The 57,671-nt window shown below is 50.0% G+C and carries 53 protein-coding genes and 5 tRNA genes (2 of these 58 cut by a window edge); 34 read left to right on the forward strand and 24 right to left on the reverse strand.

Annotated features, from left to right (window positions below; genetic code table 11):
• The 7 genes from secD to lnt all read left to right on the forward strand — a co-directional run.
• Positions 1-1,684 carry the 3' portion of a protein translocase subunit SecD gene (gene secD, locus AC3QL0_RS13245; RefSeq protein ID WP_493008904.1) on the forward strand. The gene continues 191 nt to the left of window position 1, outside the view, so only the last 1,684 of its 1,875 coding nucleotides appear in the window; the start codon falls outside the window, past its left edge; its stop codon occupies positions 1,682-1,684.
• A gap of 12 nt (positions 1,685-1,696) precedes the next feature.
• Positions 1,697-2,659, forward strand: a complete 963-nt coding sequence (gene secF / locus AC3QL0_RS13250) for a protein translocase subunit SecF (protein WP_493008905.1) — start codon at positions 1,697-1,699, stop codon at positions 2,657-2,659.
• Positions 2,660-2,817: 158 nt separating this feature from the next.
• Entirely contained in the window at positions 2,818-4,212 is a 1,395-nt protein-coding gene (gene miaB / locus AC3QL0_RS13255) for a tRNA (N6-isopentenyl adenosine(37)-C2)-methylthiotransferase MiaB (RefSeq protein ID WP_493008906.1), read from the forward strand.
• Positions 4,209-5,249, forward strand: a complete 1,041-nt coding sequence (locus AC3QL0_RS13260) for a PhoH family protein (protein WP_493008907.1) — start codon at positions 4,209-4,211, stop codon at positions 5,247-5,249. The genes miaB and AC3QL0_RS13260 overlap by 4 nt, the downstream gene beginning before the upstream one ends.
• Positions 5,239-5,730, forward strand: coding sequence for an rRNA maturation RNase YbeY (gene ybeY / locus AC3QL0_RS13265; RefSeq protein ID WP_493008908.1), 492 nt, complete (start codon positions 5,239-5,241; stop codon positions 5,728-5,730). The genes AC3QL0_RS13260 and ybeY overlap by 11 nt, the downstream gene beginning before the upstream one ends.
• Positions 5,731-5,789: 59 nt before the next feature.
• A complete protein-coding gene (locus tag AC3QL0_RS13270; protein ID WP_493008909.1) occupies positions 5,790-6,665 on the forward strand; it encodes a CorC family transporter in 876 nt (291 codons plus the stop codon).
• Positions 6,662-8,374 (forward strand): apolipoprotein N-acyltransferase, encoded by a 1,713-nt coding sequence (lnt, locus tag AC3QL0_RS13275; protein WP_493008910.1) that lies wholly within the window; start codon positions 6,662-6,664, stop codon positions 8,372-8,374. The genes AC3QL0_RS13270 and lnt overlap by 4 nt, the downstream gene beginning before the upstream one ends.
• Here the strand turns inward: lnt and AC3QL0_RS13280 are convergent.
• Positions 8,297-10,426, reverse strand: a complete 2,130-nt coding sequence (locus AC3QL0_RS13280) for a putative bifunctional diguanylate cyclase/phosphodiesterase (protein WP_493008911.1) — start codon at positions 10,424-10,426, stop codon at positions 8,297-8,299. The two genes, lnt and AC3QL0_RS13280, sit on opposite strands and share 78 nt — an antisense overlap.
• 343 nt (positions 10,427-10,769) lie before the next feature.
• On the opposite strand from AC3QL0_RS13280, the gene AC3QL0_RS13285 reads away from it, so the two are divergent.
• The 3 genes from AC3QL0_RS13285 to AC3QL0_RS13295 all read left to right on the forward strand — a co-directional run bounded on the left by AC3QL0_RS13285 (position 10,770) and on the right by AC3QL0_RS13295 (position 11,063).
• Positions 10,770-10,845 (forward strand) — tRNA-Ala (locus AC3QL0_RS13285).
• A gap of 28 nt (positions 10,846-10,873) precedes the next feature.
• Positions 10,874-10,949, forward strand: a tRNA-Glu gene (locus tag AC3QL0_RS13290).
• A gap of 37 nt (positions 10,950-10,986) precedes the next feature.
• Positions 10,987-11,063: transfer RNA gene (locus AC3QL0_RS13295), tRNA-Asp, on the forward strand.
• 213 nt (positions 11,064-11,276) lie between these two features.
• On the opposite strand, the gene AC3QL0_RS13300 is transcribed toward AC3QL0_RS13295, so the two are convergent.
• Entirely contained in the window at positions 11,277-11,870 is a 594-nt protein-coding gene (locus AC3QL0_RS13300) for a pseudouridine synthase (protein ID WP_493008912.1), read from the reverse strand.
• Between the two features lie 285 nt (positions 11,871-12,155).
• On the opposite strand from AC3QL0_RS13300, the gene AC3QL0_RS13305 reads away from it, so the two are divergent.
• Positions 12,156-12,231 (forward strand) — tRNA-Glu (locus AC3QL0_RS13305).
• Positions 12,232-12,268: 37 nt separating this feature from the next.
• Positions 12,269-12,345, forward strand: a tRNA-Asp gene (locus tag AC3QL0_RS13310).
• A gap of 102 nt (positions 12,346-12,447) precedes the next feature.
• Here the strand turns inward: AC3QL0_RS13310 and AC3QL0_RS13315 are convergent.
• The 3 genes from AC3QL0_RS13315 to AC3QL0_RS13325 all read right to left on the reverse strand — a co-directional run bounded on the left by AC3QL0_RS13315 (position 12,448) and on the right by AC3QL0_RS13325 (position 14,887).
• Positions 12,448-13,059: a LysE family translocator gene (locus AC3QL0_RS13315; RefSeq protein ID WP_493008913.1), complete on the reverse strand. Its 612-nt coding sequence runs from the start codon at positions 13,057-13,059 to the stop codon at positions 12,448-12,450.
• A 79-nt stretch (positions 13,060-13,138) separates the two neighbouring features.
• Positions 13,139-13,948 (reverse strand): helix-turn-helix transcriptional regulator, encoded by an 810-nt coding sequence (locus AC3QL0_RS13320; protein WP_493008914.1) that lies wholly within the window; start codon positions 13,946-13,948, stop codon positions 13,139-13,141.
• Positions 13,949-13,966: 18 nt separating this feature from the next.
• The gene (locus AC3QL0_RS13325; RefSeq protein ID WP_493008915.1) at positions 13,967-14,887 is read right to left on the reverse strand and encodes a LysR family transcriptional regulator; all 921 of its coding nucleotides are present in this window, start codon (positions 14,885-14,887) and stop codon (positions 13,967-13,969) included.
• 153 nt (positions 14,888-15,040) lie between these two features.
• Between AC3QL0_RS13325 and AC3QL0_RS13330 the strand changes: the two genes are divergently transcribed.
• Together AC3QL0_RS13330 and AC3QL0_RS13335 are read left to right on the forward strand one after the other, a co-directional pair.
• Positions 15,041-15,754 carry a pirin family protein gene (locus AC3QL0_RS13330; RefSeq protein ID WP_493008916.1) on the forward strand — a complete coding sequence of 238 codons (714 nt, stop codon included), beginning with the start codon at positions 15,041-15,043 and terminating at the stop codon, positions 15,752-15,754.
• Positions 15,755-15,806: 52 nt separating this feature from the next.
• Positions 15,807-16,406: a nitroreductase family protein gene (locus AC3QL0_RS13335; RefSeq protein ID WP_493008917.1), complete on the forward strand. Its 600-nt coding sequence runs from the start codon at positions 15,807-15,809 to the stop codon at positions 16,404-16,406.
• Positions 16,407-16,479: 73 nt separating this feature from the next.
• On the opposite strand, the gene AC3QL0_RS13340 is transcribed toward AC3QL0_RS13335, so the two are convergent.
• A complete protein-coding gene (locus AC3QL0_RS13340; protein ID WP_493008918.1) occupies positions 16,480-17,763 on the reverse strand; it encodes an acyl-CoA thioesterase/bile acid-CoA:amino acid N-acyltransferase family protein in 1,284 nt (427 codons plus the stop codon).
• 288 nt (positions 17,764-18,051) lie between these two features.
• Here AC3QL0_RS13340 and bioB point away from each other — a divergent pair, with 288 nt between their 5' ends.
• Positions 18,052-19,071: a biotin synthase BioB gene (gene bioB / locus AC3QL0_RS13345; protein WP_493008919.1), complete on the forward strand. Its 1,020-nt coding sequence runs from the start codon at positions 18,052-18,054 to the stop codon at positions 19,069-19,071.
• 12 nt (positions 19,072-19,083) lie between these two features.
• Positions 19,084-19,941 carry an EamA/RhaT family transporter gene (locus AC3QL0_RS13350; RefSeq protein ID WP_493008920.1) on the forward strand — a complete coding sequence of 286 codons (858 nt, stop codon included), beginning with the start codon at positions 19,084-19,086 and terminating at the stop codon, positions 19,939-19,941.
• Here the strand turns inward: AC3QL0_RS13350 and AC3QL0_RS13355 are convergent.
• The 5 genes from AC3QL0_RS13355 to AC3QL0_RS13375 all read right to left on the reverse strand — a co-directional run bounded on the left by AC3QL0_RS13355 (position 19,898) and on the right by AC3QL0_RS13375 (position 25,115).
• Positions 19,898-21,247: an MFS transporter gene (locus tag AC3QL0_RS13355; protein WP_493008921.1), complete on the reverse strand. Its 1,350-nt coding sequence runs from the start codon at positions 21,245-21,247 to the stop codon at positions 19,898-19,900. The genes AC3QL0_RS13350 and AC3QL0_RS13355 overlap by 44 nt on opposite strands.
• Positions 21,248-21,347: 100 nt before the next feature.
• Positions 21,348-21,851, reverse strand: coding sequence for a peroxiredoxin (locus AC3QL0_RS13360; protein WP_135863995.1), 504 nt, complete (start codon positions 21,849-21,851; stop codon positions 21,348-21,350).
• 197 nt (positions 21,852-22,048) lie between these two features.
• On the reverse strand, positions 22,049-23,374 hold the full coding sequence (locus AC3QL0_RS13365) for a TRAP transporter large permease (protein WP_493008922.1): 1,326 nt from the start codon (positions 23,372-23,374) through the stop codon (positions 22,049-22,051).
• Complete coding sequence (locus AC3QL0_RS13370) at positions 23,371-23,991, reverse strand: TRAP transporter small permease (RefSeq protein ID WP_493008923.1); 621 nt, start codon at positions 23,989-23,991, stop codon at positions 23,371-23,373. The genes AC3QL0_RS13365 and AC3QL0_RS13370 overlap by 4 nt, the downstream gene beginning before the upstream one ends.
• 137 nt (positions 23,992-24,128) lie before the next feature.
• On the reverse strand, positions 24,129-25,115 hold the full coding sequence (locus AC3QL0_RS13375; protein ID WP_493008924.1) for a TRAP transporter substrate-binding protein: 987 nt from the start codon (positions 25,113-25,115) through the stop codon (positions 24,129-24,131).
• A gap of 183 nt (positions 25,116-25,298) precedes the next feature.
• Here AC3QL0_RS13375 and AC3QL0_RS13380 point away from each other — a divergent pair, with 183 nt between their 5' ends.
• From AC3QL0_RS13380 to AC3QL0_RS13405, 6 genes are all read left to right on the forward strand, one after another.
• Positions 25,299-27,191: a PAS domain-containing sensor histidine kinase gene (locus AC3QL0_RS13380; RefSeq protein ID WP_493008925.1), complete on the forward strand. Its 1,893-nt coding sequence runs from the start codon at positions 25,299-25,301 to the stop codon at positions 27,189-27,191.
• Positions 27,184-27,825 carry a response regulator transcription factor gene (locus AC3QL0_RS13385; RefSeq protein WP_493008926.1) on the forward strand — a complete coding sequence of 214 codons (642 nt, stop codon included), beginning with the start codon at positions 27,184-27,186 and terminating at the stop codon, positions 27,823-27,825. Before AC3QL0_RS13380 ends, AC3QL0_RS13385 begins: the two co-directional genes overlap by 8 nt.
• An 80-nt stretch (positions 27,826-27,905) precedes the next feature.
• Positions 27,906-28,445: a cyclic pyranopterin monophosphate synthase MoaC gene (moaC, locus tag AC3QL0_RS13390; protein ID WP_493008927.1), complete on the forward strand. Its 540-nt coding sequence runs from the start codon at positions 27,906-27,908 to the stop codon at positions 28,443-28,445.
• Positions 28,438-28,695, forward strand: coding sequence for a molybdopterin converting factor subunit 1 (gene moaD, locus AC3QL0_RS13395; protein WP_430222749.1), 258 nt, complete (start codon positions 28,438-28,440; stop codon positions 28,693-28,695). Before moaC ends, moaD begins: the two co-directional genes overlap by 8 nt.
• Positions 28,696-28,697: 2 nt before the next feature.
• Positions 28,698-29,156: a molybdenum cofactor biosynthesis protein MoaE gene (locus AC3QL0_RS13400; protein ID WP_493010995.1), complete on the forward strand. Its 459-nt coding sequence runs from the start codon at positions 28,698-28,700 to the stop codon at positions 29,154-29,156.
• 8 nt (positions 29,157-29,164) lie between these two features.
• Positions 29,165-30,370 (forward strand): molybdopterin molybdotransferase MoeA, encoded by a 1,206-nt coding sequence (locus tag AC3QL0_RS13405; RefSeq protein ID WP_493010996.1) that lies wholly within the window; start codon positions 29,165-29,167, stop codon positions 30,368-30,370.
• A gap of 18 nt (positions 30,371-30,388) precedes the next feature.
• Here the strand turns inward: AC3QL0_RS13405 and mobA are convergent, their stop codons facing one another.
• The 3 genes from mobA to AC3QL0_RS13420 all read right to left on the reverse strand — a co-directional run bounded on the left by mobA (position 30,389) and on the right by AC3QL0_RS13420 (position 33,312).
• Positions 30,389-30,979: a molybdenum cofactor guanylyltransferase MobA gene (mobA, locus tag AC3QL0_RS13410; protein WP_493008928.1), complete on the reverse strand. Its 591-nt coding sequence runs from the start codon at positions 30,977-30,979 to the stop codon at positions 30,389-30,391.
• A 1-nt stretch (position 30,980) separates the two neighbouring features.
• The gene (moaA, locus tag AC3QL0_RS13415) at positions 30,981-32,054 is read right to left on the reverse strand and encodes a GTP 3',8-cyclase MoaA (protein ID WP_493008929.1); all 1,074 of its coding nucleotides are present in this window, start codon (positions 32,052-32,054) and stop codon (positions 30,981-30,983) included.
• 154 nt (positions 32,055-32,208) lie between these two features.
• Positions 32,209-33,312, reverse strand: a complete 1,104-nt coding sequence (locus AC3QL0_RS13420) for a substrate-binding domain-containing protein (protein WP_493008930.1) — start codon at positions 33,310-33,312, stop codon at positions 32,209-32,211.
• Between the two features lie 198 nt (positions 33,313-33,510).
• Between AC3QL0_RS13420 and AC3QL0_RS13425 the strand changes: the two genes are divergently transcribed.
• The 7 genes from AC3QL0_RS13425 (at position 33,511) to AC3QL0_RS13455 (ending at position 41,336) form a co-directional block, all read left to right on the forward strand.
• Entirely contained in the window at positions 33,511-34,017 is a 507-nt protein-coding gene (locus AC3QL0_RS13425; protein WP_135866643.1) for a formate dehydrogenase subunit gamma, read from the forward strand.
• The gene (locus AC3QL0_RS13430; RefSeq protein WP_493008931.1) at positions 34,014-35,585 is read left to right on the forward strand and encodes a formate dehydrogenase beta subunit; all 1,572 of its coding nucleotides are present in this window, start codon (positions 34,014-34,016) and stop codon (positions 35,583-35,585) included. Before AC3QL0_RS13425 ends, AC3QL0_RS13430 begins: the two co-directional genes overlap by 4 nt.
• 10 nt (positions 35,586-35,595) lie before the next feature.
• Positions 35,596-38,532, forward strand: a complete 2,937-nt coding sequence (fdhF, locus tag AC3QL0_RS13435) for a formate dehydrogenase subunit alpha (protein WP_493008932.1) — start codon at positions 35,596-35,598, stop codon at positions 38,530-38,532.
• Between the two features lie 14 nt (positions 38,533-38,546).
• A complete protein-coding gene (gene fdhD, locus AC3QL0_RS13440; RefSeq protein WP_493008933.1) occupies positions 38,547-39,395 on the forward strand; it encodes a formate dehydrogenase accessory sulfurtransferase FdhD in 849 nt (282 codons plus the stop codon).
• Positions 39,396-39,411: 16 nt separating this feature from the next.
• Positions 39,412-39,669, forward strand: a complete 258-nt coding sequence (locus tag AC3QL0_RS13445; protein ID WP_493008934.1) for a formate dehydrogenase subunit delta — start codon at positions 39,412-39,414, stop codon at positions 39,667-39,669.
• A 110-nt stretch (positions 39,670-39,779) separates the two neighbouring features.
• Complete coding sequence (locus AC3QL0_RS13450) at positions 39,780-41,189, forward strand: L-lactate MFS transporter (RefSeq protein WP_493008935.1); 1,410 nt, start codon at positions 39,780-39,782, stop codon at positions 41,187-41,189.
• Positions 41,190-41,201: 12 nt separating this feature from the next.
• Positions 41,202-41,336 (forward strand): MFS transporter small subunit, encoded by a 135-nt coding sequence (locus AC3QL0_RS13455; RefSeq protein WP_493008936.1) that lies wholly within the window; start codon positions 41,202-41,204, stop codon positions 41,334-41,336.
• Positions 41,337-41,392: 56 nt separating this feature from the next.
• Here AC3QL0_RS13455 and AC3QL0_RS13460 read toward each other — a convergent pair whose 3' ends face one another.
• Complete coding sequence (locus AC3QL0_RS13460; protein WP_135865242.1) at positions 41,393-41,860, reverse strand: universal stress protein; 468 nt, start codon at positions 41,858-41,860, stop codon at positions 41,393-41,395.
• Between the two features lie 94 nt (positions 41,861-41,954).
• Complete coding sequence (locus tag AC3QL0_RS13465; protein ID WP_135865243.1) at positions 41,955-42,296, reverse strand: protein tyrosine phosphatase family protein; 342 nt, start codon at positions 42,294-42,296, stop codon at positions 41,955-41,957.
• A gap of 172 nt (positions 42,297-42,468) precedes the next feature.
• Here AC3QL0_RS13465 and AC3QL0_RS13470 point away from each other — a divergent pair, with 172 nt between their 5' ends.
• Together AC3QL0_RS13470 and AC3QL0_RS13475 are read left to right on the forward strand one after the other, a co-directional pair.
• Positions 42,469-42,882 (forward strand): group III truncated hemoglobin, encoded by a 414-nt coding sequence (locus AC3QL0_RS13470; protein WP_493008937.1) that lies wholly within the window; start codon positions 42,469-42,471, stop codon positions 42,880-42,882.
• The gene (locus AC3QL0_RS13475; protein ID WP_493008938.1) at positions 42,873-43,367 is read left to right on the forward strand and encodes an RrF2 family transcriptional regulator; all 495 of its coding nucleotides are present in this window, start codon (positions 42,873-42,875) and stop codon (positions 43,365-43,367) included. The genes AC3QL0_RS13470 and AC3QL0_RS13475 overlap by 10 nt, the downstream gene beginning before the upstream one ends.
• Positions 43,368-43,564: 197 nt before the next feature.
• On the opposite strand, the gene serA is transcribed toward AC3QL0_RS13475, so the two are convergent.
• The 3 genes from serA to AC3QL0_RS13490 form a co-directional block, all read right to left on the reverse strand.
• On the reverse strand, positions 43,565-44,770 hold the full coding sequence (gene serA / locus AC3QL0_RS13480) for a phosphoglycerate dehydrogenase (RefSeq protein ID WP_493008939.1): 1,206 nt from the start codon (positions 44,768-44,770) through the stop codon (positions 43,565-43,567).
• A gap of 153 nt (positions 44,771-44,923) precedes the next feature.
• A complete protein-coding gene (locus tag AC3QL0_RS13485; RefSeq protein WP_493010997.1) occupies positions 44,924-45,877 on the reverse strand; it encodes a cytochrome-c peroxidase in 954 nt (317 codons plus the stop codon).
• 293 nt (positions 45,878-46,170) lie between these two features.
• Entirely contained in the window at positions 46,171-47,367 is a 1,197-nt protein-coding gene (locus AC3QL0_RS13490) for an amino acid aminotransferase (protein ID WP_493008940.1), read from the reverse strand.
• A gap of 273 nt (positions 47,368-47,640) precedes the next feature.
• Here AC3QL0_RS13490 and AC3QL0_RS13495 point away from each other — a divergent pair, with 273 nt between their 5' ends.
• Together AC3QL0_RS13495 and AC3QL0_RS13500 are read left to right on the forward strand one after the other, a co-directional pair.
• Positions 47,641-49,671, forward strand: coding sequence for an LTA synthase family protein (locus tag AC3QL0_RS13495; RefSeq protein ID WP_493008941.1), 2,031 nt, complete (start codon positions 47,641-47,643; stop codon positions 49,669-49,671).
• Between the two features lie 31 nt (positions 49,672-49,702).
• Positions 49,703-51,097, forward strand: coding sequence for an amidase (locus AC3QL0_RS13500; protein WP_493008942.1), 1,395 nt, complete (start codon positions 49,703-49,705; stop codon positions 51,095-51,097).
• Between the two features lie 52 nt (positions 51,098-51,149).
• Here the strand turns inward: AC3QL0_RS13500 and AC3QL0_RS13505 are convergent, their stop codons facing one another.
• From AC3QL0_RS13505 to AC3QL0_RS13520, 4 genes are read right to left on the reverse strand one after another with little or no spacing between them, the layout of a single operon-like run.
• Positions 51,150-52,601: a TolC family protein gene (locus AC3QL0_RS13505; protein ID WP_493008943.1), complete on the reverse strand. Its 1,452-nt coding sequence runs from the start codon at positions 52,599-52,601 to the stop codon at positions 51,150-51,152.
• Positions 52,598-54,430, reverse strand: a complete 1,833-nt coding sequence (locus tag AC3QL0_RS13510) for an FUSC family protein (protein ID WP_493008944.1) — start codon at positions 54,428-54,430, stop codon at positions 52,598-52,600. The genes AC3QL0_RS13505 and AC3QL0_RS13510 overlap by 4 nt, the downstream gene beginning before the upstream one ends.
• Complete coding sequence (gene mdtN, locus AC3QL0_RS13515) at positions 54,430-55,488, reverse strand: multidrug transporter subunit MdtN (protein ID WP_493008945.1); 1,059 nt, start codon at positions 55,486-55,488, stop codon at positions 54,430-54,432. Before mdtN ends, AC3QL0_RS13510 begins: the two co-directional genes overlap by 1 nt.
• Positions 55,489-55,493: 5 nt before the next feature.
• A complete protein-coding gene (locus AC3QL0_RS13520; protein WP_135864971.1) occupies positions 55,494-55,760 on the reverse strand; it encodes a YtcA family lipoprotein in 267 nt (88 codons plus the stop codon).
• A gap of 126 nt (positions 55,761-55,886) precedes the next feature.
• Here AC3QL0_RS13520 and AC3QL0_RS13525 point away from each other — a divergent pair, with 126 nt between their 5' ends.
• Positions 55,887-57,530, forward strand: coding sequence for a Na+/H+ antiporter (locus AC3QL0_RS13525; RefSeq protein WP_493008946.1), 1,644 nt, complete (start codon positions 55,887-55,889; stop codon positions 57,528-57,530).
• Positions 57,531-57,641: 111 nt separating this feature from the next.
• On the opposite strand, the gene AC3QL0_RS13530 is transcribed toward AC3QL0_RS13525, so the two are convergent.
• A protein-coding gene (locus AC3QL0_RS13530) for a GNAT family N-acetyltransferase (protein ID WP_493008947.1) crosses the window boundary here: on the reverse strand, positions 57,642-57,671 show its 3' end. It continues 459 nt past the right edge of the window; 30 of the gene's 489 nt are visible here — the last part of the coding sequence; the start codon falls outside the window, past its right edge; its stop codon occupies positions 57,642-57,644.

The raw sequence follows: 57,671 nt of genomic DNA on the forward strand, positions 1-57,671 counted from the left end.
CACGGGGTCCTATTTCGAGCAGCACGGTACCTCTGGCACTATTCGTGTACGGTTTGACTCAACCGACACCCAGTTCCGCGCCAAAGACATTATTGAACGTGAACTGGTACCTGATGCAGCCGACCCTGAATACACCGTTGCCCTGAACTTGATGCCCGCATCCCCCAGCTGGTTGACTGCCATTGGCGCACAACCTATGCACTTGGGTCTGGATTTGCGTGGTGGCGTGCACTTCCTGCTGGAAGTAGACATGCAAGGCGCTCTAACAGGTCGCTACGAATCCTTGGCCTCCGAAGTTCGTACTGTATTACGTGAAGCTGACATTCCGCAAAAAGGCGTAGAGCGTCAGAACTTGTCGTTGGTCGTAAACCTAGGTTCGACCGAAGCACGTTCCAATGCCATGACAGCATTGCGTCGCCAAATTCCTGACCTGCAATTCGTCAATGGCGGCCAAGACGGCAGCATCGAATTAGTAGGTACGCTGTCTGAGACAGCACTGATTCAAGCACAAACAAACGCCCTGCGTCAGAACATCACTACGTTGCGCAATCGTATTAACGAGCTGGGCGTATCTGAACCCGTAATTCAGCAACAAGGTTCTGATCGTATCGTAGTGCAGTTACCGGGTGTACAAGACGTAGCCAAAGCCAAAGAAATTCTGGGTCGTACAGCCACCTTAGAAATTCGCTTGGTGGATGACTCCCCAACCGCTACTGCCGCCCTAATGGCCGGTACTGTGCCGTTTGGTTTAGAGCGTTATACCGACCGCGACGGCCGTCCTTTGCTGCTGCGCCGCCAAGTGGTGCTGACAGGTGAAAACCTGCAAGACGCCCAACCTGGTCGTGACCAACAAACTCAACAACCTACTGTTAACCTGACACTGGATAACAAAGGTTCCCGCATTTTCCGTGATGTTACTCGCAACAACATCAACAAACGCATGGCTATCGTGCTGTTTGAAAAAGGTAAAGGCGAGGTTGTTACTGCCCCTGTAATCCGTTCGGAAATTCCTAACGGCCAAGTACAGATTTCCGGCAGCATGAATGCTCAAGAAGCCACCGATATCGCCCTGCTGCTGCGCGCTGGTTCGTTGGCGGCTCCGATGAAGATTATTGAAGAACGTACCATTGGCCCAAGCTTGGGTGCGGAAAACATCAAACAAGGTTTTGATTCCACCCTGTACGGTTTTATCGCCATTGCGATCTTCATCATCATTTACTACCAGTTGTTTGGTGTGTTCTCTACGCTGGGCCTGACCTTCAACGTGTTGCTGTTGCTGGCTATGCTATCCATGCTGCAAGCCACACTGACCTTGCCGGGTATCGCCGCGATTGCGTTGACACTGGGTATGGCCATTGACGCCAACGTGCTGATTAACGAACGTATACGTGAAGAGTTACGAAACGGCGCAAGCCCGCAGCAAGCGATCAACTTAGGTTTTGACCGCGCTTGGGCCACCATTTTTGACTCTAACTTGACCAGCTTGATCGTTGGTATTGCGTTGCTGGCTTTCGGCTCCGGCCCCGTACGAGGTTTTGCGGTAGTGCACATTCTGGGCGTTCTAAGCTCAATGTTCTCTTCCGTCGTGGGTGTACGTGCCTTGGTAAACCTGTGGTATGGCAAACGTCGTCGCCTACAGAGTCTGGCTATTGGCCAGGTCTGGAAACCTGATAACAAACAGTAAGCTGGGAATAACATGGAATTTTTTAGAATTTCCCGCACTATCCCTTTCATGCGCCACGCGTTGGTGCTGAACTTAATTAGTGCCATTTTCTTTGTTGCAGCGGTATTTTTCATTGTTACTCGAGGCTTCAACCTGTCTATTGAGTTCACTGGCGGTACCGTCATTGAAGTCAACTACGAAGAAGCTGTACCGCTAGACGATGTACGCCAAACCATTGGCGGTCTGGGCTACCGTGATTACCAAGTGCAAAACTTTGGGACTCCACGCGATGTGATGATTCGCCTTCCGACTCATGGCGATGGCAACACGAACGCCAGTACTGAACAAAGCCGTGCAGTACTGAGCGCACTGCAAGCAGCAGATGCCTCTAGCAACAACAAAGTCGAATTGCGCCGCGTTGAGTTTGTAGGCCCACAAGTGGGTCAAGAACTAGTGCATAACGGCTTGATGGCCCTGCTCTTCGTGGTGGTAGGTATCATGGTGTACTTGGCCTTCCGCTTTGAATGGAAGCTTGCCGTCTCATGTGCGCTAGCCAACTTGCACGACGTGGTAATCATTCTGGGCTTCTTCGCCTTCTTCCAATGGGAGTTCTCATTGGCCGTATTGGCAGGGGTGCTGGCAGTATTGGGTTACTCCGTGAACGAGTCTGTGGTGGTAATGGACCGTATCCGTGAGAACTTCCGTAAACAGCGTCGTATGTCTACCTCTGATGTGATCGACACCTCCATCACACAAATCATCTCGCGTACTGTGATCACTCACGGTTCCACCCAGATGATGGTGTTGTCCATGTTGTTCTTTGGTGGCCCAACACTGCATTACTTCTCACTGGCGCTAACCATCGGTATCTGGTTTGGTATTTACTCCTCCGTGTTTGTGGCGGCTGCAATTTCCATGTGGCTAGGCATCACCCGAGAAGACTTGATCAAACCCGTCAAAAAAGACGAAGACTCCGAAGCAGAAGTGCTAGGGTAAACAAAAAAGCCAGAGTTCTTACTCTGGCTTTTTTATACCTATTTTCCGCACATACACCACACCTGTAACACCAGCGTCACAGTCGCCCTGCCTGTCGCGTTATACTATATCCTTTCATTTTTTTGCCCCCGGGGTCTACACCCGCTACGGCACCTATCATGCAAGACACTATCTCTAGCTCTCCCGCTACTCAAGACGAGCAGCTCCCTACCCGCAAACTGTTTATTCGCACCTTTGGCTGCCAAATGAATGAGTACGATTCGGAAAAAATGGCCGACGTACTGAATCAGCAAGGCCCTGTGGAATTAACATCCAACCCTGATGAAGCGGACATCATTCTCTTCAACACCTGTTCTGTGCGTGAAAAAGCGCAGGAAAAAGTCTTTTCTGACTTAGGTAGAGTGCGTCACCTCAAACAGCAAAACCCCAATCTCGTGATTGGGGTGGGTGGCTGTGTGGCTAGCCAAGAAGGCCAAGCCATTGTTGAGCGCGCTCCCTTTGTAGACGTGGTATTTGGCCCGCAAACCCTGCACCGCTTGCCTGAACTGATCAAGCAACGCCGTCATAGTGGTCGTTCTCAGGTAGACACGAGTTTCCCTGAAATCGAGAAATTCGATCACCTGCCACCTGCACGCATTGAAGGCCCTACCGCTTTTGTATCCATCATGGAAGGCTGCAGCAAATACTGTAGCTTCTGTGTGGTGCCTTACACGCGCGGTGCTGAAGTATCTCGCCCCTTCGAAGACGTATTGATCGAAGTCGCTGACTTGGCAGACCAAGGCGTAAAAGAAGTCACCTTGCTAGGCCAAAACGTGAACGCGTACCGTGGCCCTATGCAAGACAGCACCGAAATTGCTGACTTCGCTATGCTGCTGGAATACGTACACGACATTCCTGGCATTGAGCGTATTCGCTACACCACGTCCCACCCCAAAGAAATGACTACCCGCTTGATCGAAGCACATGGCAAACTACCTAAGCTGGTACCGTTTCTGCACTTACCTGTACAAGCTGGTAGCGATCGCGTGCTCGCAGCAATGAAGCGCGGCTACACATCATTGGAATTCAAGTCCATTGTGCGCCGTTTACGTGCTGCTCGTCCAGGTATCACCTTGTCGTCTGACTTTATCGTGGGTTTTCCAGGTGAAAGCGAAGACGATTTCCAAAAAACACTGCAACTGATTCAAGATGTAGGCTTTGACACTTCTTTCTCGTTTGTGTATTCCCGCAGACCCGGCACACCGGCTGCAGACTTGGAAGACAGCACCAGCAAAGAAGAAAAATTCGAGCGTTTACACCGTCTGCAAGCCCTGATTAACGATCAGGCTACGGCTATTGGTGAAGCCATGGTTGGCACTGAACAGCGTGTGTTGGTAGAGCGCTTGTCCCGCCGTGACGAAAACGAATTGATGGGTCGTACCGAGAACAACCGTATTGTGAACTTCCCGGCAAATGCCCGTCTTATTGGTCAAATGGTGACCGTACGCATCACACAAGCAATGAGCAACACGCTGCGTGGTGAAATGGTAACCTCGGAAACTACTACTGCATGAGCCAACACGACACCTCATCCACCCCTACGCATACCATCCACCTAGATGGGGACAACACCCATCTGGCCAACTTTTGTGGCCCGCTGGATGAAAACCTGAAGCAGATTGCCCACGCCTTTGACGTTACCCTCAAACGCCGTGGCAATCACATCACTTTGCAAGGTAACGATGTACGACTCGCCACGGAAGCCGTTGATTGGTTTCACAACAGAGCCGTACACAAAGCACTGAGCATTGATGATATTCAGCTAGGGTTGGTTGAGCTGAAAAGCCGTGATCAACGTACGCAATCAACCAGTGGCAAAGGCAAGCATCGCAACAGCCTGCCCCTGGTTAATGCCAGTACACCTGCGCCTGCCTTAGATGACGACGAACTTAATCTGCGTACCCGTCGCCGTGACCTGCGTCCACGCACACCACGCCAACGCGATTACCTCAGCCAGATTCTTAGCCACGACATCAGTTTTGGTATTGGCCCTGCAGGTACAGGCAAAACTTTTCTAGCAGTAGCCTGTGCCATTGATGCGCTGGAGCGCGAAGCGGTACAGCGCATTGTGCTGACTCGTCCTGCTGTAGAGGCAGGTGAACGCTTGGGTTTCTTGCCTGGTGACTTAAACCAGAAAATTGATCCTTATCTACGTCCGCTCTATGATGCGCTGTACGACTTGATGGGCTACGACAAAGTACAACGTTTGTTTGAAAAACAAATGATTGAAGTCGCACCACTGGCCTACATGCGCGGTCGCACACTGAATCACAGCTTTGTGATCTTGGATGAGGCACAAAACACCACATCCGAGCAAATGAAGATGTTCCTGACGCGCATTGGCTTTGGCAGCAAAGCCGTCATCACAGGCGACCCTACACAAGTAGACTTGCCACGCGGACAACGCAGCGGTCTAGAGCACTCGGTGCGTGTACTGCAATCTGTACCCGGCATTGCCATTACCCAACTTACCAGCAAGGACGTTGTACGTCACCCGCTGGTTGCTCGAATTATTGATGCCTACGAAAGCCATCAGAACGATGAAAACTGAACTACACCTCAGCATCCAATACGCCAGTGACTGCCAAGATATTTTACCTCGCTGGCGCTTGCGCAACTGGGTACAAAAAGCACTGGATAACGCCGTAGCCGTCTACCACGAAGCCGGTGAAGAACCTCCTTTTACCTGTGCTCAATTTGCGCTGCGTATGGTGGGTCCAGAAGAAATGACCGAACTGAATGGTCAATATCGTGACAAAGCCTACGCGACCAACGTGCTGACTTTTGAGTATGGCGTAGACGAAAACCAGCGCATTACTGCTGACATCATCATCTGTGATGATGTGCTGAAACGCGAAGCTGTAGAACAAAAGAAAACACTTTTACAACACGCCGCACACTTAACCGTGCACGGTGTATTGCACGCTCTGGGTTACGATCATATTGACGCTGAAGACGCGGAAGATATGGAAAGTTTGGAAATAGAAATTCTTCAATTACTGAAAATCCCTAACCCCTATCTGGCAAAATAACTATTACTTGCCCGCTGTTTCGGTTATGCTCAGTGTTTTAATTACGCGTCCACTGGACAATGTCAGACTCACATTCATCAGACCCTGAGCCCCGAAAGAAGAAGCGTCTATCCCGTTTAGGCGGGTTATTTAAACGCCGCCCTGAACCTGAAGATCGCGAAGACATCAAAGCGATACTTCAAAGTGCCCAACAACGAGGCATCATAGACAGCGAAGCCGCTGCCATGATCTACGGCGCACTAGATGTTGCCAGCAAAACTGTGGCAGACATCATGGTTCCCCGCGCAAAAATCGATCTACTGGATATCTCCACCCCTCTGGCAGAACTGCTGCCCATCATCATCGAAACAGGTCGTTCCCGTTTCCCGGTGTATGAAAATGACAGGGACAACATTATTGGTATCTTGTTAGCCAAAGATCTCTTGCTCTCTATTGCCAACCCAGGCATTGATTTGCGACCTTTGGTCAGACCAGCCGTCTTTATCCCTGAGACCAAACGCTTAAACGTTTTGCTGCACGAGTTCCGTGTCAGCCGCAACCATATTGCCATCGTCATTGACGAGCACGGCAGCACTGCCGGCCTGATCACTATGGAAGACGTGTTAGAGCAAATCGTAGGTGACATCGAAGACGAATACGATGATGAAGCCGAACAAACCATCTTCCAAACTGGCCATAACGGCTGGCGAGTGATGGCGATTACCGAAATCGAAGATTTCAACGATGCATTCGGCACACACCTTACCGACGACGAGTTTGATACTGTAGGGGGTTGGCTGGGCGCCGAGTTAGGACATATTCCCCGTCGTGGTGAAACCCTAACAAGCCAAGGCTTACGCTTTACCGTCTTGCGTGCCGACCCTAAACGGGCACTATGGCTACACGTACAACGCGACCTCCCTAACACGGACGACTCCTCTACTCCTACGTCATGAACGCCAGTTCCATTAAGTCCCGGCAATCCAATTACTTTTTAGTGTTGCTCGCTGGTGTCGTACACGCCACCAGTTTTGCACCTGACCCACTACCTCTGCAAGCACTGCCTTTCGTCCAGCTCATTACACTGGCCGTTTTATTTGCCTGCAGTATCAATGCCAACAGTACGCGACAAGCGTTGCTACAGGCATGGCTATTTGGTGTAGGTAATTTTGCGACAGGCCTGTATTGGCTCTACATCAGCATGCACGACTTCGGCAATTTACACCCTGCACTTGCCGTGCTTGCTGTAGTTTTATTGGCGGCCGCCCTAGCCTTCTTTATCGTTGCTGCTATCTGGCTGATACGCCTACTGCAACCACGCCGTGGACGTCCTTGGCTACAAGCACTGCTGCTAGCCACTGTCACAGCGTCGGTATGGACTCTCTTTGAATGGTTGCGCGGTAGTCTGCTAACGGGTTTTCCATGGCTTAACATCGCCTACGCTCACGTAGATGGTTTCTTTGCTGGTTGGGCTGCCATTTTGGGTAGCTATGCGATTAGCTGGAGCGCCGCTTTTTGTGCCGCCGCGCTCAGCCTCTTAACACCATCGCAAATGCAGAGGAAATCACCTGCTGTTGCATTGTTGGTGAGCATATTCATTGGGGCTGCAAGCCTATATTGGCAACAAATAGAGTGGGCAAAAGCGGAAGGCTCGCCCCTATTAGTCAGACTGGTTCAAGGCAATGTGCCACAGTCTCAAAAATTCGACCCGCAATACCTACTGGATGGCATTCGCACTTACCAACACATGAGTGCACTTCCACCCAAAGAGCCCGGTGCTGAACCACAAATCATTGTGCTGCCTGAAACCGTTGTGCCGATGATGCAGTATTTAATCCCCGAGCAAGAGTGGCAGGTCTGGATTGATATTGCTAAACGACAAAACGCGACGCTGATTCTGGGTGTGCCTATGTCCGACCCCAACAATCCGTCTTACTACACCAATAGTTTGATTACGATTGAGCCAGACACCACGGCGGCAGAAATACTGCAGCGTCAAACCATGCAGTACAACAAGTACCACTTGGTGCCTTTTGGTGAGTTCGTACCCCAAGGTTTCCGTTGGTTCATAGATATGATGCAAATTCCTTTAGGTGAATTTGCTCGCGGCGATACACGTCAACGTAACTTTTCACTGAACAACCTGCTGATAGCACCCAACATCTGTTACGAAGACGTGTTTGGCGAAGAGATTATCCGTGCAGTACAACCTGCTGAACACGACAACGGGGCCAACCTATTGATCAACAGTAGCAATTTGGCCTGGTTTGGCGACTCATGGGCATTGCGCCAGCATCTGCAAATGTCCAGAGTCAGAGCGATGGAAACCGCTCGCCCTATGCTTCGCGCAACCAACACGGGTGCCACAGCAGCCGTAGATCATACTGGCGCGATTATCGCCATAGTGACACCAAATCAACGCGCCATCTTAGATGTAGAAATCCAAGGCATGAGTGGGCTTACCCCGTATGTACGCTGGGGTAACACGCCTATTATTGCGTTCTCACTCTTAGTGTGTGTGCTTGCAGGAGCTGGACGCATCTGCGCCGCCGCTCCACCGAAGACTAATCTCTGTAATAAACTGGCGTTACTGATAACGCCAGTTTTGCATCCACTGCTGAAACTGCTCAGCAGGCACCGGTGGGCAGAACAAAAAGCCTTGTAGATAATCACAGCCCGCATCTTGCAACAAGCTTAGTTGCACCTCGGCACTCACCCCCTCAGCGATCACTTCCATACCCAACTTATGCGCCATCACAATCATGGCATCACATAAAGCCTGGTCTTCAGAACCAGGCTCAATATTACGCACAAAAGACTGATCAATTTTGATGAAGTTGATGGGGTAACGTTTCAAATACGTGAGTGACGAGAAACCCGTACCGAAGTCATCCAAGGCAATAGCAATGCCAGCATCTCGGAACACACGCAAAATTTTGGTGACGTTGGCATTGGTATCTAACAGCAAGCGCTCAGTGATCTCTATCACTATAGACGACATATCTAAACCAGCTGCCTCTATACGTTGCAGCCAATCTTTAGGATTCACACCATTCGCATAGAACTGTGCTGGTGAAACGTTCACACTGATCTGAAAATCTTTACCAAAAGATCGCCATGCCACAGCTTGCTCTACTGCGGCATTGAACACCCAGTTCCCTATTTCTACGATCAAACCAGAGTCTTCAGCAAACGGGATAAACTCTGATGGAGGCACTAAACCTAACTCTGGATGCAACCAGCGTATCAAGGCTTCTGCCTTGCATACCTTGCCAGTTTGCACATCAATAATGGGTTGGTAGTACAGTCTAAACTGGTTTTCAGCCAACGCAATATGCAAATCACGTGAAAACTGCACACGTGCTTGCACCGCTTCACGCATGGCCGGTAAGAAGAAACAATATTGATTGCGTCCACACTCTTTGGCGGCGTACATAGCCATGTCAGCATTTTTGAGCAGTTCACCCGCATCGTTAGCATCAGCCGGATACATCGTGACGCCCAAACTTGCAGAAATCATCGCTACTTCTTCGCCCAGCTTGTACGGTTTCGCCAAAGTACCCAGTATCTGCTGGCAAATTCGCTCTACTACCGACAAATCTTCCACACCAGCAACAATCACAGTAAACTCGTCGCCACCTAATCGTGCCACAGCATCGGTATCTCGCACGCAAGTCTGTAAGCGTCTACCCACTTCTTTAAGTAGCTCGTCGCCTACGTTATGTCCCAACGTGTCATTCACATCTTTGAACATATCCAGATCGAGGAAGATCAGCGCAAAAGGGCTAGCTTCCTGAATGGATTTTTGCATAGCCTCATGCAAACGACCTTGGAAACGCTGCCGATTAGGCAAGTTGGTCAAGTGATCATAGTTAGCCTGACGCCACACCAAGGCTTCGCGCTTTTTATGACTCGTAATGTCAGAAAAAACACCTATGCGTCTATACACCGTACCGTCGGGATTCCAGCTGGTACTAATGTGTAAACGCTCGGCATATTCTTCGCCATTTTTACGGCGGTTCCAAATATCCCCTTGCCACTGGCCTGACTCAGCCAGTTCTGCCCACATTTTTTGGTAGAACTGGGGACTTTGTTTACCAGACGCCAAAATATTCAAGCGCTGCCCCAGCACCTCATCAATGGCATAGCCAGTAATGGCACTGAATGCCGGATTTGCATCCACAACCATACCGTCTTCATCGGTCACCACAATAGCTTCAGAGGTACTTTCGTACACTAGCCCTGCCAATCTGGCAGAAGCTTCGCACTGTTTGCGAACACTAATATCGTTCACCAGCACAATAGACGCCTGATCTTCACCCCAGGGAACTACAACCGAGTACACCTCTACATCGAGCAACTTACCCTTAGGTGTTTGCCATCTGCACTCGTAATGCACATCTTCTATTGAATGTGCTGCCTTTTCTGTTTTTCCTGCACACGCAGGCAACGCATAAGGTTGTAACCTCAAGGAGGAGTAGTTCAGTGTTTGCTTGAGTGTGCCTTCTGAGCTATCCAACATTTGTTGTAGTACTGAGTTAGCAAACAGAAAACTATCACGCTGCACCACGGCCACACCAAGCAATGCCGTACTCAGCAATGTAGACATCATATGTTCTAAGCCGCTCTGGGCCGACGAATGTTGTCGCAATACCTCCGCTAACTCTACTAACGTTGTGGTGGAGAAATCATCAGAGCAAGAATCAAGTTTTTTCATTCGTGATGCAAAAATCGCGGAGTAGAAAGATGCGCGTGAATCAGCGTTGCCAACCACGCAACCCTGAATAACCTACAGAGCTCATCTAAAAGCAGAGTACAGAAGATACAGCAGCCTAGAGCGAGTCAAAAGAATGAACTCCACCTGATAACGGCCTCTCTGGTGGTTTCTTAACTATTTTTGTCAGATTTGATTTCTTAACCCTAAAAAGTGTGTCAAAAAACTACAAACAAAATTTCCTAGAGTGGTTTTAGGCCTTTTTATCAAAAAGCTTGCACAAACCCTAAAACTCATGCATAATTTCATTTCTTCGTTGATGCAGCAGTGAAATGCAAACATCTTAGGGGGTATAGCTCAGCTGGGAGAGCGCTTGCATGGCATGCAAGAGGTCAGCGGTTCGATCCCGCTTACCTCCACCAAAAAACGAAGAAGCAGTTTAAGTCCTACGTCCCCATCGTCTAGAGGCCTAGGACACTACCCTTTCACGGTAGGTACCGGGGTTCGAATCCCCGTGGGGACGCCAAAGCTTGCTTTGGAAAAGAGTTAAACATACTACTGCTGGAGCGGTAGTTCAGTTGGTTAGAATACCGGCCTGTCACGCCGGGGGTCGCGGGTTCGAGTCCCGTCCGCTCCGCCAAGAATTTAAAAAAAGCCTTTGAGAAATCAAAGGCTTTTTTGTTTTCTACAGCTTGTAGAAATCACCACAGCATGCGCACCCTCTCTGTTGCTCGGCGCTTCTTTTACCCCACCCAAACAAACCCACTCACCAAGTCTACAATCACTTACCCACAAAAATGCAGTAAGTCATCAACCAGTTTGCGTGCATTACTACATTTTCAAGCGATACCCACTACAGCACAATTTCGCGCCACTCACCAGGCAATAAACCGTCCAACTGCCATTCACCAATACGTACACGCACCAAACGTAAAGTTGGCAACCCCACCGCAGCCGTCATACGTCGCACTTGCCTGTTTTTACCTTCGCTAATCGTTAGACTAATCCAACTTGTTGGAATACTAGCCCTATATCGTATAGGTGGATTACGCAACCAAAGCTCGGGATCATTCAGCAATTCCGCCTCAGCAGGCTGGGTCATACCATCCTTAAGCAACACACCCTGCCGCAGCTGTTGTAACTGCTGTTCAGTTACCGCCCCCTCTACTTGCGCCCAATAGGTTTTAGACATTTTATGGCGAGGTTCAGCAATGCGCGCCTGCAAACGCCCGTCATTCGTCAGCAACAACAATCCTTCGCTATCCCTATCAAGACGCCCTGCCGGATACACCTCTTTTACTGGCACATAATCCGCTAATGTTTCCCTACCTTGATCATCACTGAATTGCGTCAATACACCATACGGCTTATTCAACACAATTAACCTACTGCGCTTAGCCGCTGGCTGCACAGTTTTTTCGCGTTTATTGCCATATCTGTTTCGCATTATCTACTTCCTTCACTCTGCACTATCTCGACCATCAACCCAGTGATGGGCAACAGATTATCTCATCCCACCCAGCAAAGCTGCCATCACTACTTTTTATGCGCACCGCACTAAACCAAAACCAAGCACCAACCAACACAGAAGTGACAATCAAGAGCCACACACACCCACAACATCACTACCGTGACAGATTTTTATAAAAACAGTTACCAATATCTCATAAAAGTGTTGACATGAAAAAGATATGGTTGCTATACTCTTTTTCTTAGCTGGTTGAAGTCCTAAGTCCCCATCGTCTAGAGGCCTAGGACACTACCCTTTCACGGTAGGTACCGGGGTTCGAATCCCCGTGGGGACGCCAAAGCTTATTTTGGCAAAACTTCAAACATACTACTGCTGGAGCGGTAGTTCAGTTGGTTAGAATACCGGCCTGTCACGCCGGGGGTCGCGGGTTCGAGTCCCGTCCGCTCCGCCAAGAATTCAGAAAAAGCCTTTGAGAAATCAAAGGCTTTTTTCTTTTCTAGCGCATTCCCTTGATCGCCACACGGTGATCCTCACACATCCGCAAACCTACCCTTTATCGCTGCGTCAACGCTAACTGCACCGAAAGCCCCAAGAAAGCAGCACCAAAGAAACGCCGCATCCATAATTGCACGCGAACATTGGCGATGACATAACGCTTCACACTCACTGCGCATACCCCGTACAGCATAAAAACCAACAACGACATCAGCATAAACACGGTACTTAGCCATAACATTTGGTTTATCGGCATTGCTGCATCAGCACGCACAAACTGCGGCAAGAAAGCAAAAAAGAAAATAGATAACTTTGGATTCAGCAGATTGATCAAGACAGCAGAAAGAATCACACCTTTGGTTGATCTCTCTATTGGAGCATCCTCAAAACGCAATGCGCCCTGAGCCCGCAGTATAAAGATGGCCATGAAGATCAAATACACCACTCCCATATACTTAAGCAGCTGAAATGCCATTGCACTAGTATGCAGCACCACAGCCAACCCGCTTATTGCCACCAACACATGCGGAACAATCCCTAACGTACAACCTATGGCCGCCACCATACTGGCACGTAAACCACCCGATAACCCCGCCGCAATCGTATAGATCACGCCAATCCCTGGCGACACAATAATCATTAACGAAGTCAGCACAAATTCCATACTCATAAAAAAAAGCCCCCATAACAATGAAGGCCTAACTATCTCAGTATGTGCTACGCGCATCTTGGACAAAATTGCAGCAGCGCTACGAACAGTGCTGTGCATATAAACCTGGAGAGAACCCAAAGCTGCGTACAAAATGCCGTGTCATATGGCTTTGATCTGAAAAGCCACTGGCGTACGAGGCCTCGGCCAACGCAACACCTTTGCTAATCAAACGCTTGGCCAAATTCACTCGTTTCTGCACCACATAAGCATGTGGCGTTAAACCTGTCAGCCGAGAAAATGCACGCACTAATTGGAAACGACTTAAGCCTGCCTCACCCGCCAACTGCGCCAAAGACAACTCAGCTTGAGGATTATCATCAATCATTCTTTGTGCTTTAGAAGCAGCACTACCCAATAGCGGTGAAGCAAGGATAGGCCTATCTACAAATAACTCCAGCAACAAGAGCAAACGTTCCTCCAGAGCCAAATGCGTAGGATGCATAACCTGTTTAGTTAAACCACTATACAAGGCATTAAATACATCCGCTGCATGTGGCCGCGTTAAGACAGGATACGCGAATTCATGCCAAGTAAACCCAGTGTCTGCTGTCATCTCTGCAAATTGCGCGGCAATAATCGCCGGATCAAAGTACAGCATGTGCCACCTACGCACATCACCAATAGGCATACCATCGTGCACCTCAGCCGGATTCACAGAAATCAAATCACCTGCTGTAGCTTCTACCTGCCCCCTACCACTCGCCGAACGCTGCGCACCATCAATCAACATCCCTATGCCGTAATGTTCATGCACATGCTTAGAAAAAAGTCGACTGCTCTCTGCCTCGACAATCTCAATACCCAAATCAGCTATACGCTTTATGCTAAATACATGCGTGGACACCATAGCCTCCTGATTTGGTTATTACTCAGCCCGCGCCCACGGCTCTTGAGTCAAACTACTGGCCAAGTAATCCATGAACACTTGCACCCGCATTGGCCGCTTGCGCCCTGGCGGCGTCACCAACGACAACGGGATGGACTCGGCCTGCCAGTCCTGCATCACATGGCGTAATTCACCGCTTTGCAAGTGCTGCCAGACCAAGAAGTCAGGTAACAATGCCAGCCCCAATCCATCCAACAAAGCAGGCTGCAATCCATCAGAATTATTGGCACGCAACGATACCGGCGGTAAGTGCTGTACGAACTCTCCTTTTATTGGGTGCTTGAAACGCCAGCTCATACCCGCTTTGGAATAGGTGTAGAGCAAGGCCTTGTGATGCGCCAGTTCCATAGGGTGCTTGGGCTCGCCGTACTCTTTTAAATAGGCAGGCGCCCCCACCAACAAAATACGTACTTTGCAGATATTGCGCGCCAACAAACTGGAATCCACCAAGTTTGAAATACGAACAGCCACATCAAAACCCTCAGCTACTAGATCCACATGCTCATCATTGAACTGTATATCTAGCTCCACTTCAGGGTTGGCTTTTAAAAATGCAGGCAATAACGGCGCCAAACTAGACAGACCAAAAGACATGGGCGCAGACACACGTATCATGCCGCGCAGACTTTGTGACTGCTCAGTGATTTCAGCCTCTACTGCTTCACCCTCTTCCAAAATACGTGTCGCACGCTCTAACGCCACATGCCCGCTTTCTGTCAGCGACATACTGCGAGAGGTACGATGAAACAGCATGGTTTTCATGCGCCGTTCTAATCGAGTGATCGCTTTGGATATCGTAGCGGGAGATAACGATAACTCTTCTGCTGCACGCGCAAATGATCCCGTGGAAGCCACGGTAGCAAAGATAGCCCACGCCTCAAGATCTGGTAGTTTTCTCATGTAGTTCACAGCAAAAAGTTCATGCATCTGCCCACTTAATCTAGAGATCACATCAAAAATGGAAAGGATGCTATTCCTGATTTTGGATTCTCAGCGGGGTTTTGGACTCGTACACTAGACACATGATAAAGATTGTTCTGACAAGGAGCAGCCATGATTGAACATCGTCCTTTTACTAGCTTAGGTGGCGCACACCACGGCTGGCTAGATGCTAAACATCACTTTTCCTTTGCTGAATATTACGACCCTAAACGTATGCACTGGGGCGCTCTACGTGTCTGGAACGATGATACCATCGAATCGGGCACAGGCTTTCCGCCACACCCTCACGCAGACATGGAAATCATTACCTATGTACGTGAAGGTGCTATCACGCACCAAGACAACTTGGGTAACCAAGGTCGCACCAAAGCGGGTGATGTACAAGTCATGAGCGCAGGTACCGGCATTGTGCACTCTGAGTACAATTTGGAGCCTGACACCACGCGCATCTTCCAGATCTGGATTCTACCCACCCAACGCGGTGTAGCGCCGTCGTGGGGCTCTAGACCCTTTCCCAAAGATGATCGTGCCAACCGGTTTGTCGTACTAGCCAGCGGCTTCGCCGAAGATGGTGATGCCCTTCCTATACGCACCAATGCTCGCGTATTAGGCGCCACCCTCAAAGCCGGTGAAAGCATTGACTATGATTTTGCGTCACCAGAACGGTATGGCTACTTAGTACCTGCCAGCGGTCAGGTGACAGTGAATGACAAGCTGATTCTGAACGCCAGAGATGGGGCCGCCATTCACCAAGAATCTACGCTACGTATCACAGCCATAGAAGATGCTGAGTTGGTATTTGTAGATACACCTGCTGTGAATTAACCGCTATTATTACCCGCTATTTTTGACCAAACACTCAAACAGGAATATCACCATGAGCAACACTTACCTTGCTGCACTAAAAAACCGTCGCACACAATACGCTTTGGGCAAAACACTACCTATGCCACAAGCTGAAGTGAGCACCCTGATTCAAGACGCTATCCGTCTATCACCCTCCTCTTTCAACTCACAAAGCTCCCGCGCTGTGATCTTGTTTGGCAAAGAAAGTGAGAAATTCTGGGAAATCGTGAAGGCAGAATTGCGCCGTATTGTTCCAGCCGAGTCTTTTGCTCCTACCGAAGCCAAAATCAACAGCTTCGCCGCCGGTGCAGGTACTGTGTTGTTCTATGAAGACCAAGACACAGTACGTGGCTTGCAAGAGAAATTTGCAGCATATGCTGACAACTTCCCTATCTGGTCTGAGCAAGCTAGCGGTATGGCTCAATTGGCTGTGTGGACAGCATTGGCAGAGGCCAATATTGGTGCAAGCTTGCAGCACTACAACCCACTGCCAGACGAGGCTGCTGCTAAAGAGTGGAACTTGCCTGCATCGTGGAAACTGCGTGCACAAATGCCATTTGGTTCTCACGAACAAGAGATTGGCGACAAAACCTTTATGGATGATGCAGAGCGCTTCCACGTATTTGCTTAATCACCCTTGAGTGTTTGCCGCATAAACCTATACAGCCCTTCACAACGAAGGGCTGTATTTTTTTGTGCCACCGTTATTGGCGGCTGACTGTACGCAGAAATGCCAGCACAGCAGCCCAAGACTCGCGCCCAGCCCGCGCATCGGCATAAGGTTGCCCGCCTGTTGTGCATAACAATCTGGAAATGGGGTGCAAATACGTAGATTGCGATGTAGGCACATACGGAAAACGTATGGCATGGCCTGCATGTGGCGTATTAATCCACCTCACAAGCGCAGGCTCAGTTCTGGATGCCAGACGATCCACCACCATCTGACAAAAACGGCTGGCCGGCCACACTCCATCATCCGTGCCAGACAACAGCAACACAGGCCCTTGTATACGCTCTACAGGAATACGCGCCGCATCCATAGCGGCTATATCTTGCAGTGCTGTCTGTATTGCCAACTCATGCCTGTGTGGCACGCTGCTATCAAAAGCATCCCAAGAAGCATGACTATTATTTTTCCAAAGATGGTACAAGGGCTCGCCCTGCAATAACCACGCAGGCGCCTCCCGACCCTCATCAGGATTGGCAGCATTCTGTGAGCTGTGTACAAAAGCACTGGGAGCAAATGCGATCACTGCTGACACAGCCTGGGGATACGTCGCTGCCAGCAACAGGGCAAGCTCAGCCCCTCTGGAAAAACCACTGATCGCCACAAAGTCATTCAGGGGCTGTACGCGTGTACGCAACCACGCCAGTGCCTGCTGAAAATACTCTAGATCAGTATGAGAGATATAGTCTGAACGCCCTGGCACCCTAAAGTAGCCCAATGCCAAGGCCGCATAACCATGTGATGCATAAAGCGCAGCTTGATGCTCTTGCACACCACCCTCTGAACCACCCAGCACCATAACTGCTGGGCAAGGAGTAGAGTTCTCGGGCAGAAACAGTACGCCGTATACGCCCTCTTCCTCTATCTCTATACGCTTCACACCCACTGCGGCGACTCGTTGTATTAGGGTAGCACTCACGTCATTCACACCACTGCGTACGCCTATGGTGGTTACCAACGGATCGAACACCGATTGATTAAAAACCTCTCGTGCCGTTTCTACTTGCGGCAGTTGTGACCAAATCAACCCCATCGCATCGGCCACATCATAGGTGCTGTCTTCAGATTCAGGCACTTGCTTAGCAAGCTCTACATACCCCCTGTCATCTGCTACAAACTCTGCATAACTAGTCCAGCGCACGCCCTGCCTTACCGTTGAGGCACTGATAGCGACAGTTTCACCAGGAACTGCCCCACGTATAGAGATCTGGCGCGGAACATCTATCCCTGCATCTGCAGGCGCCACCACTAGATTGAGCATGCCACTCTCCTGTCATTATTTGAGCACTTATCAAGCCTACCTACATTACCTCATTTGCCAAATATTTTGCCTCATCACTCTGCTCACACTATAGATGTAATATTTATTTACACCATTATATGTAACCAAACTTAACACCATTAGAGCGAAGTAATGCTTAAAAAATGCACATTTATCCTTATTTTCTGCTTCTTACGCTTTTTCAATGACACATTTATTGCCGTAAACCAACTTTAATTTGTCACACACTTCCCTATAGTGAGATCTCCGTTTTCAAGGAGATTTGGCATGACCTCTCTTCATATCGCCCCCTGGTCCGTCAACGCTGTTTTAGCTCTGTACGAACAACCTTTCATGGACTTAATTTGGCAAGCTCAGACCGTACATAGACAACATCACGATGCCAATCGTATACAGCTCTCTAGCTTGCTTTCTATTAAAACTGGTGGCTGCCCTGAAGACTGCTCGTACTGCTCTCAATCGTCCAAATACGATACGGGTATTAAGGCAGAAAAACTGCTAGATAAAGAAGCGGTTATTGAGGCTGCCTTGAATGCCAAAGCTAACGGCGCTACACGTTTTTGTATGGGCGCTGCATGGCGCTCCCCTAGCGAAGCGCAATTGGATAAAGTGATTGAACTGATTCAAGCGGTGAAATCATTAGGTATGGAAAGCTGTGTGACCTTGGGTATGCTAAAACCCGGTCAAGCAGAACGACTCAAAGAAGGTGGTTTGGATTACTACAACCACAACTTAGACACCTCGGAAGACTACTACAGCAAGATCATCACTACACGTAGCTACCAAGATAGGCTAGACACTCTGGATAGAGTACAGGCTGCGGGTTTGAATACCTGTAGCGGTGGCATTGTGGGTCTGGGTGAGTCCCGCGAACAACGCGCTGCACTGATTACTCAATTAGCGAATCGCAATCCCTATCCTGAGTCGGTACCCATCAACCAACTCGCACCTATTCCTGGCACGCCTATGGCCGATAATGCAGCGTTGGATGATTTAGAATTCGTACGTACTATCGCTATTGCGCGTATCACCATGCCTACCGCAGCAGTGCGCTTGTCGGCTGGCCGTTCCAGCATGAGCGACACCATGCAAACCTTATGTTTTATGGCGGGCGCAAACTCCATTTTCTATGGCGATCAATTGCTCACCACCGAGAACCCCCAGTTCATGGCTGATAAGCAACTACTGCAATCATTGGGGTTAAATAGCCACTGCTATACACAACCGCACGAAGAGCACACTGCACACACAGCACCTGGCCCACAAGCCGTGCTGGAAGCCTTGTAACCCTGAACCACCATGCACTTACTTCTTTTCAGCATTATCTGCAGCGTAGGCGTTTCCATCTTCCTAAAGCTGGCTCGCCGCTATCAATTAGATATAGGTCAAGCAGTTGCGATCAACTATCTGACGGCTATTTCGCTGTGCCTACTGTTGCTGCTCCCTGATCCCATGAGTGTGCTCTCAGGAAACACGCCATTTTGGGTATTGGGCAGCTTAGGATTTCTATTGCCTAGTGTATTTGTCATCATGGGCAAAGCTGTTGAACAAGCAGGTATAGTGCGTAGCGATGCTGCACAACGACTATCGCTGCTCATTCCGTTACTGGCTGCCGTACTAATCTTTGGCGAGTCCATCAGCGGCATTAAAGGTTATGGCATAGGCTTAGCGTTACTCGCGCTGTTGTGTTTACTATCACGCCCCAAAGCGGCAACCAGCACCCTCACGCAACCCCACAACAATCACGCCTCTCTCTGGCTGATCGTTGTGTGGGTAGGTTTTGGGGTGATTGATATCTTGTTTAAGCAGCTCTCCAAAGCCGGTGCGCAATTTGCAGGCAGCTTGGTTGTTAGCTTTGCCATTGCAGGACTCGTGATGCTGGCATGGCTGCTGCTACAGCGTACTCGTTGGTCTACGCGCAGTCTGCTCTCAGGGTTACTGTTGGGCGCGTTGAACTTCAGCAATATTTATTTCTATATACGCGCTCATCAGCATTACTCCGAGAACCCTACCCTAGTATTTTCTGCCATGAACATTGGCGTGATCAGCATGGGTACGCTGATAGGGGCAGGGTTCTTTAAAGAAAAACTATCCTGGTTAAATATAGTCGGGATTATTTTGGCGGTTGCGGCGATTCTGCTGCTGTTTCCCCGCTAAGTGATTCGTTGGGCTCCGGAGGGGTGAACTCATCCATCTCGGGGCCTTCGTCTTGGATAACGGGGTCGTGAGAAATATCACTGCTAATATCTACCCTAGGATCTAGCACCACCGCCACACTGGACTCAGGCATAGGCACGAACTCAGTAGGCGCATCAGGGCTTAAGTGCTCGCCAGTCACTTTCTGTGGCCGTACAACAAAGATCAACGATGCGCTACATGCGGCCACAAACACATAAAACAGCGCACTGCTTAGGGAGTTCATCAGCACACCCACCAACAACGGCCCAATACAGGCCCCTAAGCCGTACATAATGTACAAGATGGCGCTAAGTCCCACCCTACGTTCTGGATCTACGTTATCGTTCGCCAGCGCCGTACCCAACGGATACAAGGTGAACTGTAAAATACCGATGGCCGCCCCCAACCCCAACAGGACCTGAAACGGGATATCTAGCCATCCCCACAAGGGGATCGCTAGCACCGTCAAACTGATGGCATTAATACGTATCAACGCCACGCGATTGAAACGATCAGCTAACCACCCTACCGGCCACTGGGCCACCACACCTGCTGCTACAGAGACCGCCACAAACAATGCAGCCTCGTCATTACCCAACCCCACTCGCACCCCATACACAGGCGCTAAACCGTAGAATGAGCCAGTAATCATACCCGAGACAAACAGCACTGCCATAGACATAGGCACGCGCTCAAAGTAGTAGCGTGCATTAATAGGTGCAGGCACTTGCAGGGCCGGACTCATACGTCGAGTAAGAGCTATAGGCACCAAACTAAATACCGCACACATGGCTACAAACACCAACGGTTTGTAATCCAACTCGGGGAACAGCGTCAGCACCACCTGCCCTAGCACCGTACCCAAACTGGACATCAACATGTAAAACGCGAACACCACGCCGCGCTTTTCATTATCGGTTTGCTCGTTTAGCCAGCTTTCAATGCCCATGTACTGGGTCACCATGGCCGCACCAGCTAAAAATCGTAGCCCCAGCCAGAACCACATGTTGTCTACGAGTATCTGCGCCAGAATACAGACCGTTAGTATCGCGGCGCTCGCTGCATACGCACGTATATGGCCTACCCCAATGATCAGCCGGTGACCTGCCCGTGCCCCCACCACCAAACCAAAGTAATACGCTGCAATCAGACCACCAATCCACACCTCGGATACGGACTGTTCTGATAACCGCAAACCAATAAACGTATTAAACAGGCCCGAGCCTGTTAACAACACCAATGTTGCCAAATACAAGGAGAAAAATGCGCCTACAGAGCCTGCCATGCCACGGTCCATTTTCTAAAAAATTGCCGACCCAAAGGTCGGCAGATTTACTTCAATCTTTCCCCTTTGTGCACGCAACACCAAGGGGAAGCTTTCTGCCCTACAGCTGTTTCAACAGTGTCTCAGCATCGCTACGCTCGTAGCCACCACCATCTTCCAGATTCAGGATTTTGACCACACCGTCTTCTAGCAATGCAGAGTAACGACGTGAACGTACGCCCAAGCCCTTAGCAGTCAAATCCAGCTCTAGACCCAGCTTGGCTGTCCAATCGCCACTACCATCAGCCAACAGACGTACTTTGCCGTCAGCTTTTTGATCTTTAGCCCATGCGCCCATTACGAATGCATCGTTAACGGCTACGCACCAGATTTCGTCCACGCCTTTGGCTTTGAACTCAGCTGCTTTAGCAATAAAGCCTGGCAAGTGCTGCTCAGAGCAAGTAGGTGTGAATGCACCAGGAACAGCAAACAGTACAATTTTCTTGCCTGCTACTGCATCTGCTACTTGAAAGCTATTTGGACCCAGCGCGCATGTGTCTGTCGCTGTGTGTACGTATTCAGCCAATGTGGCGTTAGGTACTTTGTCACCAACTTTAATTGTCATGGTTTCTCCACCTCATAAACCTGCAAAAACTACGGCTATGCCGCTCACTGTAAATATGATGCCGTATTCTGCATGACAATCGTGTAGACGGCCTCATAACACTGCATCACTCATCTACATGATACAACAAGACCTGGGGGTGACAGGCACCTACCAGGTCTTGTTTGTATCAAGCCATAACCTCTATAGCTAGATTGCTATAGCCAACCAGTCAGTCGTGGGAACCACAAGGTCACTTCAGGAATGAAGGTAATAATCATCAAGAAGGTCAAACCTGTGAGCAACCATGGAACCGTAGACTTGGTCACTTCCGTTAATCCTAGCTTCGATATACTCGACGCCACATAGAGGTTTAACCCCACCGGCGGCGTTGCTAAGCCGATCTCCATGTTGACCACCAACATGATCCCGAAGTGCACAGGATCCATACCCAGCTTCATCGCTACTGGGAACAAGATAGGCGCCATGATCAGAATCAGACCGGATGGCTCCATCACCATACCAATGATCAACAGCAGCACGTTCACGAACAGCAAGAACGCTATCAAACCCATACCCTGATCAACAATCCACGCCGCAATGTTCTGTGGAATTTGCTCTGAGGTCAGGATGAAGGCAAACATCACTGCGTTGGTAATGATATACAGCAGCATTGCACTCATCGCGGCAGATTCCAACACAATCTTACGCACGTCTTTGAGCTTAACGTCTTTGTATACCCACACCGCGATCACGAATGCATACACCGCACTGATGGCTGCCGCTTCCGTTGGCGTGAACACACCGCTGTAAATACCGCCCATCACTACGACCACCAGCATCAGACCCCAAACGGAATCTTTGAAGGCTACCCAACGCTCACGCATGCTAGCTTTAGGCATACGTGGGTAGTCCAGCTTCCATGCACGGTACATAGTGGTAAGACCCAACATACATGCCAAGATCAAACCAGGCACTACACCCGCAATAAATAGCTGACCAATTGAGGCTGTACCGACGCGTACACCATCAGGGCCTTCTACCATCATGCCACTGGTTGCAACGGCGTACATCACCATTACGATAGAGGGCGGCAGCAAAATACCCAGACCACCCGATGTGGACACAATACCGGTACCAAACTGTACTGGATAACCTTGTTTGGCCATCGCAGGAATCATGATGGAACCAATCGCCGCCACCGTCGCAGGAGACGAACCACTAATAGAGGCAAACAGCGCACACGCCAATACCGCAGCCAAACCCATACCACCCGGCAAGTGACCTACCATCGAGGATGCGAATCGAATCATCCTCTGCGCCACCCCGCCGTGGGTCAAAAAGCCCCCCGCCAGAATAAAGAACGGGATCGCCATAATCTCGAACTTCTCAATACCGGTAAACAGTTTGAGAGCAATACTGTCCATGGGCACGCTGGTCATGGTGAACAAGAACGTCATCACCGTCAGACCTAGCGCAATGGATACTGGCATCCCTGTGAGCAGCAGTACGCCTAGCAGCGCGAAAATAATAAAACTGGTCATGCGGATTCTCCGTCTTTCCTCATATCATCCAACCACTCTTCGCCAGGCTCTTCGTGCTCGTACTCACCTCTAGTGAGGAACGCGTACAACGCCTGCAAGAAACGGAAACACATCAACGCCGAACCAGCCGGCACCGCAAGGTAAACAATCCACACGGGCACTTCCAAGTCAGCCGATACCTGGGCTGTCTGGCTGATGCCATAAACGAAGCTGCCGCCAATCCACGCCACCAGTGCAGTAAACAACGCACCACCCAGCAAGGAGATCACGATCAGCACTTTGCGTTTACCTGGTGACACCGCATTTACCAACACGTCTACACCTACGTGGATACCAGTACGCACACCGTAGGCTGCGCCAAACTTAGCCATCCACACAAACAGGTAAATACACAATTCCTGCGCCCACAACATATTCACACTCACCACCGAACGGTAGGCTGAGCGCAGCATGGACGACAACTGTGGATAATCATGTGATCGAGCCCACGCAACCATATCCGCTAGCAGGGACACAGAGTAACGCTGTGTCACGGCCACGAAAATAATCAGTACGGCGGCAATCATCAACGAAGAGATCAATATCTCTTCAAACTTATCTAAAAAACGTAAAAACATGGCTTCTCCGAGACCCGTATACCCCACGCAGCACAGCTACCGTAGGGTGTGGTCAAGCCTATAAGATGTGGTCTATTCCACTGACCTGAAAACCAGAAAAACTGGCGCAGCATTGCGCCAGTTCGTCGTTTGGTTTTTTATTCAACTGCTTTGTACACAGCGTCGATGGTTTCCTGACCAATGCGGGAAGCCATTTGCTGGTGCACAGGGCGCAACTGTTTGATCCACTCTTGACGCTCTGCGTCTGTCAGGTCGTAGAAAATAGTTTTGCCAGACGCTTTCATAGCTGCCAAGGACTCATCGTTTTCTTGCTGAGCGATTTCGTTAGCGTACTCGGTAGCCTCTTCCATCGCTTTTTCTAACTGTGTACGAGTCTCTTCATCCAGACCTTCCCAGAACTTCTTGTTCACGATAACGGCATAGCCCAAGTAACCGTGGTTAGAGTTGGTCGCGTGCTTCTGCACTTCGTGCATTTTCTGGGTGTACATGTTGGATGGTGGGTTCTCTGTACCATCTACCACACCTGTTTGCAGGCCTTGGTATACCTCAGAGAAAGCCATAACCTGTGGTACGGCATCCAACGCTTGCATCTGAGCTTCCAATACTTTGGAAGACTGGATACGCATCTTCAGACCCAAGAAATCATCAGGAGTGTGCAAGGGGGAGTTTGCACTCATAACTTTGAAACCGTTATCCCAATAGGCCAAACCTTTAATGCCTTTAGGCTCCAGTTTTGCCAACAAATCTTTACCGACTTGGCCGTTAGTCACTTTACGCAGATCATCTTTGCTTTCAAAGATAAATGGCAAATCGAATACTTCAAATTCACGCACGCCCAATGGACCAAACTTAGCCAGAGATGGAGCTAACATTTGCACTGCACCCAATTGCAAGGCTTCCAGTTCCTCTTTATCCTTGTACAGTTGGGAGTTTGGGTATACCTCAACAACGACTTTGCCACCGGTATACTCTTCAGCCAGTTGTTTAAAACGGTCTGCACCTTTACCTTTTGGTGTATCAGGGGCCACCACGTGACTGAATTTGATCACCAGCGGATCTGCAGCCCATGCGCTAGATGCCATTAGTGCTGAAGCAACCAGCGTCAGTGTAAAGATTTTTTTCATTTATCCCCTCCGTGACCCTGCAGGTCTATTTGCAAGCGTTATAAAAAAACAGATAGACCGCAGAGTAAAAACATTTTTTCTCTTCCTCTATTGTGGAAATCCGAAGTAAGTACCTATATGCGTATTTTTAGCAGCACTTTTCAGGGTAAACACCTAAGCGGTTCATCCAGGCTGAATGCCTTTATGAGCTACGCACCGATTTTAGCTATCGCTATTATCGTGATCCTGATTACGCTGTTTATTCTGTTATTACGTAAAGATCGTGTTGATGAGTTACGCACCAAGCTGATTGAAGATGCCTTATGGGTAGAACAAAACTTATTCTTCCAATTACGCACACATGAAGAAAACATTGAGCGACTGGCACAAGAAATTAGTAAAGGACAAGACCCCGAGGTATTACTCACACGCTTGCAGCATGTGAAAGATATTCACCCCGAATTACAAATCATCAGTTGGTTTGACCAACAACGCGAAGAACCTCTCACGCTACCCCGAGGCTATAACCCGCTACCAGCGACAGACCCCTTACCGCGTTTCAAAGCATGGTTTCCTGCCCGCCAAGATGAACAACTCAACGAAATACTGGTAGATTTCCAAGCTCCTATTTTTGGGGCGAACAATCAACCTACTGGACTGTTACGCACCTCCCTATCACTGAACCAGCTACTGACCAGCCAAATACCGTGGTGGGTAGCCGGCCAGTATGAAATTGTGCTAGTGGATAACAATAGCGACAGGGTCATTGCCAGGCGCGTCAACACTACGCTCAAAACCAGTGAGCTTAGCTACAGCATGTCGGTAGACCCACCACTGCACGGCGTACGGCTGCAGTTAAAACCCTATACGTCAGGCTCTACCTCTACCCAAACACTACTGATCATCGTGATCGTAGGCTTGGCGATTTTTGCCATCATCAGTTTATTGGTGCAGTACTACTACGCCCGCAAACGCCAACAAGCAGAACAAGCCCTACTAGATGAGCAAACCTTTAGGCGAGCCATGGAAAACTCCATGACTACCGGTATGCGTGCTCGTGATCTAGATGGCCGTATTCTGTATGTGAATCCGGCCTTCTGTAGATTGGTAGGCTGGGAAGCCAATGAAATTATTGGTCTTGCGCCTCCTATGCCGTGGTGGCCACCTGATATGGTGAATGAAACGCTAGATAGGCATTATCAACAAAATCGCATGCCTACCGCCCAAAGCTTTGAAACACGCTTTCAGCATCGTGACGGCTCTATCCTAGATATACAGGTGCACGAAGCCCCGCTGATTAATAATCAGGGTAAGCACATGGGGTGGATGGGCTCTATTATTGATATTTCATCACGCAAAGCCCAAGAAGAACGTACTAGCCAACAAGCCGAGCAGCTACAAAAAACCGCCCACTTAATGAGTATGGGTGAGGTGGCCTCAACCTTGGCACACGAACTGAATCAACCCTTATCCGCCGTTGCTAGTTATGCAGCAGGTTGCCTGAACTTACTGGAAGATACGGACAGTAGCCCTGACGATCTGCGCAGTGGCCTGAAAAATCTTGCTGCGCAAAATAAACGTGCAGGGGAAATCGTTCGACGCACTAACGACTTTGTACGTAAGCGTGAGCCATTGCTGAAGCAAGAGCAATTGCGGCCTATTGTGCTTGATAGCCTAAGCTTTATCCACAATGAAATGCTGAAGCACAAAGTACGTGTCACACTGGATATTCCCGAAGCAGATCTGTATGTGATGGCAGACCGCATCATGATTGAACAAGTGCTGTTCAACCTACTACGTAACGCACTGGAAGCTATCAAAAACCAGCCACTTGATCAGCGTAAAATAGACATCAACATTCAAACTCGTGGTCAGCACGCCTTAATAGCTATCAGCGATCAAGGGCCTGGCGTTGCACCTGAAATGATGCCGCTGCTGTTCCAACCATTTTCCACCAATAAGGTCAATGGCATGGGAATAGGATTAAACATCTGTAGATCCATCATTGAACTTCACCGAGGTACGTTATGGTATGAGTCTTCTGCCAGCCACGGTGCCACCTTCGTCTTTACCTTACCGCTCGCCAAACATGACTAACGCACGTTCACCAGCCATCGTACATATTATTGATGATGATCAGGCTATACGAGACGCCCTAGCATGGTTGTTCAAAACCCGTAAAGTGCCTACTGAGCAATGGGACTCGGGCGAAAGCTTTCTGCAAGCTTGGCATCCCGAGCTAAACGGCTGTTTGCTGCTCGATATACGTATGGAAGGCTTATCTGGCCTAGAGGTGTTTGATAAGTTGCTAGAAAAAGGGGCTACGCAACCTGTGATCTTTTTAACAGGGCACGGCGATCTGCCCATGGCGGTAGCATCACTCAAACGTGGTGCAGTGGACTTCATTGAAAAACCCTTCAATGACAACGACCTTGTGGATAGAGTGCTGGAAGTTCTCAAAGACTATCAACTGCACCGTGATGAGCACCTACGCCAACTAGAGTGGCATGACAAACTTGCCTCATTATCAGCGCGTGAAAAACAAGTACTGCAACTGGCGCTGCAAGGCATGCTGAACAAACAAATTGCCGAAATACTGGATGTCAGTATGCGCACCATTGAAGTGCACCGCGCCCGTATTTTGGAAAAGACGGGCACCAAGAATTTATTGGAATTAGCCCGTATCTGTGGGAACGAACATTTCCTACCCACCGATAACCTTGAATCCTGAGCCAGTTCAATACTGTGCCACCATGACATGCCTATAATAAGGCAACCCAGTAGATTAACCCCTAGCTTCTGTTTCTCATCATGGCGAATACACCTTCCTCTACCGGCTTCGGTATCCCAGGCTCAGACGCCCGTTTGAGCCACCTTGACGAAAGCGGCAGCGTTCGCATGGTGGACATCAGCCATAAAAACCTCAGCGCCCGCTCAGCTACCGCATACGGACGTGTACGTCTGGGCGAACACGCCTTTGCCCTACTCTCTGCACAAGATAACGCTAAAGGTGAAGTGCTTACCACCGCACATATTGCCGGGATTCAAGCCGCCAAACGCTGCGCTGAACTCATTCCTTTATGCCATAGCCTACCGTTGGCTGTGGTCTCCATAGAATTCACCATTGACGCCCCCAACAGCAGTGTGATTATTCACGCCACCTGTAAAACCACTCATGGTACCGGGGTAGAAATGGAAGCCATGACCGCATGTAGCGTGGCTGCACTGACTATTTATGACATGTGCAAAGCCGCCGATAAAGGCATCGTGATTGAAACGCTGCGCCTGTTGCACAAATCAGGTGGCAAAAGCGGGGAATGGCATGCTACAGAGGAATCCTCTCATGACTAATGCATCGTCCATTACTGTGCTGTATTTTGCCCAAGTAGCAGAGCTTATAGGCACACGCCAAGAAAACTGGCCCTTATCTGCCGAGTTGTCGGTAGCTGATTGGGTTGAAAGTCTGGTTGCTCGCTATCCACAATTAGCACCACTGCAACGCCGACTAAAAATTGCCGTCAATCAAGAATACGCACACAAGCAAACGCTAATTCGCGTCGGTGATGAAGTCGCCGTGTTTGAGCCTGTCACAGGAGGCTAATGATGGTCACCGTACAAGAAGCCGATTTCAACGCGCAAGAACTGATACAGCAACTGTACGACCAGCACCCCGGCCATACTGGTGCTTTGCTGAGCTTTATTGGTTACGTACGCGACTACCAACCCGAACACCCTACTGAAGCCCTGATACTGGAACACTATCCGGGTATGTGCGAACGCGAAATCGAAGCCCTTTGCACGCAAGCCAAAGAACGCTGGGATATCCTCGACACCCGTGTCGTGCACCGCGTTGGCACCTTGCACCGTGATGAACAAATTGTGTTTGTGGCCGTCAGCAGTATTCACCGTGGCGAAGCTTTCAAAGCCTGCGAATACATTATTGACGCGCTCAAAACCCGCGCACCTTTCTGGAAACGCGAACAACTACAAGACGGCCAAAAAATCTGGGTACAGCAACATGAGTCTGATGCCCAAAAAACTGCTTTATGGGATAACGACTGATCATGAGCCTGCTAGATTTTGATATTGCCCAACAACGCCTGGTAGACGCAGGCAAACCGTTAGATCGCACAGAGTCAGTTCAGTTGCAGCATGCCCGAGGCAGAGTGCTGGCAGAAACCGTAAATGCCGCATTGAACATCCCACCTGCCGATAACAGCGCCATGGATGGCTACGCCATTCGTTTTGCCGATTACCACGCCGATAAAGCGCTGCCCATACAACAACGTGTGTACGCTGGTGATGTGCCTGAAGCACTGCAACCTGGTTATGCGGTACGTTTGTTCACTGGCAGCTTAATTCCCGCCAATGCCGATACGGTCGTCATTCAAGAGCTGTGCTCAGAAGAAGATAACCAACTGCGTATTTTGGAAGCTCCAATCAAAGGGCAGCACGTACGTTATGCCGGCGAAGACATGGCACAACAGCAACCCATTTTGCAGCGAGGTACCTTGCTAGACAGCAGCCACATTGCCATGTTGGCAGCACAAGGTATTGTTGACGTCCCTGTGTATGGTCGCTTGCGCGTTGGGATTCTCACCACAGGCAACGAACTCACTGAGCCCGGCCAACCTTTAAAAACCGGGCAAATTTATAACTCCAATGCCTCTATGTTGCGCGCCTTAGCGCAAGAAATGCAGACAGAGGTTACGCACGTTATACACGCCCCCGATACCTTAGAAAGCATTCAGGCAGCGTTAGAAAAACTCAGCCATGACTGTGATCTCGTGCTGACGGTAGGTGGTGTGTCCGTGGGTGATAAAGATTTAGTCAAACCTGCTATTGAAGCCGCTGGCGGTGAGTTACAGCTGTGGAAAGTACGCATGAAACCCGGCAAACCCGTCGCGCTGGCTAAGCTGAACAACACACCTATCATTGGTCTACCGGGCAACCCCGTATCGGCGTATGCGGTATTTGCCTTGATGGTGACACCTCTGGTTCGTGTACTGCAAGGTCGCTCACAAGCCTTGCCTCGTACCAGCTATGGCAAGCTAGACTGCGATGCAACTCTGCATGGGACCCGCGAAGAGTTTTTACGCGTGCAAGCCATTACGCATGAAGATGGCTCGTTGCACCTCACGCCCTACCCTCAACAAGGCTCTGGCATTATTAGTTCTTTAGCATGGGCTACAGGCTTGGCTAGAGTACCTGCCGACACAGATGTCACACCAGGCACTCAAGTACGTTATTACGACTTTGCCCACTGGTGCACGTAAGCACCCAGCGATTGGCAGCTAGCGGCGTAGTGATTGCGCTTGCTGCCAATCTTCAGGCGTATTCACATTCAAGAATTCCGCCTCAGCAGCTTCACCAAAGTGCACGGCTTTAGCATTCACCGATGCATACCAACTTTGTACGCGACGCTCGCCCTGAGACAAATAGTCGTGTAAAGACTCTACCAAATCAGTACGTAACAAGGCGCAGAGTGGATGCGCTTGTGCTGCATACGCATAATGAATAGCAACAGCAGGCGACAGCGACGCTTGCTGCACTAAGGTGGTAATCACCTGATCCGACACAAAAGGGCTGTCCACGGGGAGGGTCACAATGCAGTCAGCCTGACTACGACGCATCACCGCTAACATTCCTGCCAACGGCCCTTGAGCTTCGTATTCACCGTCACCCACCACGTCCCCCCAAGCCGCATAATCGACCTGATGCGCATTGGCGCTAATAAAGAGTTTCTGACAATAAGGGCCTAAACGTTTGGCAGCATGGCCAGCAAAAGATAGTCCCTCTAGTGTGAGCAAACCTTTATCTACTGCCCCTAAGGCTTGCATGCGGCGGGATTGCCCACCCGCTAGAATCAGGCCATCAATACGCATCTCAACCACCTATGTAGCTCATCTCTACTTTTTCTGCCTTGTGCCCTACTTCGCCACGCACCTCAGAATAACGGTCTTTTCTGGCTCGCCATGTACCTGCTAATAAGCCCGCCAATGCATCATCGGTAGCACCCGCTCGTAGCGGACCACGTATATCCACACCTTGGGAAGCAAATAAACATAGGAATAAGCGTCCCTCTGGGGACAGGCGTATACGGGAACAGTCGCCACAGAAAGGCTGGGATACACTGGTAATCATACCCACTTCACCGGCGCCATCCAGATAGCGATAGCGCCCTGCCACTTCACCTGTGTAATTCGCTTGCACAGGTTCTAGTGGGTGGTGTTCATGAATACGAGAAACGATCTCGGAGCCTGTAATCACTTCCTTCATGTTCCAGCCATTGCTATTACCCACATCCATATACTCAATGAAACGCAGTATATGTGGCGTATTGCGGAAGTATTCGGCCATAGGCAAGATTTGATCATCGTTCAAACCCTTGCGCACCACCATGTTAATTTTGACGGGGAAGAGACCTTCAGCACTCGCTTTTTCTATGCCATCCAATACTTGGCGCACCGATACTTTGCTATCGCTTAAATGGGTAAAGCGTGCATCTTCTAAAGCATCCAAACTTACCGTGACGCGGTTCAAGCCTGCCTGCTTCAAGTCGCGCGCTTTTGCGGCCAGTAAAGTGCCATTGGTCGTCATGGCCAGCTCTACCGGTTTACCCTCAACGGTGCGCAACTGGGCCAACATGTGTACTAAATCTTCCACACGTCTGCGCAGTAATGGTTCACCGCCAGTTAAGCGTATTTTGCGTACGCCCATGCGCACGGCTAATTCCGCTACACGGGTGATTTCTTCAAAACTCAATAACTGTTTTTGCGCTAAGAACTCGTGCTCTGGCCCGAAGATCTCGCGCGGCATACAGTACGTACAACGGAAATTACATTTATCCGTAACGGAAATACGCAAATCATGCAGTGGACGCCCTAACTGATCCCTCACCCCGCTTTCGGCAAGAGGGATCACTCGTGGTGACGCCTGCTTGGGAGACGAATTTGTCATGCTTGTAGTGTGCTGATTAATGTGTGTCAGGCTTTTATTCATTTCCCCTCCGCAGTACCGTAACGGAGAAATTACTTTATGGTTCCATTATCAGCCATCACGCTGATTTTGAAGCTCTTTCGCAGCAGAAGTGTTGCGCATACCGTTCGCTAGGCTACGATATAGCGGGCAACTTCTCCGTACCAAAAGCCTCGTCCAAACTCATAACCGTACCGATGCCTTCAGCCTGATAGCCTATTAACTGACTCATATAGCCGCGGTAATCGTCGCCTCGTATCAAGGCTAAAAACCGCTTAATCAGTTCAGACTCCAGGATGTCTTTGTGTACTGCGAAGAAGTAACGCTCTCTGGCGATAGGGATGAAATCCAGCCCACATCTACAGGCAGCCGTTTCTACCCCGAAGCCCACATCAGCCATGTCGCTAGCAACGTGTGCTGCCACCGCCATGTGAGTTAGCTCGGTGCTGTCATAACCTTGAATATTGTTGGAATCCAGATTTAAGTCTTGAATAATCAGCCCCAACAAATGACGCGTACTAGAACCTATTTGCCGGTTCACAAAACGCACATCGGGACGCAATAGATCTTCTACACCACGCACCCCTTTAGGGTTGCCATGCTGCACAAATAATCCGGTATTGCGATCACTCAAGAAAATCAGTTGGTGCTGATCAGGACGCAACCATGCACTGTAATGGTGCAGCGCCTGAGACTGGTACTTACCGAGTGGTACTTGGAAACCCGCAATGTCGCACTCACGTCGTAACAGCGAGTTCAAGGCTTCTATAGCTGTTCTATAGCGTAGTTCTAGAGGCAAATACGATAAGTCATTTGCCAGACGCATCAAGCCCTCTACCGCAAAACCATGACTGGCATGCAAACGCAAACGTGGTGGTTCGGTCGCATACAACCTAGAGAGTTCTTCTTGCAGTTCAGACGCCATGCTTTCTAACATAGGCATCAATCGCGCATGCACACGGCGGTTTGCCCACAACAATCGTTTGGCAAATTGCGTTAGGGTTGTCCCTTGTCGGCGTGATGTCTCAAGTAGCGTGGCTTGGAACTGTTGCTCGGCCTGACGCAACACGCCCCATGCATGGCGGTACGACAAGGAACAGGCTTTAGCCGCCCCTGTAATATTGCCGGTACTTTCAATGGCAGCCAATAAATTCAACACTTCGCCTAATCTAAAGGCGGCGCCATCGTGATTTTCCAATACCCATTCGGCCTCAATTTGGGCCTTAAATTGGTTGCTCATCTACTGTCCTTTTGATGAGTAATAACCCTTAATTATGTAATTTTCTGCATATTACGCTTGTCTAATATGCAAGTGCTTTCCTATTGATATATTTGCATTTGCTTTGTAGATTAAGGAAAAACATTATTTATATTATGCAAATAAATTCATATAAGCAACCTCAGAATACCCAAATTCTGATGTTTTAGGATGTACACCATGCATATCCCCTCTCATGCCAGTCAGTTCGAACCCGCTGACGGCCAGTATCAGGCAATCGTGGACGCTGCTATCGCCGCCCATGCCCACAAAAAGGGTAATTTGCTACCTATCCTGCACCATGTACAGGATGAAATCGGCTACCTACCAGACAGCGTAGTCGTGTTGGTCGCTCGTGCACTTAGCCTATCGCGTGCAGAAGTACATGGCGTGATCACTTTCTACAGTCATTTCCGTCAGAAACCGGCTGGTAAACACGTGCTGGAAGTCTGTATGGCCGAGGCCTGTCAGGCCATGCGTAGCGAGGCGCTAGCTGAGCACGCACGTCAAAAGCTGTCCTGTGATTTCCACCAAACTTCGCCCGATGGCGAAGTCACTCTTGAGCCTGTGTACTGTTTGGGCCTCTGTGCCCAATCTCCTGCTGTGATGCTGGATGGAAAACCGCACGCACGCATGAACCCAGATCGCTTGGATGCACTGCTTGCCAAGGAAGGAGCACAGAAATGAGTACAGCCCCTTTACGACTTTATGTACCCGCCGACACTGCCGCCATTGCCATGGGTGCCGACGAGGTAGTTGCTGCCATTCTGCAACACGCTGCACAGAAAAATGTCAACGTTGAGCTAGTACGTAATGGCTCACGCGGCATGCTGTGGCTAGAACCGTTGGTTGAAGTCAGCACACCTGAAGGCCGCGTTGCATTCGGTCCCGTGACCCCTGATGACGTAGAAAGCCTGTTTGCGGCTGAGTGGAAAACACACCCTCTGTGCCATGGTCTAACCGAAGAAATCCCTTACCTGAAAAACCAAGAGCGTCTGACTTTCGCCCGTGTGGGTGTGATTGATCCACTGAACCTGGATGAGTACCAAGCTCACGGTGGTTTTGAAGGCTTAAAACACGCCCTAACCATGGCACCGGCTGACATCGTCAAAATGGTGACGGATTCTGGTTTGCGTGGACGTGGTGGTGCGGCCTTCCCTACAGGTATCAAATGGAATACCGTTCTGAACGCTAAAGCAGACCAAAAATACATTGTCTGTAATGCCGACGAAGGTGACTCCGGTACGTTTTCTGACCGTTTATTGATGGAAGGCGACCCCTGTACGCTGATTGAGGGCATGACCATTGCTGGTTTGGCAGTGGAAGCCACCTCTGGTTATATCTACGTGCGCTCCGAATACCCATTGGCTATTCAGGCACTAGACCAAGCCATCAAACGTGCTTATGAAGCGGGTTGGTTAGGCAACAACATTGCCGGTAGTGGCAAAACCTTTGACCTAGAAGTGCGCAAAGGCGCTGGCGCTTACATTTGCGGTGAAGAAACATCGCTGTTGGAAAGCTTAGAAGGTAAACGCGGTGTGATCCGCTTCAAACCACCACTGCCAGCACTGCAAGGTTTCTTGGGCAAACCTACTGTCGTCAACAACGTAATCTCGCTGGCTTCGGTGCCTACCATTTTGGCTAAAGGCTCTGAATACTACCGTGATTACGGTATGGGTCGTTCACGCGGCACCTTGGCATTCCAATTGACAGGCAACCTGAAACAAGGTGGTCTGGTAGAAAAAGCCTTTGGTATTACCCTGCGCGAACTGCTGTATGACTACGGTGGTGGTTCGGCAACTGGCCTGCCTTTACGCGCCGCCCAAGTGGGTGGTCCGTTGGGTGCTTACCTGCCTGAAAAACACTGGGATGTACCCATGGATTACGAAGCCTACGCTGCCGTATCCGCGATGGTAGGTCACGGTGGTATTGTGGCCTTCGACGAAACCGTAGACATGGGCCACATGGCTGAATACGCCATGAAGTTCTGTGCCATCGAATCCTGTGGTAAATGCACCCCCTGTAGAGTGGGTTCTACCCGTGGTGTGGAAGTCATTCAGAAAATCCGCCGTAACGAAAAACGTGAAGACAACGTAGAACTGTTGCGCGATCTCTGTGACACCATGCTTGCTGGCTCACTGTGTGCATTAGGCGGCATGGCCCCTGTGCCTGTGCTGTCCGCCCTTGAGCACTTCCCCGCCGACTTTGGTCTGGAATCAAAGGCAACTGCCGACGCCAGTCAGCAACCCGCCTAAGGAGCCCACTATGCTAGAAACAGTTGCCGTACGCGAACGCGATCTAGGGACTCCGGCATCCCTAAGCACCACCATGATTGAGCTGACCATTGATGGTCAACACGTTGTGGTGCCTGAAGGTACGTCTGTGATGCGCGCTGCAGCCATGAGCGGCATCAATATTCCTAAACTCTGTGCATCCGACATGCTGGAGCCTTTTGGTTCTTGCCGTGTCTGTTTGGTAGAGATTGAAGGTAGACGCGGTACGCCTGCGTCATGTACTACCCCTGCCGAACAAGGCATGGTGGTAACAACCGAAAACGAAAGACTGAACAAACTGCGTAAAAACGTGGTTGAGCTGTACGTTTCTGATCACCCACTGGACTGCTTGATGTGTCCTGCTAACGGTAATTGCGAACTGCAAGACACCGTGGGTGTGGTGGGCCTGCGTAATGTTCGTTACGGCTTTGAAGGCGCTACACACGTACACGAAAGCAAAGACACCTCTAACCCGTACTTCACTTACGACTCATCGCACTGTATTGTGTGTAGCCGTTGTGTGCGTGCCTGTGAACAAGTACAAGGTACCTTTGCACTGACCGTAGAAGGTCGTGGTTTTGAGTCCCGTATTGCGGCAGGTCAGAGCGATAACTTCATCGACAGTGACTGTGTCTCCTGTGGCGCATGTGTACAAGCTTGTCCTACTTCGGCACTAATGGAAAACTCCGTTATTGACCTAGGTCAGCCAGAACACGCCGTCATCACAACCTGTGCTTACTGTGGCGTAGGTTGTGGCTTCAAAGCTGAAATGAAAGGCGAAGAAGTAATACGCATGGTGCCGTGGAAAGACGGTAAAGCCAACCGTGGTCACTCCTGCGTTAAAGGCCGTTTTGCTTTCGGTTACGCCACACACTCAGATCGTATTCTGAAACCCATGATCCGCAAGAGCATCCAAGATGCGTGGACCGAAGTATCGTGGGAAGAAGCACTGAATTACGCAGCATCTGAAATCCGTCGTATTCAAGATAAATATGGCCGTGACTCTGTAGGCGGTATTACCTCATCACGTTGTACTAACGAAGAAACCTACTTGGTTCAGAAGTTGGTGCGTGCGGCATTCGGTACCAACAACGTGGATACTTGCGCTCGCGTATGTCACTCACCTACCGGTTATGGTCTGAAGCAAACACTGGGCGAATCCGCTGGTACACAAACCTTTGACTCGGTGATGCACACCGATGTGGTAATCGTGATTGGTGCCAACCCTAGCGATGCTCACCCAGTATTCGCGTCACGCCTGAAACGCCGTATCCGCGAAGGCGCACGTCTGATCATTGTTGATCCTCGTGCTACTGAGCTGGTGGATTCTCCACACATCAAGGCCGACTTCCACTTGCCACTGCGCCCAGGCACTAACACTGCCATGTTGACAGCATTGGCACACGTGATTGCTACCGAAGGCTTGATCGCTGAAGAGTTTGTACGCGAACGCTGCGAAGACCAGTCCTTTAACGACTGGCGTGAGTTTGTCAGCCGCCCCGAGAACTCCCCAGAAGCCACGGAAGACGTTACTGGTGTTGCTGCGCATTTGGTACGTGGTGCCGCACGCTTGTACGCGACTGGTGGTAACGGTTCTATTTACTACGGTTTGGGTGTTACCGAGCACAGCCAAGGTTCTACAACCGTGATGGCTATTGCTAACTTGGCGATGGCTACCGGTAACATTGGCCGCGAAGGCGTGGGTGTAAACCCTCTGCGTGGTCAGAATAACGTGCAAGGTTCGTGTGACATGGGTTCATTCCCGCACGAGTTGCCTGGCTACCGCCACATTTCCAACAACGAAGCACGTAGCGAGTTTGAAAGCGAATGGGGCGTAACGCTGCAACCTGAACCAGGTCTGCGTATTCCTAACATGTTTGATGCAGCCCTGAGCGGCTCATTCAAAGGCTTGTACTGTCAAGGTGAAGACATTGTTCAGTCTGACCCTGATACACAGCACGTTGCAGCAGCCTTGGCATCAATGGAGTGCATTATCGTTCAAGACTTGTTCCTGAACGAAACCGCTAAGTACGCTCATGTGTTCTTGCCTGGCTCTTCCTTCATGGAAAAGGACGGTACGTTCACTAACGCCGAACGCCGTATTTCTCGCGTACGCAAAGTGATGGAACCCAAAAACGGCATGGCAGACTGGGAAGTTACCTGCGCGTTGTCCAACGCCTTGGGTTACCCCATGCTGTACAAACACCCACGCGAAATCATGGACGAAATCGCACGCCTCACACCTACCTTTACGGGTGTGTCGTACCAGCGCATTGACGAGCTGGGCGGTAGCGTACAGTGGCCATGTAACGCCGAAGCGCCTGAAGGTACCCCAACTATGCACATTGATGAGTTCGTGCGCGGTAAAGGTAAATTCATCATTACACAGTACGTACCTACGGATGAGCGCAGTACCCGCAAGTTCCCCTTGCTGCTCACTACCGGTCGTATCTTGTCGCAATACAACGTGGGTGCACAAACCCGTCGTACCGCTAACGTGGCATGGCACAAAGAAGACATTCTGGAGCTACACCCACACGATGCGGAAGACCGTGGCATTCGTACCGGCGACTACGTAGCGGTGAAAAGCCGTGCTGGTGAAACTGTACTGCGTGCTACGGTGACATCCCGTATGCAACCCGGCGTGGTCTACACCACGTTCCACTTCCCTGAATCGGGTGCAAACGTGGTCACCACCGACAGCTCCGACTGGGCCACTAACTGCCCTGAGTACAAGGTAACGGCGGTGCAGATCAGCAAAGTAACGTCTGGCCAAGTATCCGACTGGCAGTCTCGCTGGTCACGCTTCAACGAAATCCAACAACAGTTGTTGGACGAAGCGCGAGCTCCTGAAGCGGAAACAACCGCTGCAGTGGCAACAGCACCTACCAGTCAGGAGAAAAAGCCCGCACTGAGTACCCAGAACTAAGAGTGGGAGGCGTCATGCTCACGGATGAATGCATTCCCCTCAATCAGGCCGAAGATGGTCTGGCAACGTTTCAAATCGTTAGGTGCGAGACCTCTAGTCTTGCACTGCGCGAACTGCCAGACCTCATCGCGCAAGAGGTGCCTATCGCGCTGCAATTCAATGGCATTAGCCATGCAGTGCTACTAGGCACCCCTCTGGACTTGGAAGACTTGGCCGTTGGCTTTTCCTACACCGAAGGCATCGTACGCAGCAGTAGCGATATTTACGATGTACAGGTGCAGCATACGCCGGACGGCATTGTGATCGATCTAAACATTGCCAGCGCATGCCTGCAGCAGCTTAAGCTGCGCAGGCGGCAACTGGCTGGTCGTACAGGCTGTGGTTTGTGTGGACTAGAAAGTCTGCAAGACGTAAAACGAGCGTTACCGGCCTTGCCCGAACCTGCTTATAATGTGGCCCCTGCCACGGTAGTTAGGGCCTTGCACCAGTTGCGCCAACAGCAAGTTCTGCACGAGAAAACCGGTGCTACCCATGCGGCAGCACTGGCCAACCAAGCAGGTGAGATTCAAGTTATTCGTGAGGATGTAGGCAGACATAATGCGCTGGACAAGCTCATTGGCCACCTACTGCGTCATGACGCCATGGCAATGGCAGCACAAAGTCTGGCATTGGTTTCCAGCCGAGCCAGTTTTGAGATGGTACAGAAAACAGCCGCAGCCGGTATTCCTACCTTAGTTGCTGTTTCTGCACCCACTACCCTTGCCACACAACTCGCAGAGGAACTCAACCTATTACTCATAGGGTTTGGACGTGAACAGCATTTCAATGTTTACAGTCACCCACAACGTTTAACTTCTTTTTAATTTTGGGCGATGGATTATGAATAGTAAAAGCCTGATACCGATGGTCAATCGCATAGGAACTTTTTTTGAGTCTCAACCTAATCGTGAAGAGTCTCTAGAAGGTATTGCCAACCATATCCGCTTGTTCTGGGATCCCCGCATGCGGCAATCATTGTTCAACTACCTAGATGAACATCCTGATGGCAAAAGTGACAAGGGCGAACTCTCTGCCATTGTTATGGAGTCAATCACTCGCTACAGGACCAAACTGGATCCTGCAGCACTAACCGCCTGAGCTGTTTGTAGTACCTACCTGACCGGGGCAGTCTATCCCCGGCTCCTAGCTTCCTAAAAAACAATAGTACTAACGCCAACTACAAGCATATGGCGAATAAGGAGACAAACATGAGCACATCTAATGCTCAAGCTTCCAATGGCTTTTTCAGTAAAGCCCGTATTACGGCAGGTCCTGGTTTTAACCGCTGGATGATTCCTCCAGCGGCTCTGGCTGTACACCTGTGTATTGGCCAGGCTTATGCTTTTTCCGTTTTCAACGAACCCATGACTCGACTGTTGGGGATTACCTCCTCGGCACCCGATGACTGGACACTCCCCACCTTAGGCTGGATTTTCAGCTTGGCCATCGTCTTCCTAGGTTTATCCGCCGCATTCGCGGGTAAATGGTTGGAAGAAGTAGGCCCCCGCAAAGCCATGTTCACTGCTGCCTGCTGTTTTGGTGGTGGCTTTATGGTAGCGGCGCTAGGTATACACTTGCACCAGATTTGGTTAGTGTATTTAGGCTATGGAGTGCTCGGGGGTATAGGGTTGGGTGTAGGCTATGTTTCGCCTGTGTCTACCCTAATCAAGTGGTTCCCCGATAAGCGCGGTATGGCTACAGGTATGGCCATCATGGGCTTTGGTGGTGGTGCCTTTATTGCCTCGCCATTATCTGTAGGGTTGATGGATTACTTTGCCTCCCCCACATCTATGGGCGTTACCCAAACCTTTGTGGTGATGGGGTGTTTGTACTTTATCTCCATGACTATCGGTTCACTGGCCGTGCGTATTCCTGCGCCAGACTGGAAACCTGAAGGTTGGACACCACCCGTAGTACAAAACGCGCTGATTTCCCGTAATCACGTGCATATTGACCAAGCCCTGAAAACACCGCAATTTTGGTTGCTATGGTGGATTCTGTGCTTGAACGTGACCGCTGGTATTGGAGTACTGGGTCAAGCATCGGTCATGATCCAAGATAGTTTTGCCAGCATCACACCTGCCGCTGCCGCTGGGTTTGTAGGCTTGCTGTCCTTGGCTAACATGTTGGGTCGTTTTTTCTGGTCATCCGTATCCGATTACATTGGCCGCAAAACTACCTACATGATCTTCTTCATCTTGGGGTCTGTACTGTACTTCACCGTGCCAGGCTTTGGTTCTGCCGGTAACGTAGCATTGTTCGTGATTGCGTACTTTGTGATTATGTCTATGTATGGCGGTGGCTTCGCGACTATTCCTGCCTACTTAGCTGACCTTTTCGGCACGCGCTTTGTGGGTGGTATTCATGGTCGTTTGTTAACCGCATGGTCGGTAGCTGGTGTGCTGGGCCCTGTGCTGGTGAACTACATTCGTCAGTACCAAGTCGATAACGGTGTGCCGGCTTCGCAAGCCTATACCACCACCATGTACATCATGGCCGGGCTATTAGTGATTGGTTTCTTGTGTAACCTGATGGTTCGCCCTGTAAATGCCAAACACCACATGCCTTCCGATAAACCTGCGGACGCATCACTGCGCTCTCTGCAGCCCGCTGAGTAACAGGAGACCAAGATGACACAACCTACCTCTACCACTGTCAAAAAGACCTCTCCCGTGCTGTTAGCACTGTTCTGGCTGTACGTAAGTATCCCTTTGCTCATAGGCGTATGGGAAACACTGGTAAAAGCCAGTGCTCTGTTTAAATAGACAATAAAAAAGCCACATTACGTGGCTTTTTTATTTGCTCAACAGCGGCGCAACACTTAGTCGTTCTCTTGTTGATTTACACGGTACACCAGCACTGCGCAGCGAGCCATGTTCAATACTTTGGCAGTTACACTACCCAGCAACAAGCGGGACAAGCCACTACGGCCGTGTGAGCCGATGAAAATTAGGTCGCAACCTTCTTCTTCAGCGGCTTTCACCAGACCGTCAGCCACATTGAAGTTGGACACAGAGCGGGAAGTCACTGGCACACCAGCAGTTTCAGCGCGATCCAATACAGCTTTCAAGTATTTATTCGCTTGCTCAGAAGCCGTTTTTTCGTAGTCTTCGTCGGTAATAGCGTAAGCAGCTGCCATACCATCAAAACCAACGGTGGCTGCAAAAGGCTGAGTCACGTGCAACGCTACCACTTCAGCGCCAATCTGTTTTGCAAAACATACACCTTTGTTGGCTGCCTGAGCGGACAACGCGGAACCATCTGTAGGGATCAGAATTTTTTTGAACATGAGAGTACTCCCCATTGAATAAATACGATTATCAATAGCCTAAGCCTATTACTCCATCGCAGCAATACTGAATTACCGCAATACTTGAGTTATATCAGGCTTCTGTGGCCGCATAGTACAAATTGGCACAACGCGTGCCGGTACGACAATATGCCAAGATGGGCTGAGGCATACTTTGCAGCAGACCCGCAAAAGTCTCTACGTTATCTACTGTCATCTGGCCGCTAATCACAGGCTGATATACCACTTGCAACCCAGCGGTTTTTGCGGCGTTCATTACATCGTCCGAGGCAGGCTGATTCGCACCACCTTCACCGTCTGGACGGTTAATAATCACACTTTTAAATCCGGCTTCGGCTACTGCTTGCATATCGTCTGCACTCAGTTGAGGGGCCACGGCAAAATCATCATTAATACGGTGAAAATCAAATGCCATCCTACACTCCGAAAATACTGAAAATCATCAAGCCCCTATAGTAAACAGTAGTCATCACTTTGTGATAGCCCTTTTTCACCCTGTCACCAGACTTACCTTTTATGCTTGACCGCTCTTTGCCACAATCATAAGATGATTTTTATATTCATCTTTAAGCGCAGCGTTTCTTGCCATGACACTAGACACTTATACCGAAGCTGAAATTCACCAGTTGGTACATGACTTTTATGACGATATACGTCAGCACAACGTACTAGGCCCTATCTTCAATAAACACATACAAGATTGGGATCATCACTTAACCATCATGGTTGATTTCTGGTCTTCCTTACTGTGTCGTAGTGCACGCTATTCTGGCTCGCCCATGATGAAACATGCTCGCTTACCTGAGCTCAGCGCCGAATTATTCTGTACATGGTTAGCTCAGTTTGAAATCAGCACATCACGCCATCCCAATCAGCAATTGGCCCAACATGCGCGTGAATTTGCAAAACGCATCGCCCGCAGCTTATGGATGGGTTACCAAATAGATCAGAATCCCGACGCCCCACCCCGCGAATTGAACTGCGGCACAGCATGCGCCTAAACCTCAGCAGCGATTATGCGCTGCGATTACTGATGTTTCTGGCGGCTAACCCAGGGCAACGGCATACCATTGCCGATATCGCCGCCCACTACGACATTTCCCGCATGCATCTAATGAAGATTGCCCATCAGCTTAGCCTACACGGTTGGGTAGACAGCAGTCGCGGTAAAGGCGGCGGGCTACAAATCGCCCAAGTTGCGCATACCCTGCCTTTAGGACAATTACTGCGTCAGACTGAGGCCGACTGTCAGTTGGTGGAATGCATGGGGCCTGGGTCATCCTGTGTGCTGCAGGGCTGCTGCAAACTAACCGGCATACTCTACGGGGCATTACAGGCTTTCTTTGCCTACCTAGATCGCTATACTCTGGCTGATCTGGTTAACGATGATGGACTACAGCGGATGCTGCAGCCTCAAAGTACAGAACGTGCTGTCAAACTACCTACACTCAAAACATCCGTGGGGACAGATAGGAAACTTTTTTGATTTGGTGTCTCAAATCACAAAAAGCTTTCCTGCCGTCCCCCAGCATGTGCGATGAATACAGCAGCACGCTTACTCGCCACTGCTAGTCATAGTCTTCATCTGTCCCCGCCTCAGCAATAAGTACCGCTGAAAACAAAAAACCTCTGGCTACACACCAGAGGTTTCTCTACAACCTACGCGCTATACGTAGAAGCAGCTTACGCTTTCAACGTATCACACCGAACGGTACCAGGTTGTACACGTAGTTTATTCAGAACCTCATCAGAAACAGGCGCATCCACATCGGTCACGGCATAGCCCAGTTGACCACGTGTTTGCAGTTGCTGACCAACGATATTCAAGCCGCTTTCTGCCAACACATTGCTGAGTGCCCCCATAGCACCGGGAACGTTCTGATGCATATGCAAAATACGCGCTGCACCAGCACACTCTACGTAAGGGACTTCAGGGAAGTTCACCGCCCCTTTAGTCGCGCCACTACGTGAGAACAGCACCAGTTTTTCGGCTACTTCACGGCCAATGTTTTCTTGAGACTCTTGTGTACTACCACCAATGTGCGGTGTCAGGATCACGTTACTCAAGCCACGTAATGGGCTATCTAGAGGCTCGTTCACTCCTTTAGGCTCAACAGGGAACACGTCTAGCGCTGCACCAGCCAAATGACCGCTCGTCAACGCAGCGTGCAAGGCATCAATGTCGACCACCGTACCACGCGACGCATTAATCAAAATAGAACCTGGCTTCATCTGCGCCAGTGTTTGCTCATTAATGATGTTTTTAGTACGTTCGCCACCCGGTACGTGTAAGGTCACGATATCGGACTGTTCCAACAAGCGTTTCAGGGATACAAAAGGTTTGGTATTGCCCAAAGGAAGTTTGGTTTCTACGTCGTGGAACAACACGCGCATACCCAAAGCCTCTGCCAAGGTACCAATTTGCGAGCCAATGTTCCCGTAACCAATAATACCTAGTGTTTTACCGCGAATTTCGTAAGCGCCGTCTGCTGATTTATCCCAGAAGCCTTGGTGCACACGAGCGTTCTTTTCAGGAATACGGCGCAACAGCAAAATAGCTTCACCCAACACAAGCTCAGCCACCGAGCGGGTGTTGGAGAACGGTGCGTTAAACACAGGAATACCGGCTTGCGCAGCAACGCTCAAATCGACTTGGTTGGTGCCTATACAAAAACACCCAATGGCTTGCACCGAAGGCGCTGCCAACAGCACATTCTGATCCAGCTGAGTACGAGAGCGTATACCCACAATTTCCGCGCCAGACAGCGCGTCCAGCAGTTCTTCACCATTGAGCGCAGACTTATACGTCACGATATCGGTATAGCCGGCTGCTTCAAATACTTCGCGAGCACTGGGGTGAATATTTTCGAACAGAACAATACGCTTCATGAGAGTTCCCAGAACAAATAGGATAAAAATAGTACTGTTTATATCGTAAACCCTGCCTCAAGCTAATAGCAAGTGCAGAACACTGCTTTGCAGCTACGCCACACCCACAAAAAAGCCCAGCGTAGTGCCGGGCTTTCTAGGCATAACCGTTGATTAGGAATCAAACGGTGTAGGACGTGGAGTCTCATCAGCCGATGGAGGCAGAATTGGCAACACGATTTGTGGCTGCTTACCTGTCAACGACTTCAGAAACGCCACAATTTGGGAATTTTCTTCAGACGTAAATTTCTTGCCCAACTGCAATCTACCCATGATGTCTACCGCTTCAGTCAAGGTACTCACCGCACCATCGTGGAAGTAAGGATAGGTCATTTCTACATTACGCAGTGTAGGTACTTTGAAGTTGAAGCGATCCGCATCAACACCTGTTACCGCTGCACGGCCTTCGGCCGCATTCGCTGTTTGATATGGCTCAACTAGACCCATTTTTTGGTAGGAACTACCGCCCAAGTTTGGACCGTTGTGGCACGCAATACAGCCACTGTTTTTAAACAGTTGGTAACCCGCTAACTGCTGATCTGTGATGGCATCTTTATCGCCTTTCAACCATAAGTCAAAAGGAGAGTCAGGTGTGACCAGCGTCTCTTCAAATGCAGCAATCGCATCGGTCACTTCGTCTATACCAATCACAGGCTTGTTGTACACAGCCTGAAACTCAGCAACGTACTGAGGAATAGAATTCAGCATGCCAACAGCCAATTCGTGGGTAAAGCCCATTTCCATTGGGTTAGCGATAGGGCCACCGGCCTGTTCACGCAAGTCACCTGCACGGCCATCCCAGAACTGTGCCAAGTTCAGGCTGGAGTTCAAGACGGTTGGCGAGTTGATAGGACCTTGCTGCCATTTGTCCCCGATCGAGGTAGGCAGGTTATCTGAACCACCACGGCTCATGTTGTGACACGAGTTACAGGAAATAAACCCAGATTTGGACAAACGTGGTTCAAAGAACAGTTTTTTACCCAACTCGATTTTGGCTGGATCGCCTGCTTTTGCTTCGGGGATTGGTTGCACAGGTTCATTGCTTTGCGCCATGGCAAAGCTAGACATACCCAGTGCAATCGACAAAGCAAGTACAGAGGCTCTTAATGGCTTCATAATGACTTCCTTCAAATTAAGTAGTGCCAGAATGACGGCAGGTAGAATCTTGGAAAAACCCTACTGCTGTCACAACTACTCTAGCCCTCTTCCTCTGGCCGTCCTTTGAGCCAACTCAAGTACCGTTAAAACTTTGTCACATTTGATGTAACAGTGCCCTAAATGCGACAGGCAAAAAAAAAGGCCCATGAAATGGGCCTTAAAAATAGACTTGCGCCATACAGCACCATGTACCTTTTTGGTATTTACGGTGCTACTACAGCGGCTACAGCGTCCACGAAGTAATCAATATTGCCACTGTTCAAACCAGGTACGCAAACGCGACCGGATTCCAGCATGTACACACCAAATTCATCGCGCAAGCGCAGGATTTGCTCTTTAGTCAGACCGGTGTAGCAGAACATACCAAACTGATCCACAAAGTAGCTGGAGTCGTAGTTCGGCGCTTTTTGCTTCAGTTTTTCGTGAGCCAATTTACGCATGGTCGCAATACGATCACGCATTTCGGCTACTTCAGCATCCCACTGTTTGAATAGTTCCGCATCTTGCAACACGGCTGCAATCGCTTGAGCACCTTGTGTAGGTGGGTTGGAGTACACACGACGGATCGTAGCTTTCAATTGACCTTGTACGCGGCTCGCTTCTTCTTTGCTTTGGCATACGATGGACAATGCACCGCAACGCTCGCCGTAGTAAGAGAAGTTTTTGGAGAAGGAGCTAGCGACCAAGAAAGTTAGGCCTGCATCTACCATGCTGCGGATAACGGAGGTGTCTTCCTCCAGACCACGACCAAAACCTTGGTAGGCGATATCCACAAATGGGATCAAGTTGCGCTCTTTCAGCACAGGGATCAACTGAGCCCACTGCTCTGCGCTAGGATCAACACCGGTAGGATTGTGACAACATGGGTTCAGCACCACGATAGTGTGTGCTGGCAACGCAGCGATGTCTTCCATCATGGCTGTGAAATTCAAGCCTTGAGTTTTAGCATCGTAGTAACGGTATGACGATGTAGGTACGCCAGCGCCTTGGAACACCGCGTAATAGTTATCCCAAGCTGGATCACTTACACGTGCTTCAGCAGCCGGGAATGCTTTGTGCAGGAAATCGGCACCAATTTTCAGTGCGCCTGTACCACCCAGTGTTTGTACAGTGACGACGCGCTCGTCTTTCACAGCAACGCTATCCGCACCAAACAACAAATGCTGAACAGCCTGACGGTAGCTAGCCAGACCTTCCATAGGCAGATACGCTCGTGGCTTTTTCAACGCCGCGCTGCGCTTCTCCGCTTCTTGGACTGATGCCAGTAAGGGAATTTTCCCTTCTTCATCATAGTAAAGGCCAATAGTTAGGTTCACCTTATCTTTACGTGGATCAGCTTGGAACAGCTCAACCAACTTAAAGATAGGATCGCCAGCATATGCGTCAATATGTTCAAACATTATTGAAAATCCTCAGGATTCATGCGCTCACATCATTCAATCAGGAACGCTTGCTATAAAACCGATGCAATTATCATAGAACCACATCTTAGTGAATTGTACTCATGCAAGGGGCCATTTGTCCGCACAGTTCCCAGCTATACTGTATCCATCGCATACAGACAACATATTCAAACCTAAAATAGCCTCTTGCACTTCATGCGCACCGTCTTTCACGCCTCACCCGCCCCCTCTTTCCGTACCCGCTGGTCTTGCCTGTTTCGCACTGTATGGATGCTGATACTACTGGCTGTACTAGGATTAGCGCTGGCCAGACTTGCCTTACTGTACTTTCAAGGCCCCGCCAACATTTCATTGTTTCAAGCGGATGTGGGGCGCGCATTCTGGATAGGTCTACGCTTTGATCTTAAGTTCTTGGCCATCCTAATGGGGCCTTTTATTTTGATCAGCTTGGTGTTTTATAGGGTCTCAGCAACACTTTGGAAAGGTTTTTACGCCTTCTTCCTAATTTACGCTTTTGTATTACTGGTAGCGCTGAATCTGCTGAGCGTGGTGAACTTCTATTACTTCACCTTTTACCAAGGCCCCATCAATGCATTGATCTTCGGTTTTGGTGAGGACGACACCTCTGCCATTGTGCAAACCATGTGGCAAGACTTCCCTGTTATTTCCTTGCTCGCACTGATCTTTATTGGTAGCGGCGTGCAATGGTGGTTGGCTAAACGGTGGGGGCAGTACCGACTATCGCATCCTCTATCACACAGCAGTGCCGCTGGCTTAGCTGTGCTCGTCATTGGTAGCGTTGCAGTGCTGGCATTGTTGGGGCGTGGCAGCGTAGGCAAGTTTCCATTGCGCAGCATGCACATGACAGTTTCCTCAGATACATTTGTGAATAGCTTAGTACCCAGTGGGCTGCATGCCTTAGATTTAGCACGCAAAGAACGCCAAAGTAATGACTTAGGCACTGATCCCGATGTCGCACTTCGGCTAGCCGGTCTTGCCTCATGGCAAGAGGCAGCGCAGCAATGCTATGACTACCCAGATTCAACACTGGACGAGAACAGCCTACTCTTTCAAGCATATCCGGCGACATTTACAGCTGATACGCCTGCACCACACGTCGTAGTAGCACTGATGGAATCCTGGGGACGTCAGTTAATGGACTATGATGATCCCAAAAAAAACGACGTTCTAGGCCAACTACGCCCTTGGGTAGAGGGCAAGGCTGACTATTTCGATCGTGCTATTTCCTCAGAAAATGGTACACACCCAAGTCTAGAGGCGGTGTTACTCGACACGCCTATCTCGCCACTTACCCAAAGTCGCTATGGTTATCAAAGCTACGACACATCGCGTATCAAGCCCTATAAAGATGCCGGCTACCGCACCGTATTTGTGACCGCTGGCCCTGGTAGTTGGCGACAACTGAATACAGTGTTACTCCGACAAGGCTTTGATGAAGTGCATGACGAAAACGACATTCGCACACGCTTCCCTGATGCCTCTTCCCACACTTGGGGCTTAGATGACGAGTGGATGTTCAAATATGCCGCTGAGCTACTCAAAGATGCTGATGAGCACGGTGAAAAAGTCATGCTGTTTATGCTGTCTGTCACCAACCACCCACCCTATCGCATTCCTGCTCACTACACACCTGCTGCATTAGATACGGCTGCTCTGGGTGCGGACATGGCTACCGATGCCGCTACAGGCTTATCCATTTTACAGACCTACCAGTACGCCAACAATGCACTAGGTGAGTTCCTCAATACACTGGAACACCAGAAACTACTGGATCACACCTTGTTTGCTGCCTCCGGAGACCACAACGGCAGAACGCTGTTTGCTTACCCTGACAGCACCAAGCTAGCCTATAAATTTGGTGTGCCCATTTTGTTCTACATTCCTACAGCCTATAAACATGCCACAGCGCCTATAGATTTGCATGCATGGAGCAGTCATCGAGACATTTTCCCGACGCTATGGGCACACTCTTTGCCAGCTCAACCACTACCTCGCTCGTCTGGCCGCGACCTCTATACCCCAGCAGCACCTACTGAAGCAACGGCCATGACTCTTTCTTCCTCTGATGGCGGCAATGGCGTCTCCATCAGCGACAAAGGTGCCATCAGCAACCTGTGGAAACCCCATTACCTGAATTGGAATGAGCGTGGTGAACTACAACCTACTGACACCCCTTCTGCCCAACTCGTGGCACAAGGAAAGCGTCAGCTGGCTTGCCTAGCACTGAGCGACTGGCGCATTCGCCATCAAGCCATTTCGACTAAGCAGCATAAGCACTAATACCAGCAACAATCAGAATACGAGACTACCCATGACCACACAGACAGCTTCTCTACAGTCTTTGCATCAACAACTACGCGATGGCTCGCTAAGCGCCCACGATTTGATGCAAGAGTGCGCACAGAACTATGCCCAACACGAACCGGTGTTGCACGCCTATAAACACTGGAATGGCGCGGCCGCACAAAAACAAGCTGGCGCCATTGATAGTTTGCTTAAGCAAGGTATTGATCTGGGCCCATTGATGGGGATTCCTACATCCGTCAAAGACTTATACGGCGTGCCTGATATGCCTGTGTTTGCGGGTTCCTCTCATGCGCTGCCCAGTAACTGGCAACAAGCAGGTCCTGTGGTGCGTAGTCTGTTGTCTCAGCTCGCCCCCATTACCGGCAAAACCCATACGGTGGAATTTGCCTTTGGCGGCATAGGCACCAATGCCCACTGGGGTACACCCGTTAATCCGTGGTCTGTACAAGGTGAGCACCGTGTACCTGGTGGCTCTAGCTCTGGTGCTGGGGTAAGTTTGCTGCAAGGTAGTGCCTTGTTGGCTCTGGGTACAGACACTGCTGGCTCAGTGCGTATACCAGCATCGTTTACCGGTACAACCGGGCTGAAACTGAGCGCTCAACTGTGGTCAAACCAGCATATCGTGCCGCTATCCCCCACGCTGGACACTCCCGGATTGTTGGCACGTAGCGTAGAAGATTTAGCGTTTGCTTTCTGCGCGATGGATAGCCACATCAATCACGATGACAGCGCTGTACCAGCCTTACATAGCCTACAAGGTTTGCGCATTGGTGTACCGGAGCACTTCTTCTGGGATGACGTATCGCCCGATATTGAACAACTCATACGCCAAACTTTGGGCAAATTCGAGCAATGGGGGGCTACGCTAGTACCCGTACACATTCCTCACTGCAATGAAGTGTATGACGTGTTTAAAGTGGGTGGATTAGGTGCGCCTGAGCTGTCCGACCTTTTGCACAACAGCTTGCCTGAGTGGTTAGAGCGTTTAGATCCTATGGTGCAAATGCGTGTAGAAGCTGCCAGCACCATGACGTCCAATGAATACCTACGCCGACGCCGCGTATTGGACACGGGGGCAGAGCAAGTTAAACCACTATTCCAAATGGTAGATGTGGTGATGACTCCTACTATCGCTATTGCCCCACCTACTATTGAAGCCATGCGCCAAACCGATGCGTACCGTCACGCCAACCTGCTGACACTGCGCAATACCTCTATCGCTAACTTGCTGGATTTGTGTGCGCTGAGCATGCCAGTAGGTGCAGACAGCTTGGGCTTACCTGTAGGCTTGCAGTTGATGTGCGCCAATAGACAGGAACGACGCTTGTTATCTATTGGTCGTGCCATAGAAAAACAACTGGGTACAGGGCAACAGATTCTCGGTACACCGGCGCTGTAACCATAGCGCATAGCTCACAACAAACAGACCGCATCATGCGGCCTGTTTTGTTTTACTCACCCATCACAAAGGCTAAGTTCGCCGCAGCGATTAACGATGCGCTATGCGCATCTACTTGCGCTTGCTTGGCCAACAATACAGCACTAGCCGCTTCGGTTGCCATGGTAATGGTGCCTACACCGACTTGATAAGCATCCAACGCAGCGTCATATGCTGTCTCAGCTGCATTCACTAAATCGGTCGCGGTTTGGTAACTTTGCAATGCCGAATCCAACATCGTTTCCGCAGCAATAATTTCACGCAACGCATCACGCTGCAACGCTTGCAACGTGTTTTCTGCTTCTTGCCTATGGATCTCTGCTTTACTCAATAACGTGCTACGCAAGCCACCATCAAAGATAGGGATGCTCACACCCACCAACACCCCGGTAGAGGTAGAGCGGTTGGTTAGCCCGGGTAAAGGAATAGGTAGGTCTTGCACATCAAACTGCGTACGATTTTTCGCGAGTACTGCACCCATAAAAACGCTAGGCATAAAGTCAGCCTTAGCCACTTTGACGCCCGCTTCTGCGGCTTTTAACGCTGCATACGCCGCAGCCACGTCGTCCCGCTCCAGAATCGCTTTCTGTAATACCTGCTCTGTCATGGGATCAGCCGGAGCTGGTAAACGGTGATCTACTGCTGAGGCAATATTGACCTGTTCGGCGGGGTTCACGCCCACCACTTTCAATAGGGTCAGGTACGCATTTTTCTCTAAGCCTTGGCTGGTCACCACATACAATTTGGCTTGGGCAACCGCTTGCTGTGCCATCACTAGGTCTAAACGTGTCGCCACACCCGCATTCAAACGCGCCGTCACAGCGTCTTCTACTGCTTGGTAATTTTTCAGAGCCTCTTGTGCCAGTTGTGCTCGGTGTCTGGCGGTGTTGTACTGATAAAACTGATCCGTCACATCGCGTATGACTTTTTTATGCACAGCGTTAAACAACACATTACTGGCGAACGAGATATGTTCAGCCCCCTCTAGTAAGGCTTCGCGCTTACCGAAGTCAAACAATAACCACCCTAAGGTTAAGGCGGGCACCACACCCTCTACCGACGTACGGATACGATCACCGCCGCCCAAATTAGCCAAGGGTGATGGACTTGAGGAACGTTGGTGTCCAGCAATCACGTTAGCACTTAATACCGGCAAGAAGGTGGCTTCCACCAAGCCCACCGACAAAGCAGCCTCACGAGCTCGATTCCACGCCTGTCGCGTTTCCATGTTGTTACGCTGGCCTAAATCTATAAGTTCGGCCAAGCCGTACTCGTGTCCTTCTTCTAGCGTTACCCCAGCAGGTTGGTAAGCCATAGAAGCCACCATGCTCTTATTGCCCTGCCACGGTTTATCATGCTGTGCTGGTGCGCGCTCTATGCTGGTGTAAGCACAGCCACTGAGCAGCGCCCCCAGTGCTATCACCGTCATCCGTTTCACTGCCGTTGTACGTAATGGCTCTTTCATTCTTGTCCCTTTGCCATAGCCAACGACCCCACATCGTCCGTTGCGCTATCCAACAGCTGTTGATCCAATTTCTCTAAGGCCTGCACTAACTCGGCTGCCTGTTGTTCGGTAACGTCGTGCTGCGGGAATGCTGCCTGCAAATACAACGTTTCTAAGGCATCGGGCATAGTCAGCAATACCTGTTGTTGCTGTGTAGCGGGGCGTAAGGCGGTAGGCTCAAAGTGCCGCATCACCAGTTGCTCTCTAACCGTTGCCACTTCACCCACAATGTATTCACCCACATCCTGCCATTGCGATGCTTGCCATGTGGGCTGCGCAGCAGCTTTTTCTCGCCACCAACCTAGCAACTGCTGTAAACGCTGCGTTACCGCTTTAGTGGTGCTCCACGGCCAAACCCGCGTAAACATCACATACATCACGGCATTCCCCAGCAACACCCCCAGAATACGGTCCATCGCTACAGACAGCTCTACATCTGGCCCAAAACCTTGTAGTACCGTCAGCAAAAATGCTAGGCCAATTTGTACACCGGCGTATGAGATACGCTCAGAGCCTACTGACACCCACGCTGCACATAAAGTGCCGGCAAACACCAGCAACATCAGCTCGCCGATGGACGTCATGTATGGCATCAACAATAAGAGCGAGCCTACACCTAACGCTGCACCAATCAAACATCCCACGATACGTAGGGTCAGCTTGTGTACCGTTTCACCCGTAGTGCCCAAGGCCACCACATAGCAGGTGATCATGGCTGTGTGTATGTCTTGCCATTGCAAAGCGGTGTACACCAGATAACAAATGATGGCCGCTGCAGTCGTTTTCAGCGCGTAATACTGATAAGTAGGATTAGTTCGTGCATCCGGTAAAAAGAAACCCGACGTAGGACTTTTTTCTTTTGGTGGCAAAGACTCCACCACATGCTCTACCAAATACGCGATACGTTGCCAGGCGCTATTAGGCAGTTGCAACGTCGGGACAGTGATATCTTCAGCCGCTTCGCCGCACAACACCGCAGCAGCCCATGCCTCGCAACGTTCTGCCAACCACTCAGCGCTATCAGCATCACGCTGAGATGATCGTGTCAGCGCTTTGCACGCCAATAACAACTGATAGCTATTGTGTTGCAGTGCTTGTATGCGCTGTAGTTCGGCACGGGTGCTCAAACTAAAGAGCTTCACAAAAATAATGGTTTTAGTGAGGAAGTCATTGCCCTCACGCAAAGCGGTTTCTAAGTCTGACAGGTCTGCTGTTTGTCGCAAACTGGCGGCCACCAACTGCAAACGTTCTGCTAGCCGTTGGCGGGTCAACCGACGTGGCGACGGCCCCACCACCGCTAAGAAGGCCAACAAGACGCCCATAGGAGTCAGCGCCATTAACCATGCATACAAAATGGCGCGGGTCGCGACTTCACCAAAAGGCACGTAGCCCACCAGCGTCATAATAAATGCCACCACCAAGGCCAAAATACTGCCTGCTGGCCCTAGCTTGCTGGCGGCGCCTAAATAGAGAAAGACAAACGAGCCCACCGCAATAATGGTCATGATCCACAACGGGCTTTCTACAGCCAGTCGGGTCAACATGAACAGCAGCACCACCACTAACGACACCAGCACACAAATGCCAATGGCCATCAGCATACTTTCAGCCGTATTGGGGCGAATCAGAAACAACACTAAATAGCAGCCAATCGCTACTAGTGGTATTTGATAAATCATGAACACCATTGCGGTAAGCGAACAAATCGCCGCTACACGCCATGCCATCCCTAGCCTACCTTCAAAAGGTACTAGCTCGGCTTTGATGGCTTGCCATAGTGCTGCCGACATCAGTGCTCCTGACACGCATCGCCAGAGCGTATGGAGACAGAGGCTGATGCCCCCATGCGCATTAATTCAGCAGGAGGATTATCCAATTGGACACGTACGGGGAAGCGCTGTGCCACCCGCACCCAGTTCAGTGATTTCTGCACGAAAGGCAATGAGCGCGGCAACGACAACATGTCTTCAGTGCTGACCCCCCACCCTATGTCTACCACCTTACCTTCAATAGTACGCTTAGGAGCCATCATGGTATAGACCGTCGCGCACGAACCCAACTCTATGGCGGGTAAATCTGTTTCGCGATAATAAGCCGTGGCAAACCAGTGGTCTGAATTAATCAAGGTGAATAACGACTGGTCAGGCAACAAGCGTTCGCCTTCCGACACATGCAGGCCCACTACTAAACCATTATTTGGGGCGCGTATAACGGTGTCATCCAACGCTTTTTCAGCTAACGCCAAGGCCACTTGTGCAACTTCCAAGGTAGCTTCAGCAGCGGCAGTTTCACCAATTAATGCTTCTGCTGCTTCGGCTTGGGATTGCGCTTGGGTTAGGCTCACACGCGCATCACGCTCTACCGTTACTGCCGTATCTAACTCTTGTTTGGTCACGTAGCCTTTTTGAGCCAATGGACGCAAACGTTGTACCGTTCTGCTCGCTAATTCCAAATTTGTCTGTGCCCGGCGTATTTGCTCATCAGCAATAGACGCATTAGAGGTTTCAGCACGTATATGACGTTTAATGGTTGCCAAGGTTGCTGTCGCTACAGCCACTTCAGCTTTAGCTTGCTGCACACGCAACTCATAAACTTCGGGATCTAAGCGAAACAGCACCGCATCTTTAGTGACGCGATCGCCCTCTTTCACATTCAGTTCTATGATTTTCCCTGGCACAGCAGAACTAATATGCACAATCTCTGCTTGAATGGTGGCATCTTCAGATACAGGGTGATTTTTAAGAAAACCCCAAAAAAAATAACCAATGAATACTGCCAGGGCGACCACCAGCACAGCGATTACCCGTGCCAGATTTTTTTTCGCAAGATGCTGTCTGGTATCAGCCATAACGTTCAACGCGGAGAATAAATAAAAGCGAACGCCATGGTGCACAACACCACCATGGACACATAAACCAATAAACGTGCAGGTATGTATTCTTCTATACCTGTACGTATCATCACCATTCTAATCAGCAGCACGATAGGAATAGAAACGCCTACGCCTATTAACCAAGAAGGGAAATACGAACCAAATAAAAGAAAAGATGGTGCTCTAGCCTGGCCGCACCCAGATAAGGTGGCTATAAAAAAAAGAAACAACAGCTTAAGGGGTTTCATTCACAATACCTTTGAGCCAGGACACGACAAACTCGTAAAATGCAAACAAGATAGTAACACTGCCCCCATCTATCAAACGATGCCCCTTTGGGCTTTCAGTAGAATAAAGACAACAAAGGAAAAACCGTGGAACTGATCAGTCTTATTCTGACCATTTTTATTGCAGTTTTAATTAGCGGTGCCATATTACGGATTTTACCCATCCCCTTTCCGTTGCCGCTTATTCAGATAGCCTTGGGCATGTTGATTTCGGGCGTGTTTAACGAGGGGATTGCGCTTAATCCTGATATCTTCTTTTTCCTCTTTCTGCCACCACTCTTGTTTATGGATGGTTGGCGTATACCCAAAGACAGCCTACGTCGCGATAGGTTAGGTATTTTCCACCTTGCCTTTGGCTTGGTACTGATTACAGTTGTGGGCCTAGGGTATTTGATCAATTGGATGATCCCTGCCATGCCTTTGCCAGTGGCTTTTGCCTTGGCGGCTATTGTGTCCCCTACAGACGCCGTAGCGGTATCCGGGATCACTCGCAAACTACCCGTACCCAAGCGCATCATGTCGCTCTTGGAAGGCGAGGCACTATTTAATGACGCCAGCGGTTTGGTAGCCTTCAGGTTGGCAGTAGCCGCGACGGCGACTGGCACCTTTGTCCTGTCATCAGCCACCCTGTCTTTTTTGTGGGTAGCCATCGTAGGGCTGTTAGCCGGTATGGTGGTTGCCCGCGCACTGATTTTCGTACGCAATCAATTCATCAGACGTTATGGCGAAGAGGCAGGCTCTGAAATACTCTTTAGCCTGCTGATGCCGTTTTGTGCCTACATGCTGGCTGAACATTTAGAAGCCTCAGGCATTCTTGCTGCTGTAGCAGCTGGTATTACCTTGGCGCACTCCGACCTGTCTGGTTTAGAAGGCGCCATGACTCGCGTACGCCGCTACGTCGTGTGGGACATGCTGCAATTCACCCTAAACGGCACAATGTTTGTTTTACTGGGCGAACAGTTACCTGGAATCTTCTACGGTGCGATGGATGTGGTTCGCGAAACCGGTCATCAAAACCCTAGCTGGATGCTGCTCTATGCCTTGGTCATTTGTATAGTGCTGTCGCTGTTTCGATTCGTGTGGGTGGCTGCCATCTTGTGGATATTAAATAAGCTGCCCAAACGCTATCGTCCACAGAACCTGCCAGAACAATTAAGTTCTCGTGTACTGTGGCTCATATCTTTTGGCGGTGTCAGGGGCGCAGTGACCTTGGCTGGTGTGATGTCGCTGCCCTTAACATTAGGACATAACACGCCTTTTCCTGCCCGAGACTTAGCGGTGTTCCTCGCAGCCAGTGTGATTATTGTCTCGCTGATTACGGCCAGTATTGCACTGCCCTATTTTCTAAAAAATCAGGCTAAAGCCCAGTACTCCGAGCGAGAAGAACAACGCTTGCTTGCCTGGAATAGCGCCCACGATGAAGCCAACCGTATTCTTGCCACCCTTGTGGAAAAAGAAAAGGAGCTTTATCACGATTTCTTTGAGCAGCATGGTGAAGACACCCTACAACGCGTCCTCGATAATCTGCATGAAGCCCTAGGTAGCCCAGATCACTCTGACACCCAAGGCGTGACACGCCAACAATACGAGATGGAAATGCGTTTGACCAAAGCCGCCCTACACGCGGCTCGCAGCACTATTTTCAAACTAGCAAGACAGCAGAAGATCTCTGATGAACTCGCGCGCGAAATGACTCACCGCCTAGATATAAACGAAATGCGTTTGGGATAAAAGTAGGTTATCCCCCGCCCCTGTGTATAACACTGAGGACAAGGCGGGGGTAATAGCGCCAACGCTAACAACGGCGTTGGCTAGCTATACACTGATCAAAAATTGATCACATTACAAAAAGCGGCGCTTCATCCACACCGC

The organism is Paenalcaligenes sp. GW821-LYS-B07-1, from assembly GCF_058803365.1.

What these genes read in the sequence shown, in the direction of transcription:
- AC3QL0_RS13510 (WP_493008944.1), bottom strand. Translation starts at nt 54,430, where the DNA reads ATGTCGGCAGCACTATGGCAAGCCATCAAAGCCGAGCTAGTACCTTTT.
- AC3QL0_RS13445 (WP_493008934.1), top strand. Translation starts at nt 39,412, where the DNA reads ATGAATAGTAAAAGCCTGATACCGATGGTCAATCGCATAGGAACTTTT.
- AC3QL0_RS13355 (WP_493008921.1), bottom strand. Translation starts at nt 21,247, where the DNA reads ATGGCAGGCTCTGTAGGCGCATTTTTCTCCTTGTATTTGGCAACATTG.
- AC3QL0_RS13385 (WP_493008926.1), top strand. Translation starts at nt 27,184, where the DNA reads ATGACTAACGCACGTTCACCAGCCATCGTACATATTATTGATGATGAT.
- secF (WP_493008905.1), top strand. Translation starts at nt 1,697, where the DNA reads ATGGAATTTTTTAGAATTTCCCGCACTATCCCTTTCATGCGCCACGCG.
- AC3QL0_RS13425 (WP_135866643.1), top strand. Translation starts at nt 33,511, where the DNA reads ATGCATATCCCCTCTCATGCCAGTCAGTTCGAACCCGCTGACGGCCAG.
- moaA (WP_493008929.1), bottom strand. Translation starts at nt 32,054, where the DNA reads ATGACAAATTCGTCTCCCAAGCAGGCGTCACCACGAGTGATCCCTCTT.
- AC3QL0_RS13505 (WP_493008943.1), bottom strand. Translation starts at nt 52,601, where the DNA reads ATGAAAGAGCCATTACGTACAACGGCAGTGAAACGGATGACGGTGATA.
- fdhD (WP_493008933.1), top strand. Translation starts at nt 38,547, where the DNA reads ATGCTCACGGATGAATGCATTCCCCTCAATCAGGCCGAAGATGGTCTG.
- AC3QL0_RS13365 (WP_493008922.1), bottom strand. Translation starts at nt 23,374, where the DNA reads ATGACCAGTTTTATTATTTTCGCGCTGCTAGGCGTACTGCTGCTCACA.
- AC3QL0_RS13430 (WP_493008931.1), top strand. Translation starts at nt 34,014, where the DNA reads ATGAGTACAGCCCCTTTACGACTTTATGTACCCGCCGACACTGCCGCC.
- AC3QL0_RS13325 (WP_493008915.1), bottom strand. Translation starts at nt 14,887, where the DNA reads ATGAGAAAACTACCAGATCTTGAGGCGTGGGCTATCTTTGCTACCGTG.
- AC3QL0_RS13370 (WP_493008923.1), bottom strand. Translation starts at nt 23,991, where the DNA reads ATGTTTTTACGTTTTTTAGATAAGTTTGAAGAGATATTGATCTCTTCG.
- AC3QL0_RS13360 (WP_135863995.1), bottom strand. Translation starts at nt 21,851, where the DNA reads ATGACAATTAAAGTTGGTGACAAAGTACCTAACGCCACATTGGCTGAA.
- mdtN (WP_493008945.1), bottom strand. Translation starts at nt 55,488, where the DNA reads ATGGCTGATACCAGACAGCATCTTGCGAAAAAAAATCTGGCACGGGTA.
- AC3QL0_RS13350 (WP_493008920.1), top strand. Translation starts at nt 19,084, where the DNA reads ATGCACTTACTTCTTTTCAGCATTATCTGCAGCGTAGGCGTTTCCATC.
- AC3QL0_RS13300 (WP_493008912.1), bottom strand. Translation starts at nt 11,870, where the DNA reads ATGCGAAACAGATATGGCAATAAACGCGAAAAAACTGTGCAGCCAGCG.
- ybeY (WP_493008908.1), top strand. Translation starts at nt 5,239, where the DNA reads ATGAAAACTGAACTACACCTCAGCATCCAATACGCCAGTGACTGCCAA.
- AC3QL0_RS13455 (WP_493008936.1), top strand. Translation starts at nt 41,202, where the DNA reads ATGACACAACCTACCTCTACCACTGTCAAAAAGACCTCTCCCGTGCTG.
- AC3QL0_RS13270 (WP_493008909.1), top strand. Translation starts at nt 5,790, where the DNA reads ATGTCAGACTCACATTCATCAGACCCTGAGCCCCGAAAGAAGAAGCGT.
- AC3QL0_RS13500 (WP_493008942.1), top strand. Translation starts at nt 49,703, where the DNA reads ATGACCACACAGACAGCTTCTCTACAGTCTTTGCATCAACAACTACGC.
- moaD (WP_430222749.1), top strand. Translation starts at nt 28,438, where the DNA reads ATGACTAATGCATCGTCCATTACTGTGCTGTATTTTGCCCAAGTAGCA.
- AC3QL0_RS13335 (WP_493008917.1), top strand. Translation starts at nt 15,807, where the DNA reads ATGAGCAACACTTACCTTGCTGCACTAAAAAACCGTCGCACACAATAC.
- AC3QL0_RS13340 (WP_493008918.1), bottom strand. Translation starts at nt 17,763, where the DNA reads ATGCTCAATCTAGTGGTGGCGCCTGCAGATGCAGGGATAGATGTTCCG.
- AC3QL0_RS13490 (WP_493008940.1), bottom strand. Translation starts at nt 47,367, where the DNA reads ATGTTTGAACATATTGACGCATATGCTGGCGATCCTATCTTTAAGTTG.
- AC3QL0_RS13475 (WP_493008938.1), top strand. Translation starts at nt 42,873, where the DNA reads ATGCGCCTAAACCTCAGCAGCGATTATGCGCTGCGATTACTGATGTTT.
- AC3QL0_RS13465 (WP_135865243.1), bottom strand. Translation starts at nt 42,296, where the DNA reads ATGGCATTTGATTTTCACCGTATTAATGATGATTTTGCCGTGGCCCCT.
- mobA (WP_493008928.1), bottom strand. Translation starts at nt 30,979, where the DNA reads ATGCGTATTGATGGCCTGATTCTAGCGGGTGGGCAATCCCGCCGCATG.
- miaB (WP_493008906.1), top strand. Translation starts at nt 2,818, where the DNA reads ATGCAAGACACTATCTCTAGCTCTCCCGCTACTCAAGACGAGCAGCTC.
- AC3QL0_RS13315 (WP_493008913.1), bottom strand. Translation starts at nt 13,059, where the DNA reads ATGAGTATGGAATTTGTGCTGACTTCGTTAATGATTATTGTGTCGCCA.
- fdhF (WP_493008932.1), top strand. Translation starts at nt 35,596, where the DNA reads ATGCTAGAAACAGTTGCCGTACGCGAACGCGATCTAGGGACTCCGGCA.
- AC3QL0_RS13460 (WP_135865242.1), bottom strand. Translation starts at nt 41,860, where the DNA reads ATGTTCAAAAAAATTCTGATCCCTACAGATGGTTCCGCGTTGTCCGCT.
- AC3QL0_RS13420 (WP_493008930.1), bottom strand. Translation starts at nt 33,312, where the DNA reads ATGAGCAACCAATTTAAGGCCCAAATTGAGGCCGAATGGGTATTGGAA.
- AC3QL0_RS13380 (WP_493008925.1), top strand. Translation starts at nt 25,299, where the DNA reads ATGAGCTACGCACCGATTTTAGCTATCGCTATTATCGTGATCCTGATT.
- AC3QL0_RS13260 (WP_493008907.1), top strand. Translation starts at nt 4,209, where the DNA reads ATGAGCCAACACGACACCTCATCCACCCCTACGCATACCATCCACCTA.
- AC3QL0_RS13320 (WP_493008914.1), bottom strand. Translation starts at nt 13,948, where the DNA reads ATGGTGTCCACGCATGTATTTAGCATAAAGCGTATAGCTGATTTGGGT.
- AC3QL0_RS13485 (WP_493010997.1), bottom strand. Translation starts at nt 45,877, where the DNA reads ATGTCTAGCTTTGCCATGGCGCAAAGCAATGAACCTGTGCAACCAATC.
- lnt (WP_493008910.1), top strand. Translation starts at nt 6,662, where the DNA reads ATGAACGCCAGTTCCATTAAGTCCCGGCAATCCAATTACTTTTTAGTG.
- AC3QL0_RS13280 (WP_493008911.1), bottom strand. Translation starts at nt 10,426, where the DNA reads ATGAAAAAACTTGATTCTTGCTCTGATGATTTCTCCACCACAACGTTA.
- AC3QL0_RS13330 (WP_493008916.1), top strand. Translation starts at nt 15,041, where the DNA reads ATGATTGAACATCGTCCTTTTACTAGCTTAGGTGGCGCACACCACGGC.
- AC3QL0_RS13375 (WP_493008924.1), bottom strand. Translation starts at nt 25,115, where the DNA reads ATGAAAAAAATCTTTACACTGACGCTGGTTGCTTCAGCACTAATGGCA.
- bioB (WP_493008919.1), top strand. Translation starts at nt 18,052, where the DNA reads ATGACCTCTCTTCATATCGCCCCCTGGTCCGTCAACGCTGTTTTAGCT.
- AC3QL0_RS13520 (WP_135864971.1), bottom strand. Translation starts at nt 55,760, where the DNA reads ATGAAACCCCTTAAGCTGTTGTTTCTTTTTTTTATAGCCACCTTATCT.
- moaC (WP_493008927.1), top strand. Translation starts at nt 27,906, where the DNA reads ATGGCGAATACACCTTCCTCTACCGGCTTCGGTATCCCAGGCTCAGAC.
- AC3QL0_RS13470 (WP_493008937.1), top strand. Translation starts at nt 42,469, where the DNA reads ATGACACTAGACACTTATACCGAAGCTGAAATTCACCAGTTGGTACAT.
- serA (WP_493008939.1), bottom strand. Translation starts at nt 44,770, where the DNA reads ATGAAGCGTATTGTTCTGTTCGAAAATATTCACCCCAGTGCTCGCGAA.
- AC3QL0_RS13495 (WP_493008941.1), top strand. Translation starts at nt 47,641, where the DNA reads ATGCTGATACTACTGGCTGTACTAGGATTAGCGCTGGCCAGACTTGCC.
- AC3QL0_RS13400 (WP_493010995.1), top strand. Translation starts at nt 28,698, where the DNA reads ATGGTCACCGTACAAGAAGCCGATTTCAACGCGCAAGAACTGATACAG.
- AC3QL0_RS13450 (WP_493008935.1), top strand. Translation starts at nt 39,780, where the DNA reads ATGAGCACATCTAATGCTCAAGCTTCCAATGGCTTTTTCAGTAAAGCC.